This window comes from Streptomyces sp. NBC_00012 (genome assembly GCF_045040875.1).
Classification (GTDB): domain Bacteria; phylum Actinomycetota; class Actinomycetes; order Streptomycetales; family Streptomycetaceae; genus Streptomyces.
Genome location: NZ_CP108310.1, coordinates 562,114 through 619,363 on the forward strand (window position 1 = coordinate 562,114; position 57,250 = coordinate 619,363).

The following is a 57,250-nucleotide window of genomic DNA, read 5'->3' on the forward strand; positions in this document are numbered from 1 at the left end:
GTGGCCGAGGCCCCTCGCGTATGCCCGTGGATCGCAGGCTGCGGGAGAAGTCCTACGGCGAGGCGGAGGGAAAGTCGCAGGAGTGGCTGGGCCGGCGCTTCGTCCCCCCGCCGGCTGTCGGGGAGCGGATGGAACACAACGAAGGTGTGGAGGGCGCAGAGACCAAGGCGACGTAGGCGCAGCGCATCTACGCGGCCATGGACGAGATCTTGCAGAGCCCTTGCGAACAGCAGATCATCGTGACGCACGGCGGCTCCCTGACGTGCGTCGTGGCGTCCTGAATCAAAATGCCGATGGAGTCGGGTGGCTACGCCAGTTTCCGGGCCCCCTGCGGCAGCATCACCACGCTCCGCGAAGACGACTTCTTCCACAACCGTCAAGTCGTCAGCCTCGGTGACACCCGCCATCTCGACTCCGCCAAAGCCGGATGACCTCAATTACTCGATCGCCCGGAGCAGGGCGCGAAGGGCGTGGTCGAGAGTTTCGCGTTCGTCGGGGGTGAGGGCGGAGAGGAGGCGGGATTCGTTGGCGGCGTGGTCGGTGACCGCGGCGTCGACGACCTTGCGTCCGCGGCCGGTGAGCGCGACATGCAGGCTGCGGCGGTCGGTGGGATCGAGACGGCGTTCCACCAGACCGTCCGCCTCCAGGCGGTCCAGGCGGTTGGTCATGCCGGCACGGGAAAGCATCAGCGTCTTCGCGAGGGCGGACGGGATCAGGGTGTACGGGGGCCCGGATCGGCGCAGTGCGGCCAGGACGTCGAACTCGCCGCGGCGCAGGCCATGTTGGGCGAAGACTTCTTCGAGTGCAGGGGTGAGGATGAGTGAGAGCTGACCCAGCCGTCCGAAGACTCCCATCGCCGACAGGTCCAGATCCGGCCGTTCCTTGTGCCACTGGTCGAGGACCTGGTCGACCGCGTCCCTGGGCTTCCGGCGTTCCTCGACGGTCGCGCCCTGTTTGGTCACGTCTTCCTTGGTCACGTCCCCACCTTATTCGACGACTGATAGTTAGGTGTCGTACTATTCGACATGGAATCACTTCTGTCGCGATCCCGGCTCGCGGCCGGGGTCGGATGCGGCTCCGATGAATGGAGGGGCAATATGTCCTTGATCACTCCCGATGCCCAAGGCGGAATTCTGGTCCGGGATGCCGAGGCCGAGATGCTGGGCAGCGCTGACAGCACCGTACGGCTCTTCGCCGACGCCAGCACCACCGGCGGGGCCCTGAGCGCCCAACGGGTGACCCTCACCGCGGGTACCGACGGAGCCTCACCTCACCGCCACACCGGATCCGCCGAGCTCTTCTTCGTACTCGGCGGCCGGCTCCAGGCGCTGACCGGGGACAGTGTGATCACCGCGGACGAGGGAGACTTCCTCCTCGTGCCACCAGGACTGCCGCACGCTTTCGCCGCCGAACCCGATGCGGGCGCCGACGTACTGATCGTCATCACCCCCGGCGTCGAGCGCTTCGACTACTTTCGGCTGCTGGACCGTGTCCGCAAAGGCACGGCCGATCCGCAGGAACTCCTGGATTCGCAAGAGCGCTTCGACAACTTCTTCGTGGAAAGTGCCGCGTGGCGGCGGGCCCGTCAGCGTTACTGATCGCCCCCGCCACCCCGACCCCGACAGCCACGAGGCCGACTTCGCCGACGCCCTCAACCAGCTCATGCGCCACGCCCGCACCGGACACGCCACCCCCACCGCACAGCACCTGATCACCCGCACGCCGGCCAAGCCGTTGTCCGGCACGTAATGCACCCAGCTGCGGTCTGTCAGCTCCGCCAGCCGCACGGCAGCGCTTCCGTGGCCCGTCGGTCGCCGGGTCACGTCACCGGCGGGCAGGCCATGGAATCGATCGTCCAGACCCAATCTTCAGTGAGGAATCGTCACACATGAACGACAGCCGCACCATCACCAACTCTGCCGGGCTGCACGACCCCACCCCGTTCGGTTACAGCCATGCCGCTTCCGCACCCGGCGATCTGGTGTTCATCGGTGGGCAGTACGCCTCCGACGACACCGGCCAGGTCGTGCCCGGTGACTTTGCTGCACAGGTTGAGCGGTCCTTCGGTAACCTGCGCACCGCGCTCGTCGGCGTCGGTCTTGGCTTCGAACATGTCGTACGGCTCGGCACGTACATAGTCGACCATGACCTGGAGAAGCTGGAGATCCTCGGCAAGGCGCTGCACGGCGCCTGGGCCGACCGGCTGCCCGCCCAGACACTCAGCGGGGTCGCCTCGCTCGCGCTGCCCGGGATGCTCTTCGAGATCGACGCGGTCGCGGTCCGTCCGGCCGAGGGATCCGAAAGCTAGCGGTGGTTTGTTGACTGCAGGTCAGGGCTGTAGTAGGCCGGTAGCAGAGGAACGTCGCCTCGCCGCCTGGGGGCTTGTGATGACCCGTCGTCTGCCGTGTCCGCCCGCACCGGGCCCCGCTGGAAGCCTACGCCGCACGCTTCGATGACCTTCAGGGTGTCGGCAACTTCAGCGCCATGGCGCGTCGTCTCGCTCTTCTCGCAGGACGGAGCCAAGAAAGCGTCTGCTCCAACGTACTGACCAGCCCTTTCCATTCAGCACCGTAGGGAAAGGCGTGAGTGGGGATGAGAGTGAAGCGGCCGGGCCGCACTGTCCCACCAGATCCGCGGAGCAGCCGTCGATACGATCCTCACCGGATCCGAGAAAATCACCAAGCAGGCCCCACCAGCCCCAACCAGCAAGCTGTCCACAGGCGATTCGCGCCGTTCCGGGCCTGGCCCGACCCCTGGACCACCCTCTCGGCTGGTGGGGACCCGACGGGAACGTACCCGCACCGCGAAGGCTGCCGGGGTGGTCTTCCGGGCCGTGGCCGCCGACTGCGCCTACGGCGACCAGGACGGCTTCCGCAGACAGCTCGCCTCGGCAGGGCTGCCGTTCGTCATGGCTATCAAACCGAGCCACGGCACCTGGGCCTGCGGCAAGGATGCCTACACTCCCGTCGATGCCGCCATCCGCCGGCAATCGCCCGGGATACCGATGCCGCCGATTTCCGCTGGTCAGCGAGACGGACAAGGGGGTGCCGTGCCGGTCGACGATCAGGTGGTGCTTGCTGCCCGGACGCGCGGTACTTCCGTTGCGCCCGCGGCACGTGCCGCCCTGCTCACCTCGACCGTCACGGCGCCCGCGTAGCCGCGGCCCCGGAAGGGGGCCGGGGTGGAGACGGGGTCCACCCGGACCATGCCGCCGATCATCGAAGTCGAGCCCGCCATGGAGACGAGTGTCCCATCCGGGGCCTCCCAGAACGTGAAGTGCTTGTAAGCGAAACGCGTGTGGCCCAGGAGCCAGCATCGATGGCGTCTATGGAGACGCGCTCTCCGACGTCGGCACAGAACTCACGGCACCAGCACACGACTTGCTCATGGTCCTTCTCGCCCGCAGCGCGGCCTCGGCCCTCTGGGCTCGGCTGCGGTGGGGTGAGCGTGCCGAGACGGTAGAGATGCGTCTGCCAGAAGGGGGCCCGTGCTGCGCCAGTGTGCCGCTGCCATCTCTCGGCGGATGCGGTAGCGCTGTCGCTGTCCGCGATAACGCCGGAGAGGGAGTGGCCGAGGCCAGCCAGGTGGGCGGCGAGGGTGCTGGCCTGCTCGGTAGAAAGGGGAGTGAAGTTCAGGTAGCCGCGCGGAGTGCGATAAAAGATGGCGCGAATCTCGCCCCCTGATTCCAGTCGGCCGAAGACGGTGGCTTCGGGGCCGTGTGCGTCCGCCCCGCGTGTTCGCAGTTTCTCGATGTCCGTCAGCGGCGTGTTGTGCAGAGCGGGGCGCGAGAGCAGGAAATCCCCGGCTCGGCTGAGGAAGTCGTCGACGTCTTCGGTGAGGTGCCAGTCATCCGGAAGCATGCTTCATGATCCCGGATGCAGTCGACTCGGGGGAGCACTTGCTCAGGATGCAGCGTCGCCACGGCTGGTCCAGCTGCCTTCAACCATCAGTGTGCCGGGCCGCGATAGTTGGCACTAATCGGCCTGTGTGACCTGGGGCTCCCAACAGCCTGGCCACGCTACAGTAGTTGGCACCGTCTGGCCAAGATTCTTGGCATCTGTAACGAATTGCCACGCTTGTTGGCACCGGCGCCATGGTTCAGCGCGGCAGCGAGGCCGGCGCGCATGGGGTTCAACGACGACAGTCTCGTCGCTTGGTTCCTTGCCGCTTTCACGTGACCTTCGGCGTTTTCTACAGACCATCCAGTCGCCTGGTCACTGTGTCGAGTGTCGGCCAAGGAGGACCCTCGCGCAGCAAGCGCAGGAATTCCTCTCCGAATCGCCTCCCATTCGGAAACTGGTCGCCAAGCTCCCAACGCCACGCGGCGACCATCGCGATAACGAGCTGCCGACACTCGTCCAGCAGCCCTTGGTCAACGCTTGGGTAGTGCTCGCAGACCGCCTCGGGAACATGGGCGAGATCGAACTCGACGGGTCCACGGCAGCACGTCTCGAGGTCGATGAACAACGGGCCGTTCTTCGTGCTGAGCACATTGCCTGGATGCGGCTCGCCGTGGAGCAGCTGCTCCACGGCGCCGCGGTCGTCGATCGCTCGTCGCAGGCTTGCTAGCCTGCCGCTGAGGAACACGCGGTCCGCGTCGGTGAGTTCCGGCGAGCGACCCGGGTCGGCGACAACTTCTTCCGCCTCCGTGATCCGGTCCGTGAACCTCGGGCTCGGCACATCGACCTTGCGCATGCCGGCGTGCAACTGCTCCAGCGCCTTGGCGTAGTCGACGGGTGAGGTGTGAGGTGTCACGGGCTCGTAGTAGGTCCACAGCGTCACTGCGAAGCCATCGCGCGTGTACACACGCGGGTCCGCCCGAGGCTCCAAGGGACACACCGGGCATCCGACCTCGGTGAGCCGCTGAGCGAGATCGACTTCGAACTGTGCAACCTCTTGTCCCACAGGGGCGACCCGGGCAAAGACGTCGCATGGCGTCAGCCGCAGTGCCAGCTTGTTCGAGTTGTGGAGAACGATTGCATCGTTGGTTGGCAGGTCGAGCGATGCGGCGACCGAAGTCGCAGCCGCGATCGCACGCGTTACGTCGGTCATATCCACCCTCGAATCTTGGCATAGATGAGCGAGGGCGATGCCAACCAGCGTGGCCAGGTGCCAACTATCGTGGCTCGGCACAATCAGATGGCCACCGGTCAAAGTTCAGTGGCAAACGATCAAGGTTCAGTGGCACCGGACAATGGTCGACGCTGACCTGCTGCGATCCCTCGCCATCGATCCGTCGGAGCTGGATCCCGCCCCGCCATGGACGCCGCGCGGGAGCGCCGGCATCCAGCGCCTCGACGGCAGGCATCCATGCGTGCGCTGTGGCCGGCCTTCGACTGTGGCCGGGGTCGTTGAAACGCCCGAGCACGGCCGGCGCTGGGTGGACCGCTGCGTTCCCTGCCTCGTCGCCACCACCCCGCTCGGCCCGCAGGCGACACTCGCGGAGCCGCTCGCCGTGCTGCGGGAGGCGGCCCGAACGGCGTGCGCCGCCCTGACAACTGCCACCGAAGCGGTGCAGCCATCATGGATCGCTATCAGCTGACCCTGGCGATCGGAGCCCGGACCATCATGCGCGGCTGGTGGCCCGACCTACCGATCGCCGAACGGAAGTACCTGAGATGGATCGGCGAGCGCTGCAGCGTCAACGGCGCCCGGGTCACCCTCGCCGACGAAGCAGCCGACGGGCTCGTGCTGAAGTCGTGGCCGCCGGACTGACCCAGCCCGGTTGTCATCGCTGCTCGTAGCCCCAGACCCGCGCCCCGTCACCCTGACGCGGAGGTGGCATCACATCCCGTCCGGGCGCAGGTCGCGAACCCCCCGCCAAGCCCCACCGGTATCAGGGCTGTAGAGGGACCGCCCGCCGGGATACCGGCCGTATTCGCTGATGATCGCCGTCCATGGATCGGGATCGTCCCTGTCCACGGGGACCACCCAGTCGTCCAGCGGGCCGCCGTGAAGCTCCACCTCTACCGTCGCGCCATCCATGGCGGCACCGTACCGAGGCGACTGGGCAGAGGCAGCAGTGACGGACGATCCACTCCTGCGGGTGACGGCGCCCTGGTGGGCGGCAGGGCCGGGCGAGTACTGTGCACGGCCGTTGCAGCCCCTGTTCTCACAGGTCAGTGCTGTAGCGCAGGTCTGTCGCACCGGTTCTTACTCCCGGGCCGTTCTCGTCCGGTCTTGGCCCGTCCTTCCACACACCCTGCATTCGTGGTCCCCTGAACCCTGCGGATCAAGGGGAGAAGGCGGTGAACAAAGCACGCCTGTACCAGTGCGGCACAATCGGCGAGAAGGTCTTCGCGCACGAGATCGACGACGAACCCTGGTGGCGCCGCCAGAAGATCCCGCTGATCTGCGCGTTCTGTATGGCACCGGTGGTGTCCCAGCGCACCTCGGTGGGCCGTGCTCCCCGGGGCGCGCTGTTCCGGCTCGCCATGGACCAGCGGCACGAGGACGTGTGCCCCCTCAACCCCACCGAAGTCCTGCAGAAGTTCGCGCACGGATCTCAGGGCGTGACCGTCATCGAGGGCGACGAACTGCATGAGGATGATCCTGTGGAGTGGACACCCTGACAATGGATCTTGACGGTCCAGGGAGGGATGTCCAGGTGGGACGCAAGTCTCCGTATCCGGAGGAGTTCAGGGAGGATGCCGTCGCGCTCTGCCGCGCCGCGTCCGGGAAGCGGACGTACGCGGCGGTGGCCGCAGATCTCGGCATCACCGCGGAATCGCTGCGGACGTGGGTGCGCAAGGACGAGACCCAGGCCGCGCCCGAGGGCCGCGACGGCAGCGTGAGCGTGGCCGAGGAGCTGGCCCGGCTGCGGGTGGAGAACGCCCGGCTGCTCAAGGCCGAGCAGGAGTGGCAGCTGGAGCGCGAGATCCTGCGCCGGGCAGCCAGCCGCCTATTTCGCTCGGGAGGTGAAGTGAGCCCCCGCCGCTGGGACTTCATCTCCGAAAGCCGCGCCGACTTCGGCGTCAAGCGGATCTGCCGGGTGCTCGGGGCGTCCCGTGCCGGCTACTACCAGCACCTGGCCACCGAGCAGGCCCGCGCCGAGCGCCGGGCCGAGGAGAAGCGGACCCTGAGCGAGATCCGCGCCGTCCACGCCGTCCACGCCGTCCACGCCGAACACCATGGCGCCTACGGAGCCCCACGCGTCCATGCTGAGCTGCGTGCGAGAGGGCGGAGGATCAACCGCAAGCGTGTGACCCGGCTGATGCGGATCAACCACATCGTCGGCCGTCACCTGCGGAAGAAGAAGCGGACGACGATCGCGGACAGGACCGCGCCGCCTGCTCCGGACCTGGTGATGCGCGGTACGTCGCACGAGAGATCTACCGGCTCATCGTCCCCGCAAACACCGCGGCCAATGACACGGGACCAGCCCGAGATGCCGCTTGACACCCATAGGGGCATCAACGCCCTCGCCGAGTCGTTCTTCCAGGGCCTCAAGCGCGAGTTGCTCCACGGGAGGAGCTGGACCTCCAAGGCACAGACCCGGCTCGAGCTGTTCCGCTGGCTGTCGTACTACAACCGGCGCCGTCGGCATTCCGCGCTCGGCTACCTCACACCAGCCGAGTTCGAACAGCAACCGATCACGTCACCTACGCTGTCACTCGTTGCATGAAACCCCGGTGTCCACTCCCGGGGATCAACCTCAGAGAGGCCTTCGACCCCGAGGAACAACTGGTCGACCTCTGGGGCCCGGTGTGGTTGCGGTCGAGTGATCAAAGGACGCGAGCCAGTGCGTCCGGCCCCACGAAGTGCAATGGTGGCTCGCCGCGCAGGAACCGCAGCACCTCCTCCACGGCACTTGCGCCGAGCCGCTGACGGCACTCGGCGGTGCCCGCCGCCTGATGAGGGGTCAGCAGAACGTTCGGCAGTTTCCGGAACAGGTGGCGGACCGGCAGTGGTTCGGTGTCGAAGACGTCGATCGCAGCGTCCAGCCGGCCCGCCGACACCTCCGCCAGAAGCGCGTCCTCGTCAACGAGCCAGGAACGGGCGGTGTTGACCAGACCGGCGCCGTCGGGCATCAGCGCCAGTTCGCGCGCACCCAGCATGCGCCGGGTCTCGGCGGTGGCAGGGGCGTGCACAGCGACGATCCGGCTGCCACGGAGCAGTTCGTCCAGCGGCACCACCCGTACCGCGAGCCGCTGTGCGTCCTCGGCCGTCAGATACGGGTCGGTGACCGCGACCTGTGCCCCCAGTGCCCTCGCCAGCTCGATGTACGCACGACCGGTGCGGGACGCTCCGATGACGCCGATCGCACAGCCCTGGATCTCGTGCCGCGGCGGTGCCTGGCTGGCCTCGTCCCAGTCGGCTCCGCCGCACAGCGCGTGGTCGAAGCGGTGGATGCGGTGCAGCAGGGCGAGGGTGAACGCCAGGGCCACCTCGGCGACCGGGCGTGCCATCGCGTCACCGGCCTGGGTGACGAGGATCCCACGCCGGAAGACTTCCTCGGTGACGTACGGGGCGACCGCCGATCCGGTGTGGGCGACGATCGCCAGTCGGTCAGCGACGTTGAGGAGTTCCTCGCTGAGGCGGGGCGTGCCCCAAGCGGTGATCAGGGCACGGGCACCGGGCAGCGCCGCACCGAGTGCGTCCCGGTCGGTGTGCTCGTCGAGGACGGCCGGCTGCGCCACGGCGCAGAGGCTCTGCCACACCGCGGGGGTGAAGAACTGCTCACGAAGGTGCGGGGGTACGGCGACGACGACCCGCGGCAGGCGGGCCGCCCCCGGGTCAGGAGAGCCAGTCATCGACGTGCTCCGCGACGAAGTCGTCGTCGGTGAGCCAGGGGTAGGCCGTGGCGACCCGGGTGATCTCTTCGGCCTGGCCGGGAGACAAGACCTCCTTCGGATCGAGACACCAGATGCCCTCCAACAGACCCTGGCGGCACAGCACTTCATGGACACCCGCGATACAGCCGCGGAATCCGCCGCGCACGTCGAACACAGCGCTGTTGGCGTCGGTGAGCTCCGGACGGCGGGCGAGGCAGCCGACCATGGCGTCGTGGTCACCGGCGCGTGCCCGCCGGACCTGATCGAGGAGGGTGACGGCGGAGCCGGTCCAAACGGCCCACTGGCCGAGCAGCCCGCCGGCGAACCACCGCCGAGTGCCCTTGGTCTCGTACGGGGTGAGCAGGTCGCCGATGATGTCGTCGTCGTTGCCGGTGTACAGGGCGACCTCGTCAGAGCGATCGGCGGCCGCCACGGCCCGTACGACATCGGCGGTGCGGTAGCGGTCGAAGGGCGCGATCTTGATGGCCGCGGTGTTCGGCAGGTCTGCGAATGAGCTCCAGAACGACGGCGAGAGATAACGGCCGCCGACGGCCTCCTGGGGGTAGAAGCCGATCACCGGCAGCACCTCGCCGACGGCGCGGGCCCGCTCCAGCAGCCCCTTCTCGTCGGCGCCGGGCACGGCGGGGCTCAACAGCACGGCGTCGTAGCCGAGGGAGGCTGCGAGCTCGGCTTCGGAGACGGCCTGCGCGGTGTGGCCGCAGGCCCCGGCGACGGTGACGACGGGGTGGCCGGCCTCGTTCCGCACGGTCTCGGCGGCGAGTTCGAGGACCGGTGCCAGCAGGCCGATGCCCGGTTCGCGGATCTCGAACTGGGTGGTGTGGACGGCGACGGCGAGGCCACCCGCGCCGGAGGCCAGGTAGTAACGGGTCAGTGCGCGTTGCCGGCGTTCGTCGAGCTTGTGGTCGGCGCCGAGGGCGAGTGGATGAGCGGGGATGACGGCTCCCTCAGCGAGCACGTCCATCGGAGTGCGTGCCGGGGCTGCCGCGGCCGCCGAGGAGGGTACGGGTTTGGGAGTGGTCGCGGCTGCGGGCGTACGGGACACGGGGATCAGAACCTTCCGTCGCGGACCTGGAACTTGGTGGGCTTGCCGGACAGTGGCAGCCCGCGGTGCAGCCAGTCCGCCTGCCAGCGGACCAGGGTCCGCAGGGACACGTCCGGGTAGCCGAACAGGGCGTGGCAGGCGCTCGCGTCGGACAGCAGCGCGGTCGGAGCCTCCTCGCCGGCGATCACGGGCTCCTTGCCGAACTCCTCACCGAACCAGTGCGCGAGCCGCCGTACGGAGGCGGTCTCGGGCCCGGTGAGATTGAGGGTGAAGGGCTCCGGAGCGGAGGTGTGCAGCAGGGATCGCAGCGCGACCTCGTTGGCGTACCCCTGCCAGACCACATTGGCGTGACCGGTCGTCACATCGACGGGCTCGCTGGCCTGTACGCGGTACGCGATGTCGGCGAGGACGCCGTAGCGCAGGTCCACCGCGTAGTTGAGACGGATGGCGGCGACCCGGGTGCCGCGGGTGAGGGCCGCGTGGCCGAAGATCCGCTCCCGGCCGAGACACGACATGGCGTACTCGCCGACCGGCCCGACCGGGTCGTCCTCGGTGCACCCGCCGGAGGACACCGGCACCTGTGGATAGACGTTGCCGGTGGAGAACGCGGCGATCCGCGCGTCCGGCCAGCGGCGCGCGACCGGGTCGGGCAGGGCGGCGTTGACGGCCCAGGCATGCGAGGGGGCGTCCGCCGAGCCGAACTTGGCGCCGACCATGAAGACGACGTTTTCCGCGTCGGGCAGCTCCTTGAGGTCGGCGGCCGGATCCATGAGGTCGAAGGACACGGTACGGACGCCGGCGTCCTCCAGCTGTTGTGCCGCGGCCGGGTCGGACCAGCGGGAGACGGCGTGTACGGTCAGGTCGGTGCGGCCCGCGGCGTCCAGCGCGCGGCGGGCGAGCCGGCACAGGCTGGGGCCCATCTTGCCGCCGGCGCCGAGCACGAGCAGGTCGCCGTCGAGCCGGGCGAGGTCCCGGACGAGGGCGGTCGAGGGGGTACTGAGCCGCTCTTCGAGCGCGGCTTCATCGGTGAACATTCGTAGCTATCCCTTGATTCCGGACGCGGTGACGCCCTCGGTGAAGTAGCGCTGGCCCACCATGTACGCGGCGAAGATGGGCACGAACGCGATGACGGAGCCGGAGAGCACCACGTTGAGCGGCACGTTCTGCTGCTGGAGCGAGGCGATGCCGACGGTGAGGGTGCGCATGTCGGTGGACTGGCCGATGACCAGTGGCCACAGGAAGTCGTTCCAGTGCCACAGGAAGACGAAGACTCCGAGGGTGGCCAGGATCGGCTTCAGCAGCGGCAGCACGATCCGGTAGAAGATCTGCCACTCGTTGCAGCCGTCCAGCCGGGCCGCCTCGAAGAGTTCGTCCGGCAGTCCCTGGATGAACTGCCGCATCAGGAACACCGCCTGGGCGTTGGCCAGGGTCGGCACGATCAGACCCCAGTACGTGTCCACGCCGCCCAGCTTCGCGATCATCGCGAAGGTCGGGATCATCGTGACGTGGTAGGGGACCATCACCATCGACAGGAACGACCAGAACATCGTCTCCCGGCCGGGGAAGCGCTTCTTGGCGAAGGCGTACCCGGCGAGCGAGGCGAGCAGCAGCACGCCGACGACGGAGACGACCGAGTAGATCAGTGTGTTGAACAGCCAGCGCGGTACGTCCTGGGCGTTCATGACGGTGTCGTACGCCTCGCCGGTCAGCGGCCACGGCAGCAGGCTGCCGGGGAACTCGACCGCTGCGGACGGCTTCAGGGAGAGCACGACCATCGCGTAGAACGGGAAGATCGTCACGATCGCGGCCACCGTCAGCAGGACGGCGCGGCCGATCCGGCCGGCCCGGGTGGGCCGCATGCCGTACGGGACGGTGTCCTGCTCGGAGAGTTTGCGCAGCTTGCGTTCGGCGCGGCGGGCGGCCCGGTCGGGGGTCGCGGGGGCCTTCGGCGCGGGCGGGGTCCCGGGCGGGGTCTCGGTCTGGGCGGGTGCTGCGGTCATGGTCACTGGTCCTTCCCGATCACGAGCCGCTGGATCACCGCGACCACCACGGTCAGCGCGAAGAGCGCGACGCCGATGGCGGAGGCGTAACCCAGGTCGAAGTACTTGAAGCCCGCGTCGTAGAGCTGGAAGACGAGCGTGTAGCTGGCGTTGGCGGGGCCGCCGCCGGTCATGGTGTAGACCGCGTCGAAGACCTGGAACGAGGCCGTCGTCTCGATCACGGCGAGGAAGAACAGGGCGGGCTTGAGCTGCGGCAGCACGATGTACCGGAACCGCTGCCAGGGGCCCGCGCCGTCGGTGAGCGCCGCCTCCTCCAGCTCACGGGGGATGTCCTGCATCCGGGCCAGCAGGATGAGCATCCCGTATCCGAAGCGGGACCAGACGCCGATGATCGCGAGCGCGGGCAGCACCAGCACGTCGTCGGAGAGCCAGGAGCCCTCGGACATCCCGAACCAGCTCATCAGGGTGGACCACGGCCCACCGGTCGAGAAGATCCAGACGAAGACGGTGGCGGCCAGCACCAGCGAGGTGACGACCGGCAGGAAGAACACCGAACGGAAGAACTTGGCGCCGCGGAACGCGCGGCGGGTGATCAGCGCCAGGGACACCGACGCGATCAGCGTGCCCGGCACCGCGAGCACGGTGTAGAGGACCGTCACCTTCAGCGCCTGCCAGAACAGCGGGTCGTCCCACAGGCGGGTGAAGTTGTCCAGCCCGATGAAACTGCCACCGCCCGTCAGGGAGTAGTCGGTGAAGCTCATCAGCACCCCGGCCACGGCGGGGCCGAAGCGGAAGGCAAGGAAGAGCAGCAGGCAGGGGAGGACGAAGAGCAGACCGATACGGGCCTCACGGCGCGCCTGCGGCCCGCTGCGGCGACCTGGGCGGGTTGGTTCCGCGACGACTGCCACGGTGACCTCCTCTGTGCGGGGTGCGGGGTGCGGTGTGCGGGGTGCGGGGTGCGGGGTGCGGGGAGCGGGGAGCGGTGGTCCCCCCGTCCGCCGGGCGTGTGGTTCGGCGGACGGGCGGGGGCGCCGGTGTCAGCGACCGAGCAGCGGACCGGCCGCCTTGGCAGCGTCGTCGAGGGCCTGCCGGGGAGACTTCTTGCCGAGCATCGCGGCCTGGATCTCCGGGGCGAGGACGCCCATCACCTCACGGGACTTCTCTTCCAGCGGCCCGACCTCCATGGCCGGGAGTGTGTCGGCGACGGCGGTGAGGATCTTGTCGTCGGGATGGAGGTTCCCGGCGGAGGTGCGGGCCGGGAAGGTACCGGACTGCTTCTCCAGTCCGGCGGCGTTCTTTGCCTCGGCGACGAACGAGATCCACTCTCCAGCCGCCTTGACGTCGGCCCCCTTGAGCATGGACAGCGCCCCGACCGTGCCGTACCCGACCGATGCCGTCTCCTTCAGCGGCGGCTGGACTGCGATGTTCTCCTTGCCCCAGAACGGTTCGACGTCGGCCGGGGTGTTCTGCCAGGTGCAGGCGACCTTGCCCCGGGCGACCGGGGTCTGCTCCACCTTCGGCGTGGTGGTGATCAGGTCCTTGTCGGTGTAGCCGCGGTCGGCGAAATCCTTGAGGTAGGTCAGCGCCTTGACGCCGGCGGCGCTGTTGAAGGCGGGCTTCGAGCCGTCCTTGGAAAAGACGTCCCCGCCTGCTTGCCACAGCAACGGGTAGAAGGTCATATTGAGGGTCTGCTGGGTGTCACCGCTGTAGCTGGTGGCGTAGTACCCCTTCTTCTTCAGCTTCGGAGCGAGGCCGGCCAATTCGTCCCAGGTGGTGGGGTATTCACTCTCGCCGATGGCCTTGAAGACGCGCTTGTCGCAGATGAGCGGGTTGGCGCTGGTGAGGACGGGGGTGCCGAGCACCTTGCTGTCGACGGTCACGGAGTCGAGGGCAAACTTGGTGTAGTCCGCCTTGGCCTTGGCCGGCATGTACTGGTCCGCGGGCACGATGCTCCGCTCGTACTTCGGCAGTTGGTCCGGGATGAGGTAGACGACGTCCGGCCCCTTTCCCGCGCCGATGGCGGTGGCGAGTGCGGTGTCGCGGTTGGCCCACGGGAAGGTCTCGACCTTCACCTTGGTGCCGGTGTGCTTCTTCTCGAACTCCTTGACCAGGCCGTCCCAGTAAGCCTTGTTCTTGGCCTCGTCGAAGATGACCGGGTAGGTCCACATGGTGATGGTGCTGCCGCCGTCCCCGGTCCCGGATCCGCAGCCGGCGAGGACGGTGGTGGCGAGGGCAGCTGAGAGCAGCGGCACGGTGACGGCACGGGGTCTCGGCCGGCGACGGGCGATACGGAACATGAGCGGAAACCTCCTGGGGATGAGCGGGGAACGGTGTTGTTCGGGGACGTAAATCAGCGCACCGGCACGCTCTGTACGGAGCCGGTGAGGCGGGCGCGTTCGGCGGCGAAGGCCGCCAGATGGCTGCCGAGCGTGGCCTTGGTGCCGGAGCGGACCGCGGCCGGGTCGCCGGTGGCGACGGCGTGGACGAAGGCATCAACCAACGCCGTGTCTCCGCCGCCGTGTCCCTCGGCGGCGTTGGAACCGCTCGTGTCGACCTCGCGGACGGTGACCTTGTCGGTGCGGAAGTCGTGGACGGTGACGCGCTTGCCGTCGCCGCGCAGCCAGCCGTGCGAGCCGAAGATCCGTGTCTGGCGGTCGGCCTGTTCGGTGAAGGCGACCATGGTGAACGTCGCGGTCATGCCGCCGGACAGCTGCATGGCGAGGACCTGGTGGTCGACCACGTCGTTGTCGACGCGGTAGGCGCACAGGCCGTACGGGCCTTCGCGCAGCGCGGTCAGCAGCTCGGTCTCGTCCGTGGAGTCCGTGACGTGGGTGACCGGCCAGACGGAGCCGTGCTCGCGCAGTGTCGGCACGTACAGCTTGAGTGCGGAGTAGGGGCAGCCGTCCTCGACGGCGCAGTCCAGGCAGCGCTCCGCGGCACCGGCCGGGGCGTTCTCGGGCCGGAAGTGCTTGAGCCCACCGAAGCTGGCGACCTGCTCGATGCGCTCCCCGGTGACGTAGGAGATCCAGTCCAGGTCGTGGCAGGACTTGGCGAGCAGCATCGGCGAGGACGCCCGCTCACTGCGCCAGGGCCCGCGGACGTAGGAGTGCGCGTAGTGCCACCAGCCGACGGGCTCCAGGTGCTCGACGCTGACGAGTTCGCCCAGCACGCCCGAGTCGACAACCTCCTTCACCAGGTCGGTGTAGGGGGTGTAGCGCAGAACATGGCAGACGGCGAAGAGCACGCCCGCCTTCTCCACGCCCTCGATGAGGGTGCGGGTCTCGGCCTCGCTGGGCGCCAGTGGCTTCTCGGCGAGGATCGCGTACCCGGCCCGCGCCAGAGCCAGGACGGGCTCGACGTGATTGCGGTCCTGGGTGGCGACGATGACGGCGTCGGCGATGGCGTCCCCCTCGACGAGCGGCCGCCAGTCGTCGAACTCGAGCTCCGCCCCGGCCGCGGCGCGGGCCGCCGGCCGGGGATCGGCCACGGCCACGAGGCGGGCGCGTTCGGGGTGGGCTTTGATCCACGCGGCATAGGTGAGGCCGCGGTTGCCGGCGCCGACGAGAGCCACGCGGACGGGCCGATCGGATATCGGAAGGTGCATGGACATTCCCAAAAGCTCCCTAGAGGTGAAGGAGAGGCACGCGACGGACAAGGCGTACGGTGGGCCGGGAGGCGTCTCCCGCGGCGATGCCTGGACGCGGAGCCGTAAACGGTTACCGGGTGCGGAGAGCTGACAGGGGCCAGCTGCCGATGCATACGGCGCGTACCGGGGCCGCCTGAAAGCCGGAAGGCGGACCGCGCAGTGGTCTCCGCGATCCGGAACACGGGCTGCCCGGGTCGATGACGGGAGGTCCGGAACGGCCGTTCACGGGCGCGCCGCCGTGGCGGAACGGCCGTTCACGGGCGCGCCGCCGTGGCGGAACGGCCGTTCACGGGCGCGCCGCCGTGGCGGAACGGCCGTTCACGGGCGCGCCGCCGTGGGCCGCCGGTTGTGCGCGAGATACGTCGTCTCGACGTGCTCGACGGCTCGCCAGATCGCACCGAGCGCGACCCGGTCGTCGCCGAGCGAGGACGGCTGGAGATCGGGGACCCGGATGCACAGCGGCTCCAAACGGTTACGGAGGCGGGGGAGCAGGACGTCGGCGGACTGGGCCAGTCCCCCACCCAGCACGACTCGTTGCGGGTCGACGGTCAGCACCATGGCCGCCAGGCCGAGGGCCACGTCGCTGGCGTAGCGGTCGACGGCGCGCACGGCGACGGTGTCGCCCCGGCGGGCGGCGGCCAGCACATGGGCGGCGGCGTTCCGCGGGGGTACGTCGGACGGGACGGCGGGACAACACGCCAGGCGGGTGGCGGCAGTCGCCCAGGGGGTGACGGGGAAGCTGCCGATCTCGCCCGCCGCGCCGCCGTATCCCCGGTGCACCCGGCCGCCGATGATCAGCGCCGCGCTGAGGCCGAGACCGGCGTGGATGTAGACGGCGTCCTCGATGTCCCGTGCCGCACCGAGGCGTTGCTCGGCGAGTGCGGCCAGCCGGGTGTCGTTGTCCACCAGGACCGCCCCGGCGCAGCGTTCGTCCAGGTGCTCGGCGAGCCGTACACCGGTCCAGTCGGCGGCCGCTCCCGCGAGTACGACGTCTCCCTCCGGGCCGACGACGCCGGTGGTGCCGGCGCTGATCGTCCAGATCCGGTGGGCGTCGATTCCCGCGTCGTCCAGGCACTCGGTCATCACGTCGCCGATGACGGCAAGCCGGTCGGCGCGCCGGATGTCCGGCGGCACCGTTCGGCGGGCCGTGGTGACGACCGTGCCGCAGAGGTCGGCGAGCACGGCGAGGACGCTGTGGGCGCCGATGTCCAGCCCGAAGACGTAACCGGACTCGGCCCGGAACCGGTATCGGCGGGCCGGCCGCCCCACCGCGCCGGGCGCGGGCGGGACTTCGGCCGCCCACCCCTGGTCGGTCAGCTCGGTGGCGAGGTCCTCCGCCGAGGCGCGGGAGAGACCGGTGAGCGTGGCCAGCTCGGTCAGCGTCACCGGCGCGCTGGCACTTCTCAGCGCCCGCAGCGCGCCGAACGCGTTGAGCCGACGCAGCTGCGCCAAGTCACCGCCGGCGGGTCGGGATGCGTCCATGTATTCCTCTTGACGTCGTTTCAGCCGTAGGGATTAATCAGAGAGTCCACGAAAACATTGCGATGGTCAAGCGTCAGGAGGACGCTGAGGTCGCTCAAGTCTGCGAACAAAACGCCTACTTATGCGGAAGACTCTCATAATCTGGAGGGACCACTGTGCCCCGAAAACGCCCTAGACCGCTCCTCATCCTGCTGCTCGCCCTGACCGTTCTGGTCGCGGGTCCCGCACCCTTGGCCGCGGCCCGGGGAGGTGGCGGCACCAGTAAATCGGCACTGGACCGGACGTGGTTCGGCCCCGAGGCCGACCTCGGCGTCCAGCAGGAAACGGTCTCCATCAACGACGCCGTGGTGGGCACGGAGGACGGCCGGCCCACGATGTACGCGACGGTCTCCGCCGAGAACGCGATCTTCAACGTCATCGACATCCGGGACAACCGGCTGCTGCGCTCCTTCACGCTGCCTGGCGTGCAGCAGTCCTGGCGGCATGCGATCGGCCCCGACGGCACCGTCTACATCGCCGCCATCACCGGCGGCCAGACGGGAGAGCTGTGGAGCTACAGCCCGGCCGACAAGGAAGTGCGCAAGCTCGGCACCGTTCCGGGCGAGAAGTCGCTGTGGTCGATGACCACGGACCCGGAGGGCAACGTCTGGATCGGCACCTTCCCCAACGGCAAGGTGTTCAGATACGACCCGCAGAGCAAGGACTTCCACGACTACGGGCAGATGGTGCCCGGCCAGCAGTACGTGCGCTCCATCGCCTACCACGACGGATCCGTCTACGCGGGCGTGGGCTCCGTCGGTGACGTCATCCGGCTCGACACCGCCACCGGTACGAAGACGAAGATCTCCGACCAGGTCCCGGCGCTCCTCGGAGTGGAGCCCCAGGAGGTGCCCTTCGCCTACGACATGGCGGTCGTCGACGGCTGGCTGTTCGTCAAGTTCACCGACCCGCAGATGAAGCTGCTCTTCTACGACCTCGACGCCAGCAAGTGGAGCGACAAGTCCGTCGGTAAGAACACACCTTCGGACGCCGGGGCCTTCTCCTTCAACCAGCTTCAGTCGCGGGACGGGAAGGTGTACGTCACCAACAACCGCGAGCTGTACGAGATCGACACGGCGACGCTGGAGTCCCGCTCGACCGGAATCGCCTTCGGTACCTCGCTGCGCGGTGCCGCCTGGATACCGCTCAATGATCCGGATCTCCCCGGGACCTCGCTCGTCACCCTGCAGTCGGGCGGCAGGATCACCGCTTTCGACATCGCGTCACGGCGGAGCAAGGCGCTGCCCTCGGTGGTGCAGGGCGCGCCGAACCCGCTGCACAACCTGGAGGCGGCGCCGGACGGCACGCTGTTCATGAGCGGCTACCCCGGCGGCACCGGGTCCCGCTTCGACCCGCGCACCGGCCGCACCACCCGCTTCCCGATGGGCCAGGCCGAGGGCATGGCGGGCCTGGGCGACACGATGTATTTCGGCATCTACCCCGGAGGCATCATCTCCTCGGCGAAGCTGGACGCGGCGACCCCGGCCGTCTCCGAGAAGTTCCGTCTCGGCTCCGAACAGGACCGGCCGTATGTGATGAAGGCCCACGACGGCAAGCTGCTCATCGGCTCCATCCCCGACTACGGCAAGCTCGGCGGCGCGCTGACCATCTACGACCCCGACGACGGGGAGAAGAAGACCTACCCCGACATCGTCCACAACCAGAGCGTCGCCGGGCTCGCCCAGCGCGGCGGACGGATCTACGGCTCCACCACCGTCCACGGCGGTCTGGGGACCGACACCACCGAGTCCGAGGCCAAGATGTTCGTCTGGGATGTCGCCGGCGAACGCAAGGTCAAGGAGTTCGCCCTCGACCTCCCCGGCCTCGACAGCCCGAAGATGATCAGCGGTCTCAGCTTCGGCCGCGACGGCCTGCTGTGGGGCGCGGCCGACGGATTCCTGTTCGCGATGGACACGGACACCCTCCAGGTCGTCAAGTACAAGAACGTCTACCCCGAGGTGAAGAACTACGGCATGTGGCGGCCGGTCTACCTCCGCTGGGGCGCCGACGGCCTGCTGTACACCACCCTGGCCAGCAAGCTCACCGTTGTGGACCCCAAGACCATGGACCACATGACACTCGGCGAATACGACGAGGAGGTCGCCTTCATGACCCTGGCCCGGGACGCCGACGGCCACGAGAACATCTACTTCCTCGGCAAGACGGCGGAGTCCCGGCTGCGGATGATCCCGGTGCGCCACGGCCTGGCCGGCGCCGTGGCCGTCGACAACGCCGGCTTCGAGGTGGCGCCGCTGGACGACGGCGCCGTCCCAGGGTGGCAGGGCGGTGGCACCCTGTTCACCCTCTCCCAAGAGCGGGCGTACACCGGCAGACGCAGCATGAAGATCATCGATGCGGCCCGGAGCGGCCCCGAGGCGTCGGCGGAGCTGACCAGTGAGCCGGTGCCGGCTGCCGCGGGGGCGTACTACCGGGCCCGTGCCAAGGTATACATCGAGGACGGAAACACCGACGATTCGGTGCTGCTGCTGAGCTTCCTCGACGGGGCCGGCCAGCCGGTCGGCCGGATGGCGAGCGCACCGCTCCGCAGCGCGGACCAGCGGCGCTGGATCGACGCGCAGGCGAGTGGTACGGCTCCGCCTGGTACGGCGTCGGTCCGCGTCTCGCTGTACTCGTCCGCGTGGAACCTCATGACCGGATACGTCGACGCGGTGAGCCTTCAACAGACCAGGCGCGGGTGACACCCACGCGCGGACACCGGGCCACGGCGACCGTACGCCGTGGCCCGGTGTCGTCGATGCGGCGCTCAGCCCTCGCCGTCGGACTCGCACCGCACGGCATCACCGCCAACACCCTCGCACTCGGCACGGTCCGGACCCCGATCGACGGCGCGTTCCCCTTCGACCGCGATGCGTTCGAGACGGCCTGCCGGGAGCGTATTCCGCTTGGCTGCTACTCGGTGCCCGACGAGAACGTGGGCGCGCTGCTGCTCGCCTCGGACGCCGGGGCGTACATCAACGGGGCCCGGATCGTCGTGGACGGCGGCGTGCTCGCCGAACAGATGCACCGGATGCGCTTCATCTGCCCCGCCGCGTCGCGGCGTACGACGCCCAGCTCTGCCAACCTTTGGTGACCGGGTCAGCACAGAAGGAAACTTGACGCCATGACACACACCTTGCGCACCCTCGCCCCGGCCGACGAGGCAGCCGTGCACGCGCTATGGGCGATCTGCTTCGACGCCCCGCACCTCCCGGCGCTGCACGCCCTGGACCCCGACCGCCACCGGCGGACCTTCGTGGCCGCGCGCGGTGACACGGTCGACGCCGTCGTCTGCTACGTGCCGCGGCAGCTCCGCGACGCCCACGGCCGGGTGGAACGGGTGGGCGGCATCGGCAATGTCGCCACCCGCCCCGAGGCACGGGGCCAGGGCCTGGTTCGCCGACTGCTCACCATTGCCGCCGAGACCATGACCGCCGAGTCCTGCGCATGGTCCCTGCTGTTCACGGCCACTACCGGGGTCTACGAGCGCTCGGGCTGGACCGGCTTCCGCACCTCCTGGGCTGAGGGCCCGCTCACCGCTGTTGGCCCACCCGAGCCCCGCTTCCGCATCCGTGCGGCCACCCCGACCGACGCCCCGCGGCTGGCAGAACTGCACGCCGGATTCAACGCCGCACGCCCACTCACCGCGGTGCGGACGGCCAACGACTGGATCCACCGCGTGCCCGCCTGGTACGGCCCCGGCGCCGAATGGCTGATCGCCGAGGACAACGGGGGGACGGCGGTCGGCTACACCGTGACCCAGCACATCGGCGAGGCCGTCGAGGTCCGCGAGTGCGCGGTGACGGAAGCCGCGCCGGCGGCCCTCGGTGAGTTGCTCGCTGCTGTGGCCCGCCGGGCCCGTGCGGCGGGCGCCGCAGTCGGCCGGGCCCACCTCCCCGAGGACCCAGCCGTCCGAGCTGCCCTGCCCCGGCTCCTCGCCCAGGATCAGGCCCGGGAGCGGACGCAGACGGTGGGTATGGCCCGCCCGCTCCTTGCCCCGCCGGAGGCGATACGCGCCACGCTGCAGGCCACGGGAGCAACCCACTGGCATGGCGACTCGTTCTGAGCCAATAGTCCCAGGGCCTGATGCGTTTGCGCCAGCAACGCCAGTCGTAGCTCGGGGCAGGCCGCCGCCCGAAGTGAAGGCGCAGGCTACATGGTGATGTGGACGGGGCCTCCGGTGTGGGAGATCCCGTCGAGGACCGAGGACGGGATACGGAAGACCCGGCCGGGGGCCGCAGGCCAGGCGAGGGTGCGGCGGGTGACGACGAGGCCGTCCTGGCGGACCGTCACCTTGGGGAAGCGGACGAACTCGTCCGTCCAGAGCAGGAGCCGGTCGCGGGCCGGAGCCGGATCGCCCGGGCGGAGGATTTGCGGTGCGATCCAGCGGAACGGGGCGTCGGCGATCAGGCGGACCCCCTCGGTCGGCTTGCTCCTTCCGTCCAGGTCGTTGATGACCTGCTGGGCGACGTGCTTGCCGTCCAGGGCAGCCACGTCGGCGGTATCGACAGGGTGGAGCATGTTACCGACGGCGAAGACTCCAGGTCGGCTGGTGCGCAGCGCGGTGTCCGTGAGGGGGCCGAGGGTGCGTTCGTCGAGGCTGATGCCCGCGGAACGCACGAGTTCGTGGTCAGGGATCCAGTCGCCGGTGAAGACGACGGTGTCGCATTCGACGGTTCGGCGCTTGCCTGTGTCGAGGTGCTCGATCTCGACAGCCTCGCAGCGGCCCTTGCCCAGGACCTGGGTGACACGGCTGCGGGTGGCGACCGGAACGCGGAGAATGGTGCGGCCGACCGTGTTGAAGGCGCCGTAGGACTCTGCCTTCGGGTACTTGCTGATCATCAGCGCGGGGGTGCAGCCGGCTTCGCGGAGGGTCATGGCCGCGGACCAGCTGACCAGTTCGCCACCGACGATGACGGCCCGCTTGCCGACGGGCTGGTGGTGGAGGTGGACATGATTTTGGAGTTGTCCGGTGGTGTAGACCCCGTGGGGGCGGTCTCCGGGGATGCGGCGTGCGGTGCGGGGCCGTTCGCGGGCGCCGGCCGCCAGGACGATGGCCCGGGCACGGATCTGGTAGCGACCCTCGGGGCTGGTGACGTCGACGGTGTGCTGGTCGGACCAGCCGGTGACCATGGTGCTGGTGCGGATCTCCGCTCCGGACCGTGTGGCCCGGTCGGTCAAGTGACGGGCGTAGGCGGGGCCGGTCATCACACGGTGCAGGTCCCGCAGGCCGTATCCGGTGTGGTCGCTGTGCCGGGGAATGCCGCCGGCCTGCTTTTCCCGGTCGACGACCAGGATCCACCCGGCACCGCGGTCGGCAAGTTCGGCGGCTGCGGTGAGCCCTGCGGGGCCACCTCCGATGATGAGAACATCGGGCTCGATGAGGGGCAGCTGGTGGGTCATCGGTTGTCCTTGTGCTGGCTGCAGCAGCCGTCGTTGGTCTGATGCTGGGTGCGCAGGGCGGCGACGGCCGCGCCGCAGAAGAAGCCCTGGCAGCGGCCGTTCATGGCCCGGGTGCGTCGGCGCAGCCCTTCCAGACTGCGCGCGGGCACCGGGGCGTGGCAGGCGTCTCGGATCTCGCCCTCGGTGACCCGTTCGCAGAAGCAGATGATGGTGCCGTACGCGGTGTCCTCGGCGATGCGGTCGGCGTCCTGGTAGGGGCGTGTGGTGGCTTCGCCGATGTTCGGCATCCGGGGCGGGGCAGGCAGGTCGCTGCGGCTGCGGAGCCCGAGACCGGTTTCCGCCAGGAGCCCGGTGACGTGCTCGGCGATGGCGATGCCGGCTGTCAGGCCGGTGGAACGGATGCCACCCACGAGGAGGTACCGCTGTTCGGGGGTGGCTTCGATGAGGTAGTCGTCGCGGTCGATCGCGGCGCGCAGTCCGGCGTAGCTGGCGGTGACCTCCTCGGTGAGCAGGCTCGGCATGAGCCGCGCACCCTTGCTGAGGAGGAAGTCGTAGCCGTCCTCGGACGTGGCGGTGTTGGTGCGGTCGGTGAGGTCCTCGGCGGTGGGGCCGAGCATGACGTTGCCGTAGATCGTCGGGGAGATGAGCACGCCCTTGCCGCGGGAGGAGGGCACCGGCAGGACGATCTTGTCGGCCTTGGGCCGTGCCAGCTTGTCGAACACGAACAGCTCGCCGCGGCGGGGGGTGACGGTGAAGCGGTCGTGGCCGAAGAGCTGGTCGATTGTGTCGGCGCCGAGGCCTGCCGCGTTGACGACCCAGCGGGCTCGCACGTCGCCCTGGGCGGTGTGCAGCGTCGTCGCGTCGTCGCCCACGTCGATGCCGGTCACGGCGTGCTCGAGCAGGATCGTCGTCCCGCGTTGTTTGGCGTCCGTGGCCAGGGCGAGGTTGGTGGTCCAGGTGCAGATGATGGACTCGTCGGGAACCGTCAGTCCTCCGAGCACGCCCTCGCCCAGATCGGGCAGGACCCGGTACACCTCGTCCGCGTCGACGATGCGGCAGTGCTCGTATCCGTTGGCCTCGGCCTTCTCCTTCAGGGTGGGCAGGGCGTCGAGCTCTTCCTGGTTCCAGGCCACCAGCACGGCGCCGGTGTGCTCGACAGGGATTCCGGTGGCCTTGGCGTAGTCGCTCAGCAGGTGGTAGCCGCGAGCCACGAGCCGGGACTCCAGGGTGCCCGGTTTCGCGTCGAAGCCCGTGTGCAGGATGGCGGTGTTGGCTTTGCTGGTTCCGTCTCCGACGTCGTCGCGGGCTTCGAGCAGCGCAACGGAGACGTCGTGGCCGGACAGTTCGCGTGCGATGGCCGAGCCGACGATGCCTCCTCCGATCACCGCGATGTCGAAGACTTCGGGGTGAGGACGGTGGGGGGTGGGGGTCATGAGGGGTCTCCCTTGGTGGCACACGCCGCGGCGGCCTGTGCCCATGTGGTGCGGAACTCCTGGGCCCGGTCCTCGGACCAGCGGGGTTCGTAGACGGCCGCTGGCTGCCAGTCACCGACGGCCTCTTTGAGGCTGATGGCGGGGTCGAGGGCGCAGCGGGCGAGCGCGGCGGCGCCGAGGGGGGTGGCGTGCGCGTTGGGGTAGATGTCGACGGGGAGCTGGGCGATGTCGGCCTGGGCCTGCATGAGGGCGGCGGAGTTGGTCAGTCCGCCGTCGGCGCGCAGCCGGTTCAGGGGCTGGTCGAGGTCGCGGCCGACGAGGGCCGTCAGCTCGGTGACTTGGGCGGCTATGCCCTGGAGCACGGCGAGGATGAGGTGCTCGCGGCGGGTGGCCAGCGTGAGGCCGGTGAGGGAGGCCGTGGCCTCGGAAGCCCACCACGGAGCGGCGAGTCCGGCGAACGCCGGGACGCACATGACGCCCTCGCTGTCCTTGGCGACCAGCGCGTCGAGGTCGGTGGCGGAATGAAGAAGACCGAGGTCCTGCAGCCAGCGCACGGCCGAGGCCACGGTGTAGACCTGGCCGTCCACGCAGTACTGGGTCTGCCCTGCGGCTTGCCAGGCCACCGACGTCGTCAGGCCCGCGCTGGAGCGCACGGGGTCCGGTCCCGTGTTCGCCAGCAGGAACGCGCCTGTGCCGTAGGTGCATTTGGCCGTGCCCTGCTCCAGGCATGCCTCGGCGACCAGAGCGGCCTGCTGGTCGACGATCAGGCCGGCCACCGGCGTCTCCTGCCCGAAGGCGCGCGTGGTGCCGACGACCTCGTCGCTGCTGACGATGCGCGGAAGCCGCTCGTCGCCGAGGGAGAACAGATCAGCGAGATGCCCGTCCCACGCGGCGCCGTCCAGGTCGAAGATCAGAGAACGGCTGGCGGTGGAGGCGTCGGTGACGAACTCGCCCGTCAGGTGGTGCACGAGCCAGGTGTCGGTGGTGGTCAGCACCCCGTCACGGGTGAGGTTGCGGCGCAGCCACGCCATCTTGGGCGCGGAGAAGTAGGGGTCGAGAACGAGACCGGTGCGCTGCGCGATGGCCTCGCGGTGCTCGGCCAGCTCGGCACATATGCTCTGCGCACGGCTGTCCTGCCAGACGATCGCCGGGGACAGCGGCGTTCCCGTGGCTTCGTCCCAGGCCAGGACGGTCTCTCCCTGGTTGGCCAGGGCCACGCCGTCGATGGGCCGGCCGGCCATGCTCACGGCCCGGCGGCCGGCGGTGAGGACGGAATCGAGCAGTTCGTGCGGATTCTGTTCGACACCTCCGCCGGGCAGGTAGGTGGGGCGGATGGTCTCCTCGGCTATGGCGACCGTTCCGTCCTCGGCGTCGACGACGATGGCTTTGGTGCCCGAGGTGCCTTGGTCGATGGCGAGGATCGTGGTCATCGCGGGATCCCTTCCGTGTCGGCCGCAGAGGGTGCGGTGGCGTTGTCCAGGGCGCGGTCGACGTCAGCCAGGTCTGGCATGGTCAGGGCGGCGCGGCCGCGCCGGACGATGAGCGCCACCAGGTAGACGGCGCCGATCCCGCACAGCACCAGGACGTAGGCCCAGGGGCCGCGGAAGGAAGCGTCCCGGAAGATGAGCAGCTCGTACACCAGCCAGACCGCGGCCAGAAGCAGGACCGGGACCTCCCACCGCCCCAGGGAGAAGCCGCGCGACGGCGGCAGGGAGGAGCGCTTGGCCGCGTACATCGCGACCGTGCCGGCGTAGATGACGGCGGGCAGCAGGGTGGCTGCGGAGAACAGGTGGAACAGGGCGTCGGTGGAACGGGAGAAGACCGCGAGGATGATCTGTGCGACGAGCATCATGAACACGGTGGCGTTCAGCGGCGTCGCCGTCCGGGGGTGGATGCGCTTGAGCAGGCGCCATCCGGGGAAGCGCTCGTCCCTGGACATCGCGTAGACCAGGCGGGTTCCGCTGAGGGTGATCACCAGTCCGCAGGAGAAGATCGAGACCACGACGAGGACCAGGAGGGCCTTACCCACCACGGACCCGAGCACGGCGGTGATCACGGTGGCCACCGGGGTGGCCGACTCGGCGGCGCCGTCGACCTGGCCGACGGCGGCGGTCACGGCGATCAGGAAGAGGAAGCCGAGAACCCCCAGGGACAGGACTGCCTGGACCATCGCCTTGGGGATGACGCGGGCGGGGTTCTTGGTCTCCTCCGCCAGGTTCGCCGCGGACTCGAATCCGACGATGGTGAACGCGCCGAGCAGGAACGCCAGGGCGAAGGGGCCGGCATGGGTTCCGTCACCCAGACCGTAGTAGCCATTCTCCGGGATCGTCCCGGTGTCGAACAGGTTGGCGAAATCGAGCTTGCCGGTGAAGTAGCCCACCGCGAACAGCAGCACCGTCAGCGCGATCATGCCGATGAGCTGTGCTGTCACCGCCGCGCTGTTGACCTTGTGCGTGATACGCGTGGACGCGGCGACCAGCAGGGCCTGCAGCAGCACCACGGCGGCCGTGATGACCCAGGCGTTCTGTGTCGTTCCGACGTACTGGAACAGCTCCGGGAGAATCGTGGAGGCGATCGTGTAGTCCACTGCGACCACGACGACCCCGAGGAAGGCGAACGAGATCCAGCCCATGATCCAGCCCCACACGGGTCCGACGATCCGTGACACCCACTGGTAGGAGTAGCCACTGATCGGGATGCGCGCCGCCAGCGCTCCGAAGACGAGGGCGATGCAGAGCTGGCCGATTACGGAGATCGGCCAGGCCCAGATGCCGCGCGGGCCCGAGGTGGCGAGCACCGAGCCGTAGGCCGTGAAGATGCCTGTCGCGATCGACACGAACCCGAACGCCACGGAGAACGAGGCGTACCAGCCCAGCTCCCGCGCCATCACCTGGTCCGGCTCGCCCTGCTGCCCCTCAGCCGTTCTTGGCGCCCGAGCACCTGCTTCTGATTTGGCCATGACCTCGTTCCCTGCTTCAGAGTGCCCCGCCGTAGCCGCGGAAGCCAGTGGGTGGTGGATGAACCGCATGTGATCGGCATCAAGGCGCGCGCCCCATAGGGATGCGCTGAAGCCTGTCCGTGGGGACGGCTGCAAGGGCGCGATCGCGCCACCTCGACGCCTGCCAACAGCACTCTAGTGACCGTTTGTGTGGACTATTGACTGCTGAGAGTGTGGACCCTTGCCCGTTTGCCGTCAAGGGTTCGCGCCCCCGACCTGGTGAACCATCGCTGACCGGCTAGCGGATAACGCTTTGAGCTGCGGAGAAGAACAGAGTTTTGAGGCCGTCGGCGGTGCGTTCCGGACGTCATATGAGCCCTAGAATGCAGTCAGGGTTCCACAGAAACAGTCAATCAGAGAGGGTCGGACGTGCTAGCAGCCGAGCGTCACCGCAGGATCGTCGCCGAGATCTCTCGGCTCAAATTCATCACGACGGACGACCTGACCAGCCTGCTCAGCGTCTCCCACGAGACGATCCGCAGAGACCTCGCCCTCCTCGAGCGCCGCGGCGAACTGGCACGCGTCCACGGAGGGGCCACCTCCGTCCGGGCACCCGTTGGGGAGGAGGCATCCTTCAATGAGCGCAGGGGCGCTCTCCTCGCCGAGAAGCAGGCCATCGGCCAAGCCGCAGCGGCCCTGATCGAACCCAACCAGACGGTCGTCATCGATGTCGGCACCACGGCCCTGGAGGTGGCCCGCGCTCTGCCCGCCGACCACGTCGGCGTCATCGCCACCCCCTCCCTGCTCGTGGCCGCCGAAGTCAGCTCCCGCCCGCACGTCGAGGTCCTGGTCAGCGGCGGGCGGCTGCGCGCTGGCGACCTGGCCTGCTCCAACGCCCAGACCGTCGAGTTCTTCGACAACCTGCGCGCGGACGCGGTCTTCCTGGGCTCCGGAGGTATCGCCTCCTACGGACTGACCGACTTCCACCTCGACGAAGTCGCAACGAAGCGCACCATGCTCGCCAACGCGTCCCACCGCTACGTACTCGCCGATTCCAGCAAGTTCGGACGCACAGCCGCCCACCGCGTCTGCGAACTCGACGGCTTCGACACCCTCATCACCGACAGCCCTTGCCCGGACGACCTGAGCGACGCCCTCGGCGCGGCGGGCGACAACATCGTCGTGGCCTGAAGATCGTCGTGCCCTGAAGGCGGGACGGCCAACCGCTTCCTTCGCCGGCGGATCCCCCTCACCTCGGGCATGACAGGGGCCCCACCCTCCCGAGGAGCAGCGTGAGCATCCAGCCGTTCCACCGCGGTCTTACAGACGATCCGTCGACGCCCCCGCATGGGCCTTCTCTTGACTCCCTCCGGCACCACATCCACAATCGCACACAGAAACAGTCAACTTTCCATATGTTCGGGCAATCGGAGCGGCGGCATGTCATGGCAATATCAACGCCGCAACCGGCCTTTCATGGCCGGACGAACCACTGCAGCCGCCCCGTGTGTGAGTGTGGCCGACTCGTCGGCCCGGGCCTCCGCTTCACCTTGGCTTTCACTCGCACTGGAAACCCGTACAGGTGAAGCCCGCCGCCGCAGCACTCGGCCGAGCGGGCCGACCGCAGCTGTCGACTGTGCAGCCGTGTTTGCTCGCAGCATCCTGTCGAGCGAACCGGCATCCCCGCCTGCTCCGCACACGGCTGGGCCAGATGGCTCCGGCTCTCCACCGAAATCGAGGGAACACATGTCCCGGTGCGGGAGCACCTCCTCAGGTTCTTCCCGCGAGCCTGTGCTCGGGTACCCCCGGGCCGTCCGCTTCGGAAACCAGGTCTTCGTCCCGGTATGACGGCCCGGACCGCTGCCGCAGACCTTCTCGTCGAAATGAAAGCCGACACCGTCCCGCAGTGAACCCGGCCAAGAACATCACCTCGATCTTCGACCTTGACGGCGTCCTGACCAGCGAGGACACGATGTCGTCACTGGTCAGAGCCCGTCTGGCAGCTCATCCTCTCCGGTTCGCCGCTGCGATCCCACCGTTCTTGCTCGCCTCGGCAGCACCGCCCGACGGCGCGCTGAAGCCCGCGATGAACCGGGCGATCGTAGCCTCGGCGCTGCGCGGAATGACCCGCGGCCAGTACGAGGAACTGGCAACCGTGACGGGCCGGACCTTGGCAGCCCGGACAGCGGTCAGGCAGGCCGTGACAAGGTGCCAGTACGCCCGCACGCTCGGTCCGACAGTCGTGGCGACAGCCTCGGAAGAAAACCTCGCGCGTGCGTTTCTGGACGGCGTCGGGTTGCACGGCATCCCCCTGGCCGCTTCCCGGCTCGACTTCACCCCACGAGGGCCTCGACTCGTCGCGCACAACGTGGGTGAAGCAAAGGTCGATGCCGTCCGAGCGCTGGGGTTCGCCCCGGAGGACGCGGTCCTGTACACCGACTCGGCCAGCGATACCCCGCTCGCCCGTTTCGCCCGCCAGACCGTCGCCGTCAACGCCGCCCGTCGCTCGATCGCGAAGCTCACCAACGCTTCCGCGGCCATCCGTCACGAGCGCTGGCGCTGAGGCGGCACGACCTGTCCCAACTGTCCTTTTCCATAACCACCGTTGCCGCATCCAGTAGTGAAATGACCGTGAAACCGCTGCCTTGCCTACCAAGGGAACCGACAGTGCGCTGCCGGACGCGGCCGCTACTGCTGTCCTCTGAGCAAGGACGCGGTGACCGACACCCTGTCCGCCTGCTACGACGTCGCGGTAACTTCTTGTCATCGTCGGGCGTCAGAAGGAACAGGGACCGGCGCCGCAGACAGTCGCCCAGCCGCGGCGGCGACGCCGGTCGTCGTCGACGGCCTGCTCGACGCTGCTGGCCCGCTCTGGCCAGAGCAGGGCGTTGCTCTCGACCGGCTCTTCCGCAGCCGTCTTCGGGCGGTCGGTGCGGGATTGCGCGGCCTGGCGGGAGGGGGCGGTCCGCTCCCGCTTGGTCAGCTGCGTCGGCCACCTCTCGACCGAGATCACCGAGCCGAGCAAGTCCAGTCGGACGGGTAGGAGTTCAGCGTCCGAGCGCGGAGCCAGGTTCCGCGTTCCGCAGTCGTCGTGCTCGGTCGTGTCTGACTGCGCCGTCACGCCTCCGTTGACGCCGACCGGGAACACCAAACATCACATGCGCGCGTGGTGCTCGATGTCTTCCCTGAACTTGGTGAGAGCCTGGGCGGTGAGTGTGGGACGGGTGTCCGCGATGGCAGCGAGGTAGTCCTCGGTGCTGGCCGGCGCGCCTTTGCGGTCGGTGACTTCGCGTTCGAATGCAGCGTGGGAGCCTTGGCGGGCGGCGAACTCGATGTCGGCAGGTGTGAACATCTCACTGGCCAGCACCAGTCGATGCACCTTGATGTCGTCGGCGGCTGGGCCGAGGTAGCGCTGCCAGATTGCCGCCCGGGCCTTCGGATCGGGCGGCCCGACCGGAATGACATAGTCGAACCGGCCAGGGCGCAAAAACGCCGGATCGAGGGAACGGACGGAGTTGGTCGCGCAGATCAGCAGGCGGTCGTCCTGGTCGCGGAAACCGGGGATCAGCTTGAGCAGTTCGTTGGTGACTCCGTGGCCGGGATCCACGGCCTGACCGGACCGGACGCCGGCGATCTCCTCGACCTCGTCGATGAACAGCAGAACGGATTCAAGTACCGCCAGATCGGCGAACGTGTCCCGCAGAGAGGCGGCCAGGCCGCCAGCGGCACCCTCCGTGAGCCGGGAGGGAAAGAGTTCCACGAACGGCCAGGCCAGCCGGGAAGCGACGGCCTTGGCGAAACTGGTCTTTCCGGTACCCGGCGGGCCGAAAAGGATGACGGCTTTCGGTGGCGTCACCCCGTACCGGTCGGCCAGCACGGGCTCGGCCAGCGGCAGCACGATCCGCCGCTCAATGGCTTCTTTCTCTCGTTCCATGCCCGCGAGGGCACCCCAGAGCCCCTGCGGCAGCACCCTCCCGCCGAGCTCGGCGAGCAGGCCCGCATCGCTCGCGCCGAGATGCTCGACCTTCTCGTAGAAGATCAACCCGTCGCGAGTGCGGTAACCAGAGTTTTCCAGCGCTGTGGTTCCGGTGGTCCCTGGGGCGAGCAGCGCACCGATCCGGCGTACCCCCTGTATGCGTAGACGCCTCTCGACTTCCGCGATCAGGGCGCTTCCGATTCCGCGGTTACGCCACATCCTTGCGAGCGCCATCAGCGTGATCCAGGCCCGCTCACCCTGGGCCTGCGCCACTGCCAAGCCCACCAGGTCCTCGCCGACCACCGCAACTACTGCGGTCCCGCCGGTCCGGGCAGCGGCCATGGCCTCAGAGACGGGGAACACGGGAAGCATGTCGTCGGCCTGCCGGTCCTGATCCCATATCTGGATCACACGGTCCAGATCGTCGTCATGGAAGTCCCGCAATCGCCACGTCGGCATCATCGCCACCTTGTCGGCAGGGGCGCCACCGCCTTGCCGACGCCCTGGCCGTCGGCCGTCCAGCGGCCGCTCCGCTCCTACTCATTCTCCGCGCCGACCAGATGCCCGTCGACGCGGGGGCGTTTACTTCCTGGCGGTAGTCGTCACCAAGGCTGCAGACCACAGTTACCTCCAGGGTAACCGGGTGGTTTACAGACGTCCGCGGTGGGCGGTGACCAGGGGCCACCACCGTTGCCGGTTGGCCAGCTGCCCATCCAGCCAGTGCGCTGGTGAAGGGGAGGCCGGTGATGAAGTGAGCGATGTCGGTGGAGTACGCGTAGTCGCCGTTTTGGGTGCTGGTCCGCATGCGTCACGACCCGCGCACCGGCCCCTGGCCGGTGGGCACGGTCCGTGCCAGGCTGGCCCGGCGGGCGGTGGCGGTGGTGCGGCCGCAGGTGTGGGTGGTGGACGACACCGGCTTCGGCTTGGGAATCACGCGTTCCCGCACCGGCAATGGTCGGAACGAGCCGTCCTTGAGGGCGGCCCGCAGGTCGTTCAGGAATCCGGGGACACCGATGGACTCCTCGACGTCGGTGGCGGTCAGGCCGTCGACGCCGGGAGTCCGGGCTCCCCGGTTGCCCGCGACCCGGTCGAACGCCACCAGCAGCGTCGCCGGATCGTGCACGAAGTTGAACAGGTCATCGAACCGGCGGCCGGGATCGGCCACCGCCCAACGGCGAAGCTTGGCCTGCATCTCCAGTACCCGGGCCCGAGGGCCCGGGGCTCCGCCATTCGGCGGGGCATCTTCCGGCATTGCAGCGTCCTTCCCTTCTCGATACCGCTGCCGCCCTTCCCCATGCGGCCGGCTCTCCCGGCCTCGGAGTACTACGGCGGCTCCGCCCCGTCCCGGACCGATCGACGGTCAATGCACCCAGCCCCGGCATCCCGCTGGAGACAGGTAGCGGAGCGAGGTTCGGGACGGTTCCCGTGTTCACTGTGGCTCGCTCGACGGAGTAGGAGCCCGACTGTGTCCCTGCGGCATCGCCACGAGCACGCCGCAGGCATTCCTCGTGGCCTCCCAAGGCGGCTTCCGTACACACCTCGAAAGTTCTCCAGTTCACTCGGAAGAGTGACCTGGATACGCACCGCTTCCGGCCCAGATCCACCAGGTTGGAGCCGGAGGCTCGTTAAGAGACGTAAGACGCCGGTTCCTCGCGTACTCCTCTCCATCACACTTGCCGGACCCGCCCCATCCGGCAGTACTGGACACGTCCCGGCTTCGTCAGGGCCGCTCTCACCCTCCCCGGCATCACCCCGGTCAGGCTGCCCTCAGCTACAACCCACCTGCTGTGACAGGGGGTTGGTGCAGGCCTTCCACCTCCACTCGAGCCAACAGCGCCTCACGGCGCAAACAGAAGTTGAGCCAACCCGAGTTTCGACAGCAGCCGGCCTCCATCTGAGCGAACCGTGGGCGTCGTCTGCATGGTCGCAGAGCCGAATCTGGGGGAGCGTGGCTCCGGGGTTGCAGTTGTCGCTGCGGCAGCTTCTACCGTCCTGAACAGGGCCGGAGAGACCGGCCCGGTGACGCGTTCGTAAGGGAGGCGGCGATGGACTGGCCGATTGCGGAGGTCGCCCGGATGTCGGGCGTGACCGCCCGGACCCTGCGGCACTACGACGAGATCGGCCTGCTGCCGCCTGCCCGGATCGGGGCCAACGGCCACCGCTACTACGAGGAGCGCCAGCTGCTGCTGCTTCAGCAGATTCTCGTACTGCGAGCGCTGGGCGTAGGACTGCCGGAGATCGGCCGGATCTTGGCCGAGCAGATCGACGAGGTGGAAGCCCTGCGCGGCCACCACCGGCGGCTGCTCGCCGAGCGGGACCGGCTCGAGGCCCTGGCCGGCACCGTCTCCCGCACGATTGCCGAACTGGAGCAGTCCAGGAAGGACGGCACACCCATGACCGCCATCAACCGACCGGAGAACCTGTTCGAGGGCGTCCAGCCCTCTCAGTACGGGGAGAGCCTGCGTGACTTTCCCGAGCATGCCGAGGAGGTCGGCCGCAGGGTCGCCGCGATGACCCCGGAGGGCGTCGCGGCCGGGCAGCGCGAGCGCACGACACAGATGATCCTGCTGGCCGAGCTGATGGCCGCCGGACACCCGGCCGACGCCGAGCCCGTGCAGGCCCAGATCGGCGCCCAGCACCAGGCCTTGACCTCGCTGCGGGCCGTGTCCGCCGAGGAGTTCCGCGCGATGGGGCGCGCCTGCGTGGACAACGAGCAGTGGCGCGCCGCGTACGAGGCGATCGCGCCGGGCCTGGCCGCGTACCAGCGGGACGCCATCGGGGCGTACGCCACGGCCAGGCTTAGCTGACCGCAACGGGGCCGCCCCGGGGACGACCCAGCGGCGGCCCTCCACGGTTCGCCCACGCAGGAACCCGAAGCATCGCGGAAGTCTCTCCCACCTCCCACCAGCGGCATCCCCGCAACCACTGCCCATTCTCGGGTTCTGGCCCAACTTCCGTTTGCGCCGTGAGGCGCTGTTGGTTCGAGTGAAGGTGGAAGGCCTGCACCAACCCGCTGTCGCAGCAGGTGGGTTGTAGCTGAGGGCAGCCTGACCGGGGTGATGCCGGGGAGGGTGAGAGCGGCCCTGACGAAGCCGGGACGTGTCCAGTACTGCCGGATGGGGCGGGTCCGGCAAGTGTGATGGAGAGGAGTACGCGAGGAACCGGCGTTTTACGTCTCTTAACGAGCCTCCGGCTCCAACCTGGTGGATCTGGGCCGGAAGCGGTGCGTACTCGGGTCATCCTTTCGGGTGGTCTGACAACTCCTGGGCCGGTTTACGAAAGCTGGCCGGGAGGCCACGAGGAAAGCCTGCGGCGTACTCGTGGCGATGCCGCAGGGACACAGTCGGGCTCCTACTCCGTCGAGCGAACCACAGTGAACACGGGAACCGTCCCGAACCTCGCTCCGCTACCTGTCTCCAGCAGGCTGCCGGGGCTGGGTGCATTGACCGTCGACCGGTCCGGGACGGGGCGGAGCCGCCGTAGTACTCCGAGGCCGGGAGAGCCGGCCGCATGGGGAAGGGCGGCAGCGGTATCGAGAAGGGAAGGACGCTGCAATGCCGGAAGATGCCCCGCCGAATGGCGGAGCCCCGGGCCCTCGGGCCCGGGTACTGGAGATGCAGGCCAAGCTTCACCGTTGGGCGGTGGCCGATCCCGGCCGCCGGTTCAATGACCTGTTCAACTTCGTGCACGATCCGGCGACGCTGCTGGTGGCGTTCGACCGGGTCGCGGGCAACCGGGGAGCCCGGACTCCCGGCGTCGACGGCCTGACCGCCACCGACGTCGAGGAGTCCATCGGTGTCCCCGGATTCCTGAACGACCTGCGGGCCGCCCTCAAGGACGGCTCGTTCTGTCCTCTGCCGGTGCGGGAACGCAGCATTCCCAAGCCGGGAGGCTCGGGAAAGGTCCGTAAACTCGGGATTCCGACGATTGCGGACCGGGTCGTTCAGGCGGCGCTGAAGCTGGTGCTGGAACCGATCTTCGAGGCCGACTTCAAGCCGGTCTCCTATGGGTTCCGGCCCCGACGGCGGGCCCAGGACGCGATCGCCGAGATTCACTATTTCGGCACCCGGGGATATCGCTGGGTGCTGGATGCGGACATCGAGGCGTGCTTCGACTCGATCGACCACACGGCCCTGATGGACCGAGTGCGTCATCGGGTGAAGGACAAGCGTGTCCTGTCGCTGGTCAAAGCCTTCCTCAAGGCCGGAGTTCTCACGGAACTCGGCGAGAGCAAGGAAACGCTGACCGGCACCCCGCAGGGTGGCATCCTCTCCCCATTGCTGGCGAACATTGCCCTGTCTGTGCTCGACGAGCACCTGCAGGGGCCTTGGGAGCCGGACGGGACGATGTCAACCGAAGGCAAGCGCCTCTACCGGCGCCGCAAAGGTCGGCCGACGTGGCGGGTCGTCCTGGTGCACGGCACCGAGGCCGACACCGCGGCACTGCGCGAAGAAGTCGCCGACGTGCTCGAACCTCTCGGCCTGCGACTGTCACAGGCCAAGACCCAGGTCGTGCACATGAGCGATGGGTTCGACTTCCTGGGCTTCCGCATCCAGTGGAAACGCAAAGGAGGCACGAACAAATGGCACGTCTACGCCTTCATCGCCGACCGGCCCATCCGGTCCTTGAAGGCGAAGATTCGTGCCCTGACAGGCAGGACATCGCAGCAGGATCTCGCCACCGTGCTGATCAGACTCACTCAGATCATGCGCGGTTGGGCCAACTACTTCAAGCACGCAGTCGCCAAGCATGTCTTCGACAGGCTCGACGCCTTCGTGTGGTGGCGTCTGATCCGCATGCTGCGGGAACGTCACCGCTGGAGTTGGGGCGACGTCCGCCGCCGGTTCACCACCCCCACGGGCGGTGGCTTCCGATCGCGGCGGACGGGGTCGAGCTGTTCCGCATCGCATCGGTCACGGTCAGCCGTTACCGATACCGGGCCAGCACGATCCCCAGCCCATGGCAGCCTGCGAACCCCGTCTGACGGCAGAGACCGTGGAGAGCCCGTTGCGCTGAGAGGCGCACGGCGGGTTCGGCGAGAGGTCCGGAGAAACGGACCGGGAGCAATCCCGGCACCGCGCTCCGGGCCTACTCAGCGATGTCGTAACTTTCCGTCGTGCGTGCGCCTGCAAGTCGAACTGGAGAATGGCTGATGACCGATGGACTAGTTCTCCATGGAGTGCTGACCCGTCTTGTCTCGACGACCGAGGATGATCTGGATCTGCTGGCACACTGGTTCGCTTCCCGGGGCTTCGTGGAGTATTGGGGCGGCGTACCGATATCGCGTGACGAGGTGGCCGAGAAGTACGTGGGGCGGCGCCGGCCGCGTGTGGAGTCCTTCCTTGTACTGGCACAGAGCACTCCGGTGGGCTACGCGCAGTACTGGCACGCCGGCGTGGCCGAAGGTGGCATCGACATGGTGTTGGGACCGGAGGCGCAAGGCCGGGGCTCGGGCCCGGATGCTGCTCGCGCGCTCCTTGCACACTTGGGCGGGACTCTTGGATGGCGGCGCGTGACAGTCGATCCCGTGAGAGGGAACGTGCGGGCAGTGCGCGCCTGGGAGAAGGCCGGCTTCCGGCAGGTATCGAGCGAAGCCGAGAACCTCCTGATGGAGTTCAGCTTTTCCGAGGGTCGTCAGGGCTGACCGCTCTCCTTCGTCATTCACCGTGCGCTCTACACGGAAGTTGAGTCAGAACCCACTGTCGTGTACGAAGCCACTTTGGGAAGCCCCAGCAACATCAATCTCTCCGGGATCGCCTGGCGGACCTTGTCGCGGCCTGTGGTCGCTGCGTCTCTGCCAGCCGGCAAGCTGGCGAGGATGCGGGCCGCCCGCTGGTGCCGGTCCATCAGCTGGATGGCACGCTCGGCTCCGGCGCGGGCGACACCAGGCTGAGCTCGGGGGGCAACGCCGCGGCGCAGCCGCTCTATCAGCACAGGCAGCGGCGACCAGCCCGGCGTCAGCTGCACCGCGCACTCACCCACCGCGACGTTTTCGCCTCACCGTCCAACCGCGCGGTGAACGACGAGCAGCGGTGCGTGCCCGCCGGGCGGGCACGCACCGCTGCCCTTCAGGCCGGCCGGGTCAATCGGCCGCCGTGAAGTAGGCGGCGGGATCAAGCGAGTTGAGCGCGATCCAGCGCTGCGCCGTCGCTTCGGCGGGCTCCTGGCCGCCGCCCGCCGAAGCGCGGAAGAAGCCCTGCACGTCAAGAGCGATGCGGGGATCGTCGTCGATGCGCCGCGCCATGTCGTAGTAGACGGACAGCTCATGGACGCACCGCAGGGTGGCGGTCGGGCAGGAGCAGTCGACGCTGTCGAGGGCCGGCGCGGGCGGATGGCCCGCGTCGGCGATGGCGCGGTACAGGTCGTCGGTGAGCAGGGGCTGGATGCCGCTCAGCTGACGGGAGATCTCGGCCCTCGCCCCCGGGGACATCGGCGCGACCTCGATCGTGACCACCGAGGTGCCGCGACCTCGGTGCACGACGGCACGCACGGTCCGGTCGTCGAACGTGATCTGGACCTTCCCGTCGCGTGCCGTGCGGCGTGCGCTCGGCAGCTGGGGATCAGGACGGGTCTGGCGCAACGACTCGGCGAACCGGACCCAGTCCTTGCCCCACTTCGTGTAACCGTAGTCGTGGTCGGCCATGGTCAGTTGACTCGCTTCCGGCGCAGGACCTCGATGAGACGGTCGTCGTCCAGTCGGGTCAGCTCGGCGATGTTGGACGTGCCGGCGATGTCCGACAGCGCGGACTTGCGGTTGTGCATGGCCGCGATGTGCTCCTCGACAGTGGTACCGGTGGTCAGGGTGGTGACGGTGACCGTGCGGGTCTGACCGATCCGGTGGACCCGGTCGGACGCCTGGGCCTCCACGGCCGGGTTCCACCACCGGTCGAAGTGGATGACGTCGGCCGCGCGCGTGAGCGTGAGCCCGGTGCCCCCTGCTTTCAGACTGAGGACGAGCACCTTCGGACCGTCGTCGGACTGGAACCGGCGGACGATGTCGGCCCGCCGCTCCTGGTTCAGGCCACCGTGGAAGAACGGCGTACTCACCCCGAACTGTTCGGCGAAGTGCCGGACCAGCAGCTCACCGGTCTGCCGGTACTGGGTGAAGACGAGGGTCGGAGAGTCGTTCTCCAAGTTGTTGGCCACGATGTCGGCGCACAGGTCGAGCTTGCCCGACCTGCCCGACAGCTCACCGAGGTCGTCCGTGATCAGGCCCGGATGGTTGCAGACCTGCTTGAGCGACGTCAGGACCGCGAGCACCTTGGTCTGCCGCTGGGTGCCGCTGCCAAAGCCGTCGTCGATGACCTGGTCCAGCAGTCGGTCGTACAGCTGCTCCTGCTCCTCGCTGAGGTCGCAGATGAGATCGGCGTGGATCTTGGGTGGGAGTGACCCTGCGACCTGGGACTTCTTCCGCATCAGCACGACCGGCTCGATGGCCCCGCGCAGCCGGGCGGAAGCGGCCGGGGAGCCGTCCGCGATCGGCCGCACGAAGCGACGGCGGAACTGCGTCCGGTTCGCGAACAGGTGCGGTGCGACCAGATTGAGCAGGGCCCACAGCTCGTCGAGGTGATTCTCGACGGGTGTTCCGGTCAGGGCGATCCGCGCGTCGGCCGCGATGGTGCGCGCGGCCTTCGACACCTGCGTACGGGGGTTCTTCAGGACCTGCGCCTCGTCGAAGACCGCGGTGCTCCACTGGATCCCCGCCAGGGCCGGGCTGTGCATGCGCAGCGTGGGGTAGCCGGTGAGCACCACCGTGCCGCTGTCCACCTCAGGCAGCGGCCCGCCGCGCCAGATCGTGGTCCGCAGTCCGGGTGCGAACCGCGCGATCTCGTGCGCCCAGTTCCCCACCAACGACGTGGGGCAGACCACCAGTTGCGGCGCCTTCTCGGCGCGCCCGGCGACACAGCCGATGGTCTGCAGGGTCTTGCCGAGTCCCATCTCGTCGGCCAGTACCGCGCCGCCGTGCGTGTCGATGGTCTCGCGCAGCCAGCTCACCCCGCGCACCTGGTAAGGCCGCAGCTTGGCGGTGAGTGCCGTGCGCATCTCGGCCCCCACCGAGGTGGTGCGGCGGAAGACGCCGCTCGCGTGTTCCGCCGTCGTGACGGCGACACCTGTGGCGTCGGGGACCGCGTGCGCGGCGATCGGCAGAGCCGACTCGCCGCCCGCGATCCACGACCGCCAGACCTTCACCGACCGGCCGGGCGAGTCGAGGGGCACGGCCACGAGCCGGTCCGGCTCGATCAGCACGCAGTCGACGTCGGACACCTTGAGCCTGCCGAGGTCCGGCGTCGGCACGACCAGGGGAACGGTCTCGACGTCGCCGACCGGCGGGGCCGCCCCCACGGCGCCGTCGGCCCAGGTCCACAGCGCGAATACGTGCCGGTCGGGCAGGTAAGTGGCCTGACTGTCCGACCGCGCCTCGGGGAGTTTCTGCCTGGTTCCCATGGTGTCAGCGGCTGCCCACGTCGTCGCCCTCGCGGACGGGCCGGGCATCGGCCCCGGACCGGGGGGCCGCCTCGTCCGTGGTCGGGCCGTCTTCCTGCGCGGGCTCCGGCTCGCCCCCCGCGGGCTTGCGGACCGCGCGCAGGGCCAGCAGTAGTACAGCCGCGCCGAAGAGCGCGATGAGCATGATCCAGATTGCACCGACGTGCATGGCGTGGACGAACGCGTCGTCGGCGGCGTGCCCGAGCGCGGGCAGGTGGGACGTGGTGGCGACGTGCCGGGCCTGTTCGGCGGAGACCCGCGCCTGGTCCCGCACCGGTCCGGGGACACCGTGCAGCGAGGGTTCGATCGCGCGTCGGTACACGATCGACATGATCGTGCCGCCGACGGCGATCCCGATCACGCTGCCGGTCTGGCGCACGGTGTTGGTGACGGCCGATCCGGCGCCGGCGCGTTCCAACGGCAGGCTGCTGATCAGCGCCGCGGTCACCGGGCCGATCACCATGCCGATGGACAGGCCCTGGACCAACAGCAGGACCTCGATCCAGACGAGGGGAGTGCTCAGCCCGAAGAACCCGTACGCGCCCATGGTCAGCGCCGCGACGGTGAGGGCCGGCACGGCGACGAGCCGCAGCGACCAGCGATGCACCAGGCGCGCGCCCACGGGTGCCCCCAGGATCGCGCCGAGTGCGGTCGGGAGGCTGGCCAGGCCCGCCTCGATCGGCGAGTAGCCGCGGGCGCCCTGCAGGTAGAACGCGTTGTAGAAGGTGACGGCGGAAGTGGCGAACAGAAGCAGTCCGAGGGCTACGTTGCCGCCACCGAACGCGCGCTGGGCGAGAAGCCGGGGGTCGAAGCTCGGCATCTTGCTGCGCAGTTCGACGCGGACGAACACGGCCAGCAGGATCAGTCCGACGACGATCGGCGCCCAGACGTCCGTACGGCCCCAGGCCGCTACCTGCCCCGTGCGGATCAGTCCGTAGGCGAGCGTCGCGAGGCCGCTGATCGACAGCAGCATTCCGGCCGGGTCCAGCGGTCGCACGACGGGGCTGCGGAAGTTCGGGACCAGCAGGGCGATGCCGATCAGCGCGAGGACCACGACCGGGACGTTGACCAGGAAGACCGAGCCCCACCAGAAGTGGTCGAGCAGCACGCCGGCGAGCACCGGGCCCACGGCCATGCCGACGCCGGCGGAGGTCGAGGAGATGGCGACCGCGGTCGACCGCGCCGGGCCGGTGAATGTCCACATGAGGATGGCCAGGTTGCCGGGCATGATCAGCGCGCTGCCGACGCCCATCGCGGCCCGGGCGGCGATCAGCTGCCCCGCGTCGCCCGCGAACGCCGCCCACACCGAGGACGCGGCGAAGACCACCAGGCCTGTTGCGAGCACGGTCCGGTGACCGAAGCGGTCGCCCAGCGCGCCCGCGGTGAACATCAAGGTGGCGAAGGCCAGCGTGTACGAGCCGGTGGCCCACTGCAGCTCGGCCGGGCTGGCGTTCAGCCCACGGACCGGGTCCGCGAGGGTCTCCAGGGTGGTACTCAGGACGGTGTTGTCCAGCCAGATCAGCAGTGAACACACCATGAGAACGGCAAGAATCAACTGCTGCCTGGACTTCGGCAACGTGGATGTAGTCATGAATACCTTCGGATGCGGTCTGGAAAACCTTGACGAGCGGACCGTAAGCAACCATCAGGCGGGTGTCAATTCCCTGGCGACCGATAACAGTCGGCAATTTTCCGGCGTAGCCGAGGGCATGCCGCCCAGTGTTCTGTCAATTCTTGAAGATGTGACCAGGCCGGCGATTTAGTACGCTCCCGGGGGCATGCCGCCAAGTGCTCTGTCAATTTCTGAACCTGATGTTTGACCTCGCGGGAATTCCGTGCCCCACCTCGCGTTCTGCCTCTGTCCCGCCCCGTGCTCCGTTCCGGGCACGGAGCACGGGACACGGGAGCGGGCGGCCCTTTCGGCCTGCCGATTCAGCAGGCCGAACGTCCTTCCCCGCATATCTTCCGAATGGGAGGATCAGAATTCACCCGGGTCAGCGGAACGGGAGTCGGCGGGGTTTCCATGGAGAGACAGGGGATAACGCTACAGGGCCAATGGTGGAGCGAAAGCGAAAGTTATGTCTCGGACATTCTCTCGGTGTGCTCATTGGATGCGGACCGTCCGGTTCTTCGCTGGCGCGGTCAGGCGGTCCGAGGTCTTCGCCCTGGACGACGACGTCGCCCGCAGCCGTGGGGGCGTGCCGCCGGCCTGGACGTGGTTCTGGACCAGGCGGTAGCAGCGCCGCACCCGGTGTCCCAGGCAGGGCACCGCCCCGGGTCGATCGCGTCCAGCTCGTCCCGCCGCGCCTCGGTCATCGCCCCGGCCGCCGCCGATGGGACGGGGCGGCCGGCCGCACGCAGCTCCTCGTTCTCCCGCCTCGACCACCACCCGGCCCTCGCCCGGCAGGCCGGCTTCACCATCGACCGTGTACGTGACAGGACCGGTGACTTCACACCTGCCCACCACCCGGTCCCCCAGATCTTCGCGGCCGTCGCCGGCGGATCGAGGAACTCCTGGGCACCGACAGCGCCACGCGACTGACCTCGGCCCACCCACTGGTCCTCGGCCAGTGCCGGGTCGGAACGGGCTTCGTCATGGTCCGCGCCGGCAAACCCGCCCCGTGATCGCCGCGCTCACCGACCACCCGACCTGGCGGTGGACATGTCATGGCCAGCCGGGCGCCGTACGACAATTCAACTGCGCCTTGCTGTCCGGCTCGTCCACACTGTTCACGCACATCGAACAGTCCGGGCGCACTGGGCATCACCCGTTTCAGGAGTTCTCCGCTTGCAGGCAACGTCACCATCACCCCCGCCCGTGTCCCCGAGTTGCTGCTCGGCCTCGCCACCGTGCGCCCCGTCTTCCTGTGGGGTGCTCCCGGCATCGGCAAGTCGTCCCTGGTGCGGAACTTCGCCGCGTCCCTCGGCCTCGAACGCGTCAGCCTGCTCGGTACGCAGCTCGCACCCGAGGACCTGATCGGCGTGCCTCAGATCCGCGACGGCAGGTCCGTGTTCTGCCCGCCCGAGGCCATCGCCCGCGACGAGCCGTACTGCTCTTCCTCGACGAGCTGAACGCGGCCACCCCTGACGTACAGAAGGCGTTCTACTCGCTCATCCTCGACCGGCGGATCGGGAACTACGAACTCCCCGCCGGATCCATCGTCATCGGCGCCGGCAACCGTGCCAGACAACGCGCTGGCCCGCCCCATCGCCTCCGCGCTCGTCAACCGTCTCACCCCGTCCATCTGCGCGCCTCCGCGACCGACTGGCTCGTGCGGGCGGGCGAGAACGGCATCCACCCGTGGGTGGTCGACTACCTCGCCGACCGGCCCGACCACCTCTGGTCGCAGCCGCCCAAGACGGAGGAGCCGTTCTCCACACCCCGCTCCTGGCACATGCTCTCCGACGCGCTGCACTCATTCGGGCCGACCCTGGACGAGGAGACGCTCAAGGTCGTCGCGCACGGCACCCTCACTCCCGTGCACGCCGTCTCGTTCTGCGGCTACGCCAAGATCGTGCGGCACTCGTACGGCATCGACGCCATAGTCAAGGGGGACGCGTCCTGGCCCCACCGCATCGAGGACCGTGACCTGCTCTACTACCTGGCCGACGCGTTCCGGGGCCGACTCGTCAAGCGGTGAACGGCACCCCCGGCAGCCCTGGCACCGGGCTCTCAGCTGGTTCATCTCCTCGTACCCGCTGCTCGGTGGCATCGCGGCCGGGATGAAGCTCGTCGCCGACGCCGAACTCGCCCGGGCCCACGGCATCGCCGCCGTCGACGCCACGCTGGGCGAGATCTACCTGAACCCGCTGCGACGGTACGACGACGAGGAATGGCGGTTCGTCCTCGCGCACGAGATGCTGCACGCCGCCCTGCGCCACGGCGACCGGCGTGGGGCCCGCGACCCGTACCTCTTCAACGTGGCCGCCGACTACATCATCAACGGCTGGCTCGTCGAGATGCGCGTCGGCACCATGCCCGAAGGGTTGCTGTACGACCCGGCGTTGAAGGGCCTGTCGGCAGAAGAAGGTGTACGACCGGATCGTCACCGACACCCGTCGCATGCGGCGCCTGGCCACGCTGCGCGGCAAGGGCGCCAACGACATCCTCGGCGAACCGCTCGTCGGCCGCCCCCGCGACTGGGTCGACCTCGACGACTTCTACCGGCGCGGACTGGTCCAGGGCCTCGACCTGCACGTTGGCGGCGAACGCGGACTGCTGCCCGCCGGCCTCGTCCAGGAGATCCGGGCGCTTGCCCACCCGCCGGTGCCCTGGGACGCCCGGCTGGCCCGCTGGTTCGACGAGTTCGTGCCCCGGCCGGAGCCCGTGCGCAGCTATGCGAGGCCCGCCCGACGGCAGGCGTCCACCCCCGGCATTCCACGTGCCGGGCGGTAACTTTCCCCCCGAGCAGGTCGCCCGCTGCACCTTCGGCGTCGTCCTGGACACCTCCGGCTCGATGAGCACACGCCTGCTCGGCAAGGCGCTCGGCGCCATCGCCTCGTACGCCGAGGCCCGTGACGTCCCGGCCGCGCGGGTGGTCTTCTGCGACGCCGCCGCGTACGACGCGGGCTACCTGCCGCCGACGGAGATCGCCGGCCGGGTCCGTGTGCACGGTCGTGGCGGCACCGTCCTCCAGCCCGGCATCGATCTCCTCCAGCGCGCGGACGACTTCCCGTCGGCGGCATCGTGGGCGGCATGGCCGCGGGCGCGGACAGCATCCCCGACGACGCCTGGCAACACATCAGTTACCCCACCGCGGTGCCCGACCCCGAGACCGGCGACCTCATCTCCGATGCCGAAGTCGCCGAGATACCCGCATACACCACTTTCGCGAGCCGGAAGAAAGCGGAGCGGGTCACCGCCCGGCTGGTCGTGCGCCGGGTCGGCCAAACCCGCCACCGTGGGTGAACAGGGCGAGCTGTTTCCCGTCTGGCGCTACCACCTCTTCACCGACCAGCCCGCCGCAGCGCTGCGGGCCGAGCGGGAACATGTGGCCGATCCCTTGGAATCGGCCGGTCAGGCGTGCAGGGTTCCGTCGAGGATGGTGACCGCATACCCGGTGAGATGGACGCGGTCACCGCGCACGGCAGTCCTGACAAGCCCAGTGCGCGAGGATAGCTGCAGGCCGGTGAGCCGGCTGCGGCCGATTCGCGCCGACCAGTAAGGGGCCAGGGCGGTGTGGGCGCTGCCTGTGACCGGATCCTCGAGGATGCCCTCGGCGGGTGAGAAAAAGCGGGAGACGAAATCGTATTCCAGGCCGGACCCGGACGCCGGGGCCGTGATGATGACGCCGCGCAGGCCTTCACGGCGGGTGAGGTCGGCTATCGCCTCGAGGTCGGGGGTCACGGCCCGGACGGTGGCCTCGTCGGGCAGGACGGTCAACAGGTCACCGAGCGCACCGGTACGGAAGGCGGCCTCTGGCTTCACCCCCAGAGCCTCCGACAGGCCTGTCGGCACCGGGACTTCGGTGCCGGGCGCGGCCGGGAAGTCCAGGGTGATGCTGCCGTCCTCGTGTGCATGCGCGGTGAGGATGCCGCTGAACCGGCTGCGGAACCGCAGCGCGCCGACACCCCCTCGCTCCCGCCGCAGCGCGTGCGCCGTGGCCAATGTGGCATGGCCGCACAGATTGGTCTCGACGAGTGGGGCGAACCAGCGAATCTCCCAGTCGGCGCTCTCGTCGTCGGGGAGCGGCCGCACGAAGGCGGTCTCCGAGTGATTCATCTCGGCGGCAACCTGCTGCATCCAGGCAACTGCAGGCCACTCTCCGGCATCAAGCAGGCACACGCCTGCAGGGTTGCCTGCGAAAGGCCGGTCGGTGAAGGCGTCTACGACGTGGATACGCATACCGCGACCATATCGGCGCCAATCGTAGCCAGACCAAGTCCAATCCGAGGGAAGTGGACTGATTCGTAGTTCCGAGTCTCCACTCGCTCGCGCACCGCTCCCCCGAACGCCGGGGGCGGGTCGATCTGTTGGGACAGGCTGGTCGCCGCGCCTTCCCGTGCTCACCGGCGCCTTGGAAGCGGCCATCCAGTGCCGTATCACAGGCGTTTGCCCTGTCGCCGACGGCGCGTCGGCGGTGCGGGAGGAACGCGCGCGGATGTGGTGTGCCGCGGGGGTGTTCAGTCGTCGGCGGTCGGCGGCGGTGATTAGATCGGTGGAGGTCAGGGGGTGGTCGTGGGCTCGGTGGCAGATTCGATGGTGAGGCTGTCGAGTGAGGCCTCCGTCGGGGTCGAGGCGGTCCAGGCCACCGGGGAGGGGCGGGAGAGCTGGATCGAGAACAGCACGAGGTCGCACATGCCCACGTCGCGGCTACGCCGCCGGCCTGGTGCGCGGCGTGGATGAGGGGCTGGACGGTGCTCGCGGTACCGGTGCGACTGCGTACCGGCTCTTCGCGGACACCCGAACCCCGCCGTCACCGGGGCCCTGTGGCGTCTGGGTGCATTTCCCCGCAGGCCGTACGTCCCGTACACCGCCGCCGGGCAGCCGGATCGCTGGCCGACACAGCGCTCGGCAGCACATCAACCTGGAGGACACCCTGCGTCCCGTCGCCGAGCAGGCCGAGTGAAGCGCGGACATGGCATGGTCACAGGGCCATGGTGACGGCGATCACCTGAACCGTGACCAAGCTCTAGCCGCAATCGCACGCATCACGGCGGCCGTTGACATTCGGGCCCCGACAGCGAACGCGGCTACGCCGCCGGCGCGGCCGAGACCGTGCGCGGTGTGCTGGCGGCCGGGGCGGTCGGCCTGGTGATGGCGAGCACGGAAGCACCGGCATCCTCCACGACACGCGCGGACGCGGCATCCCATGCATTGGACAGGATCAACGGCCTGCCCGGTATGTGGAACGAGCGGAGCGACCCGGCTTTGTCAAAAGACGTTGCCATGTGCGGTACCCATCGCGAGCGCCCGACGTGCGGTGCGTCCCTGCTGTCATGCGCCCACGCTCGCGCCTTCGGGGGCGGCCCTCACACGGTTGCGGAGCGTGCCGATGTGCTCGACCTCGACCTCGACGACGTCGCCGGGGCGCAGATGGCGACCGGAGAATACGCCGGCGCCGCGAGGTGTTCCGGTGAGGATCACGTCTCCGGGTTCGAGGGTCTGATAGCGGGAGAGGTAGGAGATCAGCTCGGCCACGCCGTGGATGAAGCTGCTGGTGCGGTCGTTCTGGCGTACGTCACCGTTGACCCGGGTGCGCAGCCGCAGGTCGAGCGGCTCGCTGAACTCGTCCGGGGTGACCAGGCAGGGACCGAGCGGTTTGAATGTGTCGAAGCTCTTGGCCACGCCGATGGACGCGGTCGGGTCGCCCGACATCGCGCGCTGCTGGATGTCGCGCGCGGAGACGTCGTTGGCGATGGTCAGGCCGGCGATGTGGCTCGCAGCCTCGGCGGCGGAGACCGCACTCGCGGGCCGACCGATCACCACGGCCACCTCGCCCTCGTAGTCGACCTGGTCGGCCGCGACGGCCGGCAGGTGGATGTCGTCGCCCGGTGCGGTGACCGCGGATCCGGCGACCAGCTGGAAATTCGGCTCAGTGGGCAGGGTGATGTCGGGCCGCCCCATCGCGGCGAACATCTCCAGAGCCTCCTCCGCGTGGCTGCGGTAGTTGAGGCCGACGATCAGGATCTTTCCGGGCCGGGGTACGGGGGCGTGCACCCGAACCTCGTCGAGGGCGACCCGGCGGACGACCGCCGCCTCGCGTGCGGCTTCGATACCCGGTCCGTGCAGGAGGGCGCCCAGGTCGGCGAAGGGGAGGTCGAGCACGGAGAGCTCGCCGGGGCTCTCTTCCCTGGCGATGCCCAGGGCTGTGCTGTAAAGGCGCATCACGGACTCCTGCGTGTTGGGGACACATTCTCTTGCTCCAAAGTCAAGAGCTTTCTTGTTTTGGAGTCAAGAGTTCATCGGTTGCAGAATTGCTGTTCTCGGATGCAGCGGCTGGGGGTGGGAACGCGCCGCCTAGGCTGGGTTGCTATGCCAAGGAACCGTCAACAGATCCCGAAAGCCGAGCGCGAGGCCACCCTGGTCGACAGCGCCTGGGAGCTCTTCGCCGTCAAGGGATACAAGGGGACCAGCCTGACCGAGGTCGGCAAGGCGGCCGGCGTCGCGGCCAACGCTGTGCGCTGGTACTTCCCGACCAAGGACGACCTGTTCGCCGCCGCGTTGGACCGCCTCTTCCTGCGTGAGCGGGAGCACGTGGAGACGGATCCGGCGATCGGAGGGGATCCGCAGCGGCAGCTGGTGGCGTTCCTTGCCGATCTGGAGGCGTACCGCGGGCTGCACCGGGAGGCGTATGACCGCATGGACGAGTCGCCCGCCCTCGCCGATGTCTACGCCCGCATGCGGGAGTGGCTGGAGGGGCGCCTTCTCGCGGCTGTCGCGAACCGGCTGCACGAGGGGGCCGATGTCGCACCCGTGGCGGACATGGCGCATGTGCTCTTCGAGGGGCTGCTGCTCAGTGCCCGGGGGCTGGACCGGCCGACCGAGGAGTTCATCGACCTCCTCATGGAGGCGCTGGTGGCCGTTGCGGCGGCACGCTGAGGCCGATCTCTTGACTGTCACACAAGAGGCTGCCTAAGTTTCTCTTGTATGACAGCCAAGAGGGCTGTCGTGCCCTCGATAAGGAGGTCGCCGTTCATGGCTTCTCCAGGCAAACTTGCCCACATCGTCCTGCGCACCGGCCGTCTGTCGCCCATGACCGACTGGTACGTACGCGTTCTCGAAGGTCGCGTCACCTTCGCCAACGAGGCCCTCGCCTTCCTGACCTACGACGACGAGCACCACCGTGTCGCGCTGGTCGCCACCGGAGCATCGGAGCGTCCGACGGATGCGCACACCGGTCTGCACCACGCGGCCTTCACCTACACCACGCTCGGAGATCTGCTCGGCACATACCAGCGGCTGAAGAAGGACGGCATCCTGCCCTTCTGGTGCATCAACCACGGTCCGACCACCTCGATGTACTTCGAGGACCCCGACGGCAATCACATCGAGCTCCAGATCGACAACTTCGCCACCGACGAAGCCCTCGACGAGTGGTTCCGGTCCGGAGCCTTCGAAGCCAATCCGATCGGGGTTGCGTTCGATCCCGACGACCTGGTGCGCCGCTTCGACGCGGGTGAGTCCTTCGCCGAACTGGTCAGGCGCGCATGACCGACATCGACGCCCCGGTCGTCATCATCGGGGCCGGCCCCGTGGGGCTTGCCACCGCGCTCGTCCTGGGCCGGCACGGCGTCCGCAGCGTGGTCTGCGAACAGTACGACGGGATCAATCCGCACCCCCGGGCCCATATCGTCAACACCAGGTCCATGGAACTGTTCCGCACCTGGGGCATCGCCGACGCCGTCCGCGCGGACGCGGTCGACCCGGCCTGGGCCAACACCATCCTGTGGAAGCAGACCCTCGCCGGGGAACCACTGGGCCGGATCGGCCTCGTCGAAGGCCCGGAGGACCAGCTCCTGCGCCGGATCCAGGCCTCTGCCGAGCAGCTCATCTCGTGCGCCCAGGACCGTGTACAGCAACACCTCCTCGACGCGGTCCTCGCCCAGGGCATGGCCACCGTCCGCTACGGCACCACCGTCGTGGAGGTGACGGACCTCGGCGATTGCGTCGACGTCACCGTGGAAGGCGTGGGCGGGCGACAGATCCTGCGCAGCTGTTACGCCGTGGCGGCGGACGGGGCGACCGGCGGCCTGCGCGACACACTCGGCATCCCGATGGACGGTTCCACGGTTCTCGGCCACCAGCTGAACATCTACTTCCACGCCGATCTGTCCCCGTGGATGAGAGAGGATCCCGCTCTGCTGATCTGGCTGATCAACAGTGCCTCCCCGGGACTCCTCATCGGGATGGACGGTGCTCACCGGTGGACCTTCCAGCGGAGCTTCGACCCGGCTGTCGAATCACCGCAGGACTACCCGCCCGAACGGTGCGCCCAGATCATCCGGGACGCCGTCGGAACCACCGAACTCGACGTGGACATCCGCTCCGTGGGTCCGTGGACCATGACGGCCCGGACCGCCGAGACGTACTGCAGCGGCCGTGTGTTCCTCGTGGGGGACGCGGCGCACCAGTTTCCACCGACAGGCGGCCTGGGGATGAACAGCGGCCTCGCCGACGCGGACAACCTCGGCTGGAAACTGGCCGCCGTGCTGCGGGACGGTGCTTCCGGCGCGCTGCTCGACAGTTACGAGCGCGAACGCCGTCCCGTCGCCGTCGACAACGCCCGCCACAGCATGCTCAACGCCATCAAGATGGCCGAGGTCGGGATAGGGCCCGAAACGACCAGGATCGCCGCCCGCCTCGAAAGCCCCGACCCGGCAGTCGTCGCGGCGGAACGCCGACGGATCGCGGAGGCCATTCCTCCACAGCGCCCGCACTTCGACGCGCTCAACCAAGAGATCGGATACGTCTACGGAGCAGCCCGGCACGACGACGGCGCCCCGTTCTCGGCCACCGACTACACACCGATCGCCGCCCCCGGAGCACGACTTCCGCACGCCTGGATCGAACGTGACGGGGATCGGGTGTCCACGCACGACCTCCTCATACCCGGCTTCACCCTCATCACGGGGCCCGAGGGAGCCGACTGGGCCGATGCCTTCGCGGAGGCCGGGGAGGACGTGACGAAGCGGACTGTCGTGATCGGCCGGGACGTCACCAGCCCGGACGGCTACTGCCCCGAGTTGCTCGGGATCGGTGAGGACGGAGCCCTTCTCGTCCGGCCGGACGGTCACATCGCGTGGCACAGCGCCGAGGGATCAACCCCTGCCTCCGCGCTCGCCGCCCTGCTCAACGCCACTGAGCAGTCCGCCTAGCCCGGCGCGGGGGGCGTGTGGAGCGCCGGCCGCGTGCCCGGCGCTCTTCCGGCCCTCGCTCCCGGCCTCCTGTCCCGTTCGGCGGCACGCCCGTCCATCGCGGCCCTCGCTCGGCGTCCCCTTCACCGCGGCGTTCCGGCGACCCCGCCCGAAAGGCCGAGTCCGGCGGCCTCGGTCTGCTACGCCCGCCTTACGGATGTCGCAGTTCCGGCTGACGCCGACTGGTCCATGCCTGTTCGGTCCGTGCCGCGGGCCGGCACCGGCCCGCGCCGACCGTCGGCGACCAGAGCCGATATGCGCACCGAGGGCCGCGCCCTGCCGACGCGGCCGTTTCGAACGCCCGCCCTTGCCGTACCGGGCCGACTCCTTGTCCGCCTCGACGGCCACAGATGCCCCACCCGGAGGAACGCAGTGGTGACCCCTCAGAAAGCAACCGGCTCCCGCCCCACGCTTCAGGATCGATACGTACGCGAAGAAGGCGTCCTTCACCTCACCGGCATCCAGGCCCTCGCCCGCCTGCCGCTCGACATCCGCCGCGCCGACCGTCGCGAGGGCCGCGGCACCGCGGGATTCGTCTCCGGATACGAGGGTTCGCCACTCGCCGGGTACGACATGGAACTCGCGCGGTGCGGCTCCCTTCTCGACGAGTACGACATCGTCTTCCGCCCCGGCGTCAACGAGGAACTCGCGGCGACGGCCGTCCAGGGCACCCAACTCGCCTCGGCACAGCCGGACAAGCGCGTCGACGGCGTCACGGCCATCTGGTACGGCAAGTCCCCGGGCCTCGACCGCGCCTCGGACGCCATCCGGCACAACAACCTGATGGGCACCCACCCGGACGGCGGCGCACTGGCCCTGGTCGGCGACGACCCCGCCGCCAAGTCGTCGACCGTCCCCGGCGCCTCCGAACTGCTCCTCGCCGACCTCGGCCTCCCCACGCTCTACCCGTCCGACCCGCAGGAAGCCCTCGACTTCGGGCTGCACGGTGTGGCGATGTCCCGGGCATCCGGACTGTGGGTGGCGCTGAAAATCGTGACGGCCGTAGCCGACGGTTCCGGCACGGTCGACGTGGGCGCCGGACGGGTGTCACCGGTCGTTCCGGACCTCGCGGTCGACGGAGTGCCGTACCGCCACACCGTAGGCAGCCGGATGGTGCAGCCGGCACTCGGCGATCTGGAACGCAGCCGGGACGGCGCCCGCCTGGAGATCGCCCGTCGCTACGCCGCCGCCAACAACCTCAACCGGATCACCAGGACAGGCCCCGACGACCGCATCGGCATCATCGCGGCGGGCAAGACCTTCCTCGACCTCCGCCAGGCCCTGCGCATCCTCGGACTCGACGACGCGGAACTGGAGCGCCGCGGTGTGCGACTGCTGCACCTCGGAATGATCCACCCTCTGGAACCCACGGTCGTCGAACGTTTCGCGAGGGGGCTGCACCACATCGTCGTCGTGGAGGAGAAGCGGCCTCTCGTCGAGACCGCCCTCAAGGACCTGCTCTACTGCCGGGGCGACCAGCCGTCCGTCTCCGGCAAGCGCACATCCGACGGCTCGGCCCTGTTTCCCCTCGACGGAGAACTCGATCCCGACACCGTCGCCGCACGGCTCGCGCCCCGTCTGAACGAACTGGGCGTATTCCCCACCGTGCAGAGCTGGTTGGAGAAAGCGCGGGCAACGACCCGGCGCAGGACTCTGCCACTTCTGCCCATGCTCACCCGCACCCCCTACTTCTGCTCCGGCTGCCCCCACAACCTCTCGACCAAGGCACCCGAGGGCGCCGCCGTCGGGGCCGGGATCGGCTGCCACGCCATGGTCACGCTCATGGACCCCGCCCAGGCCGGGGACGTGATCGGCATGACGCAGATGGGAGGCGAGGGCGCCCAGTGGATCGGCATGCAGCCGTTCCTCGAACGCGACCACCTGATGCAGAACCTAGGCGACGGTACCTTCCACCACTCCGGCAGCCTCGCCATCCGCGCTGCGGTCTCGGCCGGGGTGAACGTCACCTACAAGCTGCTCTACAACTCGGCGGTGGCGATGACCGGCGGCCAGCAACCCGTCGGCGTCATGTCCGTGCCCGCGATAGCCCAAGGCCTCCTGGCAGAGGGCGTCAAGCGCATCATCGTCACGACCGAGGACGTCAAGCGCTACCGGAAGGTCACGCTTCCGAAGGGCGTCGTCGTCTGGCACCGCGACCGGCTGACCGAGGCCCAGGAGGTGCTCGCCCGGACCCCCGGCGTCACCCTGCTCGTCCACGACCAGGAATGCGCGACGGAACTCCGACGCAAGCGCAAGCGCGGCCTTGCGCCCGAACCCACCGAGCGGGTGGTGATCAACGAGCGGGTGTGCGAAGGGTGCGGTGACTGCGGACAGCAGTCCAACTGCCTCTCCGTGCAGCCCGTCGACACCGAGTTCGGCCGCAAAACCCGGATCGACCAGTCCTCCTGCAACAAGGACTACGCCTGCCTGGCGGGGGACTGCCCCTCGTTCCTCACCGTCGTCCCCGGCGGAAAGTCCGCCTTCACCCCCGTCCCGATGCCGGACGACGCTGCGCTGCCCGATCCCGAGCCTGTCGTATCGGCATCCCACACCACCCGGATCACCGGCGTCGGAGGCTCCGGTGTGGTCACCCTCGCTCAGATCCTCAGCACCGCGGCCTCACTCGCGGGCCTGCACGTCCGGGCCCTCGACCAGACAGGTCTGGCCCAGAAGGGCGGCGCGGTGGTCTCCGACATCAAGATCACCAAGGAGGCTACCGACCAGGCCGCCAAAGCAGCCCTGGACGAGTGCGATCTCTACCTCGGCTGTGACCTGCTCGTCGCCGCCGAACCCGGACAACTGACGACGGCCGCACCGGCGCGAACGGTGGCGGTCGTCTCCACGGCAGAGGTCCCGACCGGACAGATGGTGATCGACCCGGAGGTTTCGTTCCCGCCTGCCGAACCTCTCAAGGAACGGATCCGGGCAGAGTCCAGGGACGCGGTCTTCCTCGACGCTCGCCGGCTCGCCAACGACCTGCTGGGCGAAGACCAGTTCGCCAATCTCCTGCTCACGGGCGCGGCCTACCAGACCGGCGGGATGCCGCTGCCGGCCAGCGCCATCGAGGAGGCGATCACCCTCAACGGCGTGAAGGTCGAGGCCAACCTCAAGGCCTTCCGTCTCGGCCGCCAGGCCGTCGCCGCCCCCGAGGCCTTCGCCGACCTCCTGGAGGGGCGGGCCGCCGCACCGAAGCCGGAGCGCGGTCTGTCCGCCGAGACCCGGCGCACCCTCGAACTGGTCGGGGCCGCCCCCGGCTCGGAGCTCGCCCGGCTCCTGGCGGTCCGGGTGCCGGACCTCATCGCGTACCAGAACGTTGCCTACGCGACGAGGTACGCACGCTTCGTCGAACAGGTACGTCAAGCAGAGGGCGAGAGCGTCCCCGGCTCAACCGCACTCACCGAGGCCGTTGCCAGGCACCTGCACAAGCTGATGGTGTACAAGGACGAGTACGAGGTGGCCCGGCTCTCCCTCGACCCCGAGGTCGAACGGGGGGTGAGGGCCCGCTTCGGGGACGGCGCGCGGATCTCCTACCGTCTCCATCCGCCCGTACTGCGGGCACTCGGAATGACTCGCAAGATCGAACTCGGCCCCTGGTTCAAACCTGCCTTCCAAGCACTCGCCGTGATGCGCAGGCTCCGTGGCACCCGCCTGGACCCCTTCGGAGCGGCACGCGTGCGGCGTACGGAACGGGCCCTGGTCGTCGAGTACCAGGCCACGATCACCGAGGTCTGCCGGGATCTCGACGAGGACTGCCACGGCTTGGCCGTCGAGATCGCCTCACTGCCCGACACCGTGCGCGGCTACGAGGAGATCAAGATGGCATCAGTGGCGCGGTACAGGACCCGGTCCGCGGAACTCGTCGGCCGGCTGTCCTCGGGACGCGAACGTACGGAGGCCAACACGGCGGCATCCCGAGACGAGTTGTAAAGGCGACACATTCCGACCACGCGAGGCGGAGCCAACAGCGGGGGTCATCGACGCGCAGTCGGTGAAATCCGGTGCCTCGGTGCCCTCCACCTCGCGCGGCTGGAGGCCGATTTCGTGACGGCTGGACATCACGCTGCCCGCCCCGCTGCCCGCGCTCTACAGGCCGCTCCGGGTGTGCCCGGGTTCGGACTGGGCCCCGAAAGGAGGCGGGGGCGTCGTCCGTGGAGCGTCGTGAGGGGACCTGCTACCACGCGGCCTGGACTTTGTCGGCCTGCATGCCCTTCTGCCCCTGGACAGCCTCGAAGGTGACCGCCTGGCCTTCCTTCAGGGACTTGAAGCCGTTCCCTTCGATCGCACGGAAGTGGACGAAGAGATCCGGACCGGACTGCGGGGTGATGAAGCCGTAGCCCTTCTCGTCGTTGAACCACTTCACGGTGCCGTTCTGGCGCTCGGCCATATCTCCTCCTGATCGTGTGCGGGTGGGCGCGCACCCCACAATCATTCCACGCTAAGCAATGACATCAATACAAACGGTGATGACCCGTCAGGCGGAACGCGGATCAAGCAGATCCAGTATCAGCGCGTCACCACTCAGGAGGAGGCCCCGGGTGCTGTGACGAAGCCGCCAACCCGGGCGCCCGCGAGGCTTCTCAATCAGAGGTCTCTGACCACACCGTCACCTTGTGCCAAATCACCGGCACCGAAGCCATTGCTTGTCGACGTCACAGTCCACGTGTTTCGGTGAAGCTGGCTGCGATCCGGTCGGCTGATACGAGCAGTGGCTCCCAGGGGGCTACGCCGATCTCCTCTGGAACCCAAGGTCCACGCGGTTGAATCTCCCATCCGGTCCGGTCTCCCATCTCCACCACACCCGGGAACGACACCGCACCGAGCATGATCGGCGTGGACCAGAGGCCACTTCGTCAACGACGGCATCGAGACCGCGCTCGACCAGGCCCGCGAGGCCGCCGGCAACCGCGACGTCCGCATCGCGGGCGGCGGCGCGACGATCCTGGAATACGTGAACGCCGGCCTGATCGACGAGTTCTCGATCGCGCTGGCACCCGTGCTGTTCGGCTCCGGGATCCGCCTGTTCGAAGGCGTGGACGCGGGCCGCGTAGCCCTGGAGCCGGTCCGCACGGAGCCCTCCCCGAGGGTGACGCACCTGACCTACACCGTCCGGGAGCGGTAGCCGGAGAGCCGGATGTGAGCGGCACCCCGGCGGCGCCTCAGCCCGCCGGGGTCAGTACGGCGGTCAGCGCGTCCACGCCCCCGGCGTCGGGGAGGGCGAGTGTCCGGGCCGATCTCGGTCGCGCCACTCCAGCCACGACTCGAACTCCACCAGCGACTCCGTCGTGGCCGCCCGTGAAGCCGAGGGTTTGTGGGGACTGGCGGACGGCCCGAAGCGGACGCCGTGGTGGCGGGCGAATTCGGAGAGGCAGACTCCCGCAGCCCAGCGCCCTCACCGTCAGCCCACTCGAATCCGACAGCTTCAGCGCGACAGGACACCTGCCGATCTCAGGTAGATGGCACAAGTGCCAACCTGATGCCATTGCGGCTGAGACTGTGCCGCGAAATCCTGGACCCTGGACCACTGTAGAGTCTCGCGATTCGTGGCACGGTCCAGCTTGCTGACCAGCGCACTTTCGGTTGTCTCACGTAGCGGCTTAGTGGCGTTGTCTCAGGGATGTGGCCTTTCCTGCTACGGGTGCGACCGGCGGGGCGGGTCAGTCTCAGTTCTTGTTGTTGAGGGCGTGGGCGTACTGCTCGTCGGTGACGGGTTCGAGCCAGGTGGTTCCGTCACCCTCGCTGTCGCCGACGACCATGGCGATGTGCGCCATGAGCGTGGTGTCAGTGGCTCCGTGCCAGTGCTCCTCTCCGGGCGCGCACTTGACGGTCTGCCCGGCGGAGGCGCGTACGACGTTGCCGTCTCGGGTGCCGACGAGGCCGATGCCGTCGGTGATGTAGAGGGTCTGGCCGTTGGCATGGGAGTGCCAGTTGGTCCGGGCGCCAGGGGTGAAGCGGACGAGTGCGGTGGCGAGCCGGGCGGGTTCGGCTGGACTCTCGATCATGTTGAGGTAGACGTCGCCGGTGAAGCGTTCAGCGGGTGCTTTGACGGTGGGGGTCTGGGTGACGTGTTCCATGACTGCCTTTCTGGGCGATTCAGGATCGACTGTCGCTGGTTGGTGGGCTGTTCGTCCCGGGCGGGTGGGCGGGGCGTGCGAAGCACCTGTACTCGTGGTGCCGGACCTCGGGTGGGACGGTTACTGGGCGGTGTAGCCGCCGTCGACGGGCAGGGCGACTCCGGTGACGTAACTGGAGCCGGGGCTGCACAGCCACAGGACGGCCTGGGCGATCTCCTCGGCGGTGCCGAGCCGGTCGATGGCCTGGCCCGCTTTGGCCTGGTCGCGGTCGAGTTCGCCGCCTTCGACCATGGCGTCGACCATGGGGGTGTTGATGGTGCCGGGACAGACGGCATTGATGCGGACGCCGCGGGAGCCGTATTCGAGGGCGGCGCTCTTGGTCAGGCCGATCACGCCGTGCTTGGTGGCGTGGTAGGCGGCGCGGCCTGGGTTGCCGACGAGGCCGCCGAGGGAGGAGCAGTTGACAATGGTGCCGCTGCCCTGGGCGCGCATGTGGCGCAGTTCGTGCTTCATGCTCGCCCAGATGCCGCGCAGGTTGATGGCCTGGACGCGGTCGAACTGGTCGGCGCTCTCGTCGGCGGCGTCGGTGGGCGGGGGCATGATGCCGGCGTTGTTGTAGGCCATGTCGAGGCGGCCGAAGGCCTCCACCGTGCGGTCGACGGCGGCGGCTACCTGATCCTCGTCGGTGACATCGCAGACCAGGTCGAGGGCCCGGTGGCCGGCGTCGGTGAGTTCCTTCACCGTCTGGTTCACGGCCGTCTCGTTGATGTCGGCGAGGGCGACGGCTGCTCCAGATTCGGCGAAGGCGCGGGCGGCAGCCAGGCCCATGCCGGAGGAGGCGCCGGTGACGAAGGCGACTTGGCCGGTGAAGTCGTAGGTGGGGTTCATGTCGTTCTTCTCCCGTCGAAAGGTGAGGTGGGCTGTGGCATGGAGGTGTGTCAGTGCCCGGATGGCACAGGTGCTGTCCCGTGGTCCCGTGCATGGGCCGGGACGGTGCGCTGGGCCACGATCCGAGCTTGCTGTCGGGTGCCGCTGAGGGCGAGGGCGATGAGCGGCAGGAGGGTAAGGGCGGCGTGGTCATGGTGAA

43 protein-coding genes and 11 pseudogenes are annotated in these 57,250 nt (G+C 68.9%); 24 read left to right on the top strand and 30 right to left on the bottom strand.

Features of this window, described 5'->3' with window-relative positions:
• Positions 1–26 precede the first annotated feature (26 nt).
• Positions 27–431 (top strand): annotated as a pseudogene (locus OHA19_RS41970) (histidine phosphatase family protein); the annotation flags it as partial.
• Positions 432–437: 6 nt separating this feature from the next.
• Here OHA19_RS41970 and OHA19_RS41975 read toward each other — a convergent pair.
• Positions 438–977, bottom strand: a complete 540-nt coding sequence (locus OHA19_RS41975; protein WP_331749766.1) for a MarR family transcriptional regulator — start codon at positions 975–977, stop codon at positions 438–440.
• A 120-nt stretch (positions 978–1,097) separates the two neighbouring features.
• Between OHA19_RS41975 and OHA19_RS41980 the strand changes: the two genes are divergently transcribed.
• Positions 1,098–1,598 carry a cupin domain-containing protein gene (locus OHA19_RS41980; protein WP_331749764.1) on the top strand — a complete coding sequence of 167 codons (501 nt, stop codon included), beginning with the start codon at positions 1,098–1,100 and terminating at the stop codon, positions 1,596–1,598.
• A 290-nt stretch (positions 1,599–1,888) separates the two neighbouring features.
• Positions 1,889–2,308 (top strand): RidA family protein, encoded by a 420-nt coding sequence (locus OHA19_RS41985; protein ID WP_331749760.1) that lies wholly within the window; start codon positions 1,889–1,891, stop codon positions 2,306–2,308.
• Positions 2,309–3,010: 702 nt separating this feature from the next.
• Here OHA19_RS41985 and OHA19_RS41990 read toward each other — a convergent pair.
• The 3 genes and pseudogenes from OHA19_RS41990 to OHA19_RS42000 all read right to left on the bottom strand — a co-directional run.
• Positions 3,011–3,136, bottom strand: a pseudogene (locus tag OHA19_RS41990) (IS5/IS1182 family transposase); the annotation flags it as partial.
• A pseudogene (locus OHA19_RS41995) lies at positions 3,094–3,860 on the bottom strand (GNAT family N-acetyltransferase); the annotation flags it as partial. The pseudogenes OHA19_RS41990 and OHA19_RS41995, both read right to left, overlap by 43 nt.
• 331 nt (positions 3,861–4,191) lie before the next feature.
• A complete protein-coding gene (locus OHA19_RS42000) occupies positions 4,192–5,052 on the bottom strand; it encodes a phosphotransferase (protein ID WP_405722932.1) in 861 nt (286 codons plus the stop codon).
• A 286-nt stretch (positions 5,053–5,338) separates the two neighbouring features.
• On the opposite strand from OHA19_RS42000, the gene OHA19_RS42005 reads away from it, so the two are divergent.
• Both OHA19_RS42005 and OHA19_RS42010 read left to right on the top strand, forming a co-directional pair.
• Positions 5,339–5,542 (top strand): hypothetical protein, encoded by a 204-nt coding sequence (locus tag OHA19_RS42005; protein WP_405753480.1) that lies wholly within the window; start codon positions 5,339–5,341, stop codon positions 5,540–5,542.
• Entirely contained in the window at positions 5,524–5,715 is a 192-nt protein-coding gene (locus OHA19_RS42010) for a hypothetical protein (protein WP_331749755.1), read from the top strand. Before OHA19_RS42005 ends, OHA19_RS42010 begins: the two co-directional genes overlap by 19 nt.
• 69 nt (positions 5,716–5,784) lie before the next feature.
• On the opposite strand, the gene OHA19_RS42015 is transcribed toward OHA19_RS42010, so the two are convergent.
• Complete coding sequence (locus tag OHA19_RS42015) at positions 5,785–5,985, bottom strand: hypothetical protein (RefSeq protein WP_331763068.1); 201 nt, start codon at positions 5,983–5,985, stop codon at positions 5,785–5,787.
• A gap of 263 nt (positions 5,986–6,248) precedes the next feature.
• On the opposite strand from OHA19_RS42015, the gene OHA19_RS42020 reads away from it, so the two are divergent.
• Positions 6,249–6,572: a hypothetical protein gene (locus tag OHA19_RS42020; RefSeq protein WP_331749753.1), complete on the top strand. Its 324-nt coding sequence runs from the start codon at positions 6,249–6,251 to the stop codon at positions 6,570–6,572.
• A gap of 35 nt (positions 6,573–6,607) precedes the next feature.
• Positions 6,608–7,624: pseudogene (locus OHA19_RS42025) on the top strand (IS3 family transposase).
• 100 nt (positions 7,625–7,724) lie between these two features.
• On the opposite strand, the gene OHA19_RS42030 reads toward OHA19_RS42025, so the two are convergent.
• The 8 genes from OHA19_RS42030 to OHA19_RS42065 all read right to left on the bottom strand — a co-directional run bounded on the left by OHA19_RS42030 (position 7,725) and on the right by OHA19_RS42065 (position 16,965).
• Entirely contained in the window at positions 7,725–8,753 is a 1,029-nt protein-coding gene (locus OHA19_RS42030; protein WP_331749748.1) for a hydroxyacid dehydrogenase, read from the bottom strand.
• Entirely contained in the window at positions 8,737–9,756 is a 1,020-nt protein-coding gene (locus tag OHA19_RS42035) for a dihydrodipicolinate synthase family protein (RefSeq protein ID WP_331750732.1), read from the bottom strand. Before OHA19_RS42035 ends, OHA19_RS42030 begins: the two co-directional genes overlap by 17 nt.
• Positions 9,757–9,842: 86 nt before the next feature.
• Positions 9,843–10,871, bottom strand: coding sequence for an epimerase (locus OHA19_RS42040; RefSeq protein ID WP_331754443.1), 1,029 nt, complete (start codon positions 10,869–10,871; stop codon positions 9,843–9,845).
• A 6-nt stretch (positions 10,872–10,877) separates the two neighbouring features.
• Entirely contained in the window at positions 10,878–11,837 is a 960-nt protein-coding gene (locus tag OHA19_RS42045) for a carbohydrate ABC transporter permease (RefSeq protein ID WP_331749745.1), read from the bottom strand.
• A gap of 2 nt (positions 11,838–11,839) precedes the next feature.
• On the bottom strand, positions 11,840–12,745 hold the full coding sequence (locus tag OHA19_RS42050; RefSeq protein WP_331749742.1) for a sugar ABC transporter permease: 906 nt from the start codon (positions 12,743–12,745) through the stop codon (positions 11,840–11,842).
• A 129-nt stretch (positions 12,746–12,874) separates the two neighbouring features.
• Positions 12,875–14,134 (bottom strand): extracellular solute-binding protein, encoded by a 1,260-nt coding sequence (locus OHA19_RS42055; RefSeq protein ID WP_331749740.1) that lies wholly within the window; start codon positions 14,132–14,134, stop codon positions 12,875–12,877.
• A gap of 53 nt (positions 14,135–14,187) precedes the next feature.
• On the bottom strand, positions 14,188–15,447 hold the full coding sequence (locus OHA19_RS42060) for a Gfo/Idh/MocA family oxidoreductase (protein WP_331749738.1): 1,260 nt from the start codon (positions 15,445–15,447) through the stop codon (positions 14,188–14,190).
• 354 nt (positions 15,448–15,801) lie between these two features.
• The gene (locus tag OHA19_RS42065) at positions 15,802–16,965 is read right to left on the bottom strand and encodes an ROK family transcriptional regulator (protein ID WP_331749735.1); all 1,164 of its coding nucleotides are present in this window, start codon (positions 16,963–16,965) and stop codon (positions 15,802–15,804) included.
• Between the two features lie 155 nt (positions 16,966–17,120).
• Between OHA19_RS42065 and OHA19_RS42070 the strand changes: the two genes are divergently transcribed.
• From OHA19_RS42070 to OHA19_RS42080, 3 genes are read left to right on the top strand one after another with little or no spacing between them, the layout of a single operon-like run.
• Positions 17,121–19,703: a hypothetical protein gene (locus OHA19_RS42070; protein ID WP_331754445.1), complete on the top strand. Its 2,583-nt coding sequence runs from the start codon at positions 17,121–17,123 to the stop codon at positions 19,701–19,703.
• Positions 19,704–19,759: 56 nt separating this feature from the next.
• The gene (locus OHA19_RS42075) at positions 19,760–20,095 is read left to right on the top strand and encodes an SDR family oxidoreductase (protein ID WP_405722563.1); all 336 of its coding nucleotides are present in this window, start codon (positions 19,760–19,762) and stop codon (positions 20,093–20,095) included.
• Positions 20,096–20,125: 30 nt separating this feature from the next.
• The gene (locus OHA19_RS42080; protein WP_331749729.1) at positions 20,126–21,067 is read left to right on the top strand and encodes a GNAT family N-acetyltransferase; all 942 of its coding nucleotides are present in this window, start codon (positions 20,126–20,128) and stop codon (positions 21,065–21,067) included.
• Positions 21,068–21,153: 86 nt separating this feature from the next.
• Here the strand turns inward: OHA19_RS42080 and OHA19_RS42085 are convergent, their stop codons facing one another.
• The 4 genes from OHA19_RS42085 to OHA19_RS42100 are packed head-to-tail and all read right to left on the bottom strand — an operon-like array spanning position 21,154 to position 26,796.
• Positions 21,154–22,404, bottom strand: coding sequence for an FAD-dependent oxidoreductase (locus tag OHA19_RS42085; RefSeq protein WP_331749727.1), 1,251 nt, complete (start codon positions 22,402–22,404; stop codon positions 21,154–21,156).
• Positions 22,401–23,837, bottom strand: coding sequence for an NAD(P)/FAD-dependent oxidoreductase (locus tag OHA19_RS42090; RefSeq protein WP_331749725.1), 1,437 nt, complete (start codon positions 23,835–23,837; stop codon positions 22,401–22,403). The genes OHA19_RS42085 and OHA19_RS42090 overlap by 4 nt, the downstream gene beginning before the upstream one ends.
• Complete coding sequence (locus OHA19_RS42095) at positions 23,834–25,267, bottom strand: FGGY family carbohydrate kinase (protein ID WP_331749723.1); 1,434 nt, start codon at positions 25,265–25,267, stop codon at positions 23,834–23,836. Before OHA19_RS42095 ends, OHA19_RS42090 begins: the two co-directional genes overlap by 4 nt.
• On the bottom strand, positions 25,264–26,796 hold the full coding sequence (locus OHA19_RS42100; protein WP_405722558.1) for an APC family permease: 1,533 nt from the start codon (positions 26,794–26,796) through the stop codon (positions 25,264–25,266). Before OHA19_RS42100 ends, OHA19_RS42095 begins: the two co-directional genes overlap by 4 nt.
• Positions 26,797–27,204: 408 nt before the next feature.
• On the opposite strand from OHA19_RS42100, the gene OHA19_RS42105 reads away from it, so the two are divergent.
• Both OHA19_RS42105 and OHA19_RS42110 read left to right on the top strand, forming a co-directional pair.
• Positions 27,205–27,966, top strand: a complete 762-nt coding sequence (locus tag OHA19_RS42105; protein ID WP_331754449.1) for a DeoR/GlpR family DNA-binding transcription regulator — start codon at positions 27,205–27,207, stop codon at positions 27,964–27,966.
• 715 nt (positions 27,967–28,681) lie between these two features.
• Entirely contained in the window at positions 28,682–29,338 is a 657-nt protein-coding gene (locus tag OHA19_RS42110) for an HAD family hydrolase (RefSeq protein WP_331749719.1), read from the top strand.
• A 213-nt stretch (positions 29,339–29,551) separates the two neighbouring features.
• On the opposite strand, the gene OHA19_RS42115 is transcribed toward OHA19_RS42110, so the two are convergent.
• From OHA19_RS42115 to OHA19_RS42125, 3 genes and pseudogenes are all read right to left on the bottom strand, one after another.
• Positions 29,552–29,896, bottom strand: coding sequence for a hypothetical protein (locus tag OHA19_RS42115; RefSeq protein WP_331754451.1), 345 nt, complete (start codon positions 29,894–29,896; stop codon positions 29,552–29,554).
• 33 nt (positions 29,897–29,929) lie between these two features.
• Entirely contained in the window at positions 29,930–31,210 is a 1,281-nt protein-coding gene (locus tag OHA19_RS42120; protein WP_331750726.1) for a GNAT family N-acetyltransferase, read from the bottom strand.
• A gap of 460 nt (positions 31,211–31,670) precedes the next feature.
• Positions 31,671–32,003 (bottom strand): annotated as a pseudogene (locus OHA19_RS42125) (group II intron reverse transcriptase/maturase); the annotation flags it as partial.
• Positions 32,004–32,796: 793 nt separating this feature from the next.
• On the opposite strand from OHA19_RS42125, the gene OHA19_RS42130 reads away from it, so the two are divergent.
• The 3 genes and pseudogenes from OHA19_RS42130 (at position 32,797) to OHA19_RS42140 (ending at position 36,395) form a co-directional block, all read left to right on the top strand.
• Positions 32,797–33,558 carry a MerR family transcriptional regulator gene (locus OHA19_RS42130; protein WP_331749714.1) on the top strand — a complete coding sequence of 254 codons (762 nt, stop codon included), beginning with the start codon at positions 32,797–32,799 and terminating at the stop codon, positions 33,556–33,558.
• Between the two features lie 747 nt (positions 33,559–34,305).
• Positions 34,306–35,735: pseudogene (ltrA, locus tag OHA19_RS42135) on the top strand (group II intron reverse transcriptase/maturase).
• Between the two features lie 168 nt (positions 35,736–35,903).
• Entirely contained in the window at positions 35,904–36,395 is a 492-nt protein-coding gene (locus OHA19_RS42140) for a GNAT family N-acetyltransferase (protein WP_331749710.1), read from the top strand.
• A gap of 438 nt (positions 36,396–36,833) precedes the next feature.
• On the opposite strand, the gene OHA19_RS42145 is transcribed toward OHA19_RS42140, so the two are convergent.
• The 3 genes from OHA19_RS42145 to OHA19_RS42155 are packed head-to-tail and all read right to left on the bottom strand — an operon-like array spanning position 36,834 to position 40,826.
• Positions 36,834–37,394: a hypothetical protein gene (locus OHA19_RS42145; protein WP_331749708.1), complete on the bottom strand. Its 561-nt coding sequence runs from the start codon at positions 37,392–37,394 to the stop codon at positions 36,834–36,836.
• Between the two features lie 2 nt (positions 37,395–37,396).
• A complete protein-coding gene (locus OHA19_RS42150; RefSeq protein ID WP_331754454.1) occupies positions 37,397–39,196 on the bottom strand; it encodes a DEAD/DEAH box helicase in 1,800 nt (599 codons plus the stop codon).
• Between the two features lie 4 nt (positions 39,197–39,200).
• Positions 39,201–40,826: an MFS transporter gene (locus tag OHA19_RS42155; RefSeq protein WP_331754456.1), complete on the bottom strand. Its 1,626-nt coding sequence runs from the start codon at positions 40,824–40,826 to the stop codon at positions 39,201–39,203.
• A gap of 660 nt (positions 40,827–41,486) precedes the next feature.
• Between OHA19_RS42155 and OHA19_RS42160 the strand changes: the two genes are divergently transcribed.
• The 4 genes and pseudogenes from OHA19_RS42160 to OHA19_RS42175 all read left to right on the top strand — a co-directional run.
• The gene (locus tag OHA19_RS42160; RefSeq protein WP_405753482.1) at positions 41,487–41,777 is read left to right on the top strand and encodes a hypothetical protein; all 291 of its coding nucleotides are present in this window, start codon (positions 41,487–41,489) and stop codon (positions 41,775–41,777) included.
• A 263-nt stretch (positions 41,778–42,040) separates the two neighbouring features.
• Positions 42,041–42,870: pseudogene (locus OHA19_RS42165) on the top strand (ATP-binding protein); the annotation flags it as partial.
• A pseudogene (locus OHA19_RS42170) lies at positions 42,860–43,920 on the top strand (DUF2201 family putative metallopeptidase); the annotation flags it as partial. The pseudogenes OHA19_RS42165 and OHA19_RS42170, both read left to right, overlap by 11 nt.
• Before the next feature lie 26 nt (positions 43,921–43,946).
• A pseudogene (locus tag OHA19_RS42175) lies at positions 43,947–44,202 on the top strand (IS1380 family transposase); the annotation flags it as partial.
• 50 nt (positions 44,203–44,252) lie between these two features.
• Here OHA19_RS42175 and OHA19_RS42180 read toward each other — a convergent pair.
• From OHA19_RS42180 to OHA19_RS42195, 4 genes and pseudogenes are all read right to left on the bottom strand, one after another.
• Positions 44,253–45,080 carry a PhzF family phenazine biosynthesis protein gene (locus tag OHA19_RS42180; RefSeq protein WP_331749697.1) on the bottom strand — a complete coding sequence of 276 codons (828 nt, stop codon included), beginning with the start codon at positions 45,078–45,080 and terminating at the stop codon, positions 44,253–44,255.
• Between the two features lie 320 nt (positions 45,081–45,400).
• Positions 45,401–45,535: a hypothetical protein gene (locus OHA19_RS42185; protein ID WP_331749695.1), complete on the bottom strand. Its 135-nt coding sequence runs from the start codon at positions 45,533–45,535 to the stop codon at positions 45,401–45,403.
• A 453-nt stretch (positions 45,536–45,988) separates the two neighbouring features.
• Positions 45,989–46,126, bottom strand: a pseudogene (locus OHA19_RS42190) (isocitrate lyase/phosphoenolpyruvate mutase family protein); the annotation flags it as partial.
• A gap of 46 nt (positions 46,127–46,172) precedes the next feature.
• Positions 46,173–47,063, bottom strand: a complete 891-nt coding sequence (locus OHA19_RS42195; RefSeq protein WP_331749691.1) for a fumarylacetoacetate hydrolase family protein — start codon at positions 47,061–47,063, stop codon at positions 46,173–46,175.
• A gap of 147 nt (positions 47,064–47,210) precedes the next feature.
• Between OHA19_RS42195 and OHA19_RS42200 the strand changes: the two genes are divergently transcribed.
• The 4 genes from OHA19_RS42200 (at position 47,211) to OHA19_RS42215 (ending at position 54,019) form a co-directional block, all read left to right on the top strand.
• Positions 47,211–47,777: a TetR/AcrR family transcriptional regulator gene (locus OHA19_RS42200; RefSeq protein WP_331754461.1), complete on the top strand. Its 567-nt coding sequence runs from the start codon at positions 47,211–47,213 to the stop codon at positions 47,775–47,777.
• 96 nt (positions 47,778–47,873) lie between these two features.
• Complete coding sequence (locus OHA19_RS42205; protein WP_331749686.1) at positions 47,874–48,389, top strand: VOC family protein; 516 nt, start codon at positions 47,874–47,876, stop codon at positions 48,387–48,389.
• Complete coding sequence (locus OHA19_RS42210; protein WP_331749684.1) at positions 48,386–50,053, top strand: FAD-dependent monooxygenase; 1,668 nt, start codon at positions 48,386–48,388, stop codon at positions 50,051–50,053. The genes OHA19_RS42205 and OHA19_RS42210 overlap by 4 nt, the downstream gene beginning before the upstream one ends.
• Before the next feature lie 414 nt (positions 50,054–50,467).
• Entirely contained in the window at positions 50,468–54,019 is a 3,552-nt protein-coding gene (locus OHA19_RS42215) for an indolepyruvate ferredoxin oxidoreductase family protein (protein ID WP_331749682.1), read from the top strand.
• Positions 54,020–54,263: 244 nt separating this feature from the next.
• On the opposite strand, the gene OHA19_RS42220 is transcribed toward OHA19_RS42215, so the two are convergent.
• Positions 54,264–54,476 (bottom strand): cold-shock protein, encoded by a 213-nt coding sequence (locus tag OHA19_RS42220; RefSeq protein ID WP_331754463.1) that lies wholly within the window; start codon positions 54,474–54,476, stop codon positions 54,264–54,266.
• A 450-nt stretch (positions 54,477–54,926) separates the two neighbouring features.
• On the opposite strand from OHA19_RS42220, the pseudogene OHA19_RS42225 reads away from it, so the two are divergent.
• Positions 54,927–55,211: pseudogene (locus tag OHA19_RS42225) on the top strand (dihydrofolate reductase family protein); the annotation flags it as partial.
• Positions 55,212–55,752: 541 nt separating this feature from the next.
• Here OHA19_RS42225 and OHA19_RS42230 read toward each other — a convergent pair.
• Both OHA19_RS42230 and OHA19_RS42235 read right to left on the bottom strand, forming a co-directional pair.
• Positions 55,753–56,163, bottom strand: a complete 411-nt coding sequence (locus OHA19_RS42230) for a cupin domain-containing protein (protein ID WP_331749678.1) — start codon at positions 56,161–56,163, stop codon at positions 55,753–55,755.
• Between the two features lie 120 nt (positions 56,164–56,283).
• Positions 56,284–57,051, bottom strand: coding sequence for a glucose 1-dehydrogenase (locus tag OHA19_RS42235; RefSeq protein WP_331749677.1), 768 nt, complete (start codon positions 57,049–57,051; stop codon positions 56,284–56,286).
• Positions 57,052–57,250 lie beyond the last annotated feature (199 nt).

Bases quoted from the DNA above. Each gene is read 5' to 3' on its own strand.
- OHA19_RS41980 (WP_331749764.1), top strand. From the start codon at position 1,098: ATGTCCTTGATCACTCCCGATGCCCAAGGCGGAATTCTGGTCCGGGAT.
- OHA19_RS41985 (WP_331749760.1), top strand. From the start codon at position 1,889: ATGAACGACAGCCGCACCATCACCAACTCTGCCGGGCTGCACGACCCC.
- OHA19_RS42000 (WP_405722932.1), bottom strand. From the start codon at position 5,052: ATGACCGACGTAACGCGTGCGATCGCGGCTGCGACTTCGGTCGCCGCA.
- OHA19_RS42010 (WP_331749755.1), top strand. From the start codon at position 5,524: ATGGATCGCTATCAGCTGACCCTGGCGATCGGAGCCCGGACCATCATG.
- OHA19_RS42015 (WP_331763068.1), bottom strand. From the start codon at position 5,985: ATGGATGGCGCGACGGTAGAGGTGGAGCTTCACGGCGGCCCGCTGGAC.
- OHA19_RS42030 (WP_331749748.1), bottom strand. From the start codon at position 8,753: ATGACTGGCTCTCCTGACCCGGGGGCGGCCCGCCTGCCGCGGGTCGTC.
- OHA19_RS42035 (WP_331750732.1), bottom strand. From the start codon at position 9,756: ATGGACGTGCTCGCTGAGGGAGCCGTCATCCCCGCTCATCCACTCGCC.
- OHA19_RS42040 (WP_331754443.1), bottom strand. From the start codon at position 10,871: ATGTTCACCGATGAAGCCGCGCTCGAAGAGCGGCTCAGTACCCCCTCG.
- OHA19_RS42045 (WP_331749745.1), bottom strand. From the start codon at position 11,837: ATGACCGCAGCACCCGCCCAGACCGAGACCCCGCCCGGGACCCCGCCC.
- OHA19_RS42055 (WP_331749740.1), bottom strand. From the start codon at position 14,134: ATGTTCCGTATCGCCCGTCGCCGGCCGAGACCCCGTGCCGTCACCGTG.
- OHA19_RS42060 (WP_331749738.1), bottom strand. From the start codon at position 15,447: ATGTCCATGCACCTTCCGATATCCGATCGGCCCGTCCGCGTGGCTCTC.
- OHA19_RS42065 (WP_331749735.1), bottom strand. From the start codon at position 16,965: ATGGACGCATCCCGACCCGCCGGCGGTGACTTGGCGCAGCTGCGTCGG.
- OHA19_RS42075 (WP_405722563.1), top strand. From the start codon at position 19,760: ATGCGGCGCTCAGCCCTCGCCGTCGGACTCGCACCGCACGGCATCACC.
- OHA19_RS42080 (WP_331749729.1), top strand. From the start codon at position 20,126: ATGACACACACCTTGCGCACCCTCGCCCCGGCCGACGAGGCAGCCGTG.
- OHA19_RS42085 (WP_331749727.1), bottom strand. From the start codon at position 22,404: ATGACCCACCAGCTGCCCCTCATCGAGCCCGATGTTCTCATCATCGGA.
- OHA19_RS42090 (WP_331749725.1), bottom strand. From the start codon at position 23,837: ATGACCCCCACCCCCCACCGTCCTCACCCCGAAGTCTTCGACATCGCG.
- OHA19_RS42095 (WP_331749723.1), bottom strand. From the start codon at position 25,267: ATGACCACGATCCTCGCCATCGACCAAGGCACCTCGGGCACCAAAGCC.
- OHA19_RS42100 (WP_405722558.1), bottom strand. From the start codon at position 26,796: ATGGCCAAATCAGAAGCAGGTGCTCGGGCGCCAAGAACGGCTGAGGGG.
- OHA19_RS42120 (WP_331750726.1), bottom strand. From the start codon at position 31,210: ATGCCGACGTGGCGATTGCGGGACTTCCATGACGACGATCTGGACCGT.
- OHA19_RS42130 (WP_331749714.1), top strand. From the start codon at position 32,797: ATGGACTGGCCGATTGCGGAGGTCGCCCGGATGTCGGGCGTGACCGCC.
- OHA19_RS42140 (WP_331749710.1), top strand. From the start codon at position 35,904: ATGACCGATGGACTAGTTCTCCATGGAGTGCTGACCCGTCTTGTCTCG.
- OHA19_RS42145 (WP_331749708.1), bottom strand. From the start codon at position 37,394: ATGGCCGACCACGACTACGGTTACACGAAGTGGGGCAAGGACTGGGTC.
- OHA19_RS42150 (WP_331754454.1), bottom strand. From the start codon at position 39,196: ATGGGAACCAGGCAGAAACTCCCCGAGGCGCGGTCGGACAGTCAGGCC.
- OHA19_RS42155 (WP_331754456.1), bottom strand. From the start codon at position 40,826: ATGACTACATCCACGTTGCCGAAGTCCAGGCAGCAGTTGATTCTTGCC.
- OHA19_RS42180 (WP_331749697.1), bottom strand. From the start codon at position 45,080: ATGCGTATCCACGTCGTAGACGCCTTCACCGACCGGCCTTTCGCAGGC.
- OHA19_RS42185 (WP_331749695.1), bottom strand. From the start codon at position 45,535: ATGTGCGACCTCGTGCTGTTCTCGATCCAGCTCTCCCGCCCCTCCCCG.
- OHA19_RS42195 (WP_331749691.1), bottom strand. From the start codon at position 47,063: ATGCGCCTTTACAGCACAGCCCTGGGCATCGCCAGGGAAGAGAGCCCC.
- OHA19_RS42200 (WP_331754461.1), top strand. From the start codon at position 47,211: ATGCCAAGGAACCGTCAACAGATCCCGAAAGCCGAGCGCGAGGCCACC.
- OHA19_RS42205 (WP_331749686.1), top strand. From the start codon at position 47,874: ATGGCTTCTCCAGGCAAACTTGCCCACATCGTCCTGCGCACCGGCCGT.
- OHA19_RS42210 (WP_331749684.1), top strand. From the start codon at position 48,386: ATGACCGACATCGACGCCCCGGTCGTCATCATCGGGGCCGGCCCCGTG.
- OHA19_RS42220 (WP_331754463.1), bottom strand. From the start codon at position 54,476: ATGGCCGAGCGCCAGAACGGCACCGTGAAGTGGTTCAACGACGAGAAG.
- OHA19_RS42230 (WP_331749678.1), bottom strand. From the start codon at position 56,163: ATGGAACACGTCACCCAGACCCCCACCGTCAAAGCACCCGCTGAACGC.
- OHA19_RS42235 (WP_331749677.1), bottom strand. From the start codon at position 57,051: ATGAACCCCACCTACGACTTCACCGGCCAAGTCGCCTTCGTCACCGGC.